The sequence below is a fragment of the Cupriavidus sp. 01L45 genome, assembly GCF_056399885.1.
Window position 1 is genome coordinate 1 of sequence record NZ_JBFTSG010000052.1, and the last position, 55,796, is coordinate 55,796.

At 65.0% G+C, this 55,796-nt stretch carries 54 protein-coding genes and 1 pseudogene (1 of these 55 running past the window's edge); 24 read left to right on the forward strand and 31 right to left on the reverse strand.

Annotated elements, in window-relative coordinates; translation table 11 throughout:
* Positions 1-133 precede the first annotated feature (133 nt).
* The 4 genes from AC1DT6_RS29520 to AC1DT6_RS29535 form a co-directional block, all read right to left on the reverse strand.
* Entirely contained in the window at positions 134-550 is a 417-nt protein-coding gene (locus AC1DT6_RS29520; protein ID WP_441634957.1) for a DUF779 domain-containing protein, read from the reverse strand.
* A gap of 40 nt (positions 551-590) precedes the next feature.
* Entirely contained in the window at positions 591-1,619 is a 1,029-nt protein-coding gene (gene adhP / locus AC1DT6_RS29525) for an alcohol dehydrogenase AdhP (RefSeq protein WP_477103680.1), read from the reverse strand.
* 111 nt (positions 1,620-1,730) lie between these two features.
* Positions 1,731-3,251 (reverse strand): aldehyde dehydrogenase, encoded by a 1,521-nt coding sequence (gene adh, locus AC1DT6_RS29530; RefSeq protein WP_441634961.1) that lies wholly within the window; start codon positions 3,249-3,251, stop codon positions 1,731-1,733.
* A 231-nt stretch (positions 3,252-3,482) separates the two neighbouring features.
* On the reverse strand, positions 3,483-4,430 hold the full coding sequence (locus tag AC1DT6_RS29535; protein WP_441634963.1) for a LysR family transcriptional regulator: 948 nt from the start codon (positions 4,428-4,430) through the stop codon (positions 3,483-3,485).
* A 117-nt stretch (positions 4,431-4,547) separates the two neighbouring features.
* On the opposite strand from AC1DT6_RS29535, the gene AC1DT6_RS29540 reads away from it, so the two are divergent.
* Positions 4,548-8,108, forward strand: coding sequence for an indolepyruvate ferredoxin oxidoreductase family protein (locus tag AC1DT6_RS29540; RefSeq protein WP_477115160.1), 3,561 nt, complete (start codon positions 4,548-4,550; stop codon positions 8,106-8,108).
* A 24-nt stretch (positions 8,109-8,132) separates the two neighbouring features.
* On the opposite strand, the gene AC1DT6_RS29545 is transcribed toward AC1DT6_RS29540, so the two are convergent.
* From AC1DT6_RS29545 to AC1DT6_RS29555, 3 genes are all read right to left on the reverse strand, one after another.
* Positions 8,133-8,453 (reverse strand): hypothetical protein, encoded by a 321-nt coding sequence (locus tag AC1DT6_RS29545; RefSeq protein ID WP_441634967.1) that lies wholly within the window; start codon positions 8,451-8,453, stop codon positions 8,133-8,135.
* Positions 8,454-8,568: 115 nt separating this feature from the next.
* Positions 8,569-8,886 (reverse strand): YnfA family protein, encoded by a 318-nt coding sequence (locus AC1DT6_RS29550; RefSeq protein WP_441634969.1) that lies wholly within the window; start codon positions 8,884-8,886, stop codon positions 8,569-8,571.
* Complete coding sequence (locus AC1DT6_RS29555) at positions 8,883-9,887, reverse strand: 5'-nucleotidase (protein WP_441634971.1); 1,005 nt, start codon at positions 9,885-9,887, stop codon at positions 8,883-8,885. Before AC1DT6_RS29555 ends, AC1DT6_RS29550 begins: the two co-directional genes overlap by 4 nt.
* Before the next feature lie 288 nt (positions 9,888-10,175).
* On the opposite strand from AC1DT6_RS29555, the gene AC1DT6_RS29560 reads away from it, so the two are divergent.
* The 3 genes from AC1DT6_RS29560 to mdeB all read left to right on the forward strand — a co-directional run bounded on the left by AC1DT6_RS29560 (position 10,176) and on the right by mdeB (position 13,788).
* Positions 10,176-10,460, forward strand: coding sequence for a type II toxin-antitoxin system HigB family toxin (locus AC1DT6_RS29560; protein ID WP_441634973.1), 285 nt, complete (start codon positions 10,176-10,178; stop codon positions 10,458-10,460).
* Positions 10,445-10,882 carry a helix-turn-helix domain-containing protein gene (locus AC1DT6_RS29565; RefSeq protein WP_477115161.1) on the forward strand — a complete coding sequence of 146 codons (438 nt, stop codon included), beginning with the start codon at positions 10,445-10,447 and terminating at the stop codon, positions 10,880-10,882. The genes AC1DT6_RS29560 and AC1DT6_RS29565 overlap by 16 nt, the downstream gene beginning before the upstream one ends.
* 230 nt (positions 10,883-11,112) lie before the next feature.
* Positions 11,113-13,788 carry an alpha-ketoglutarate dehydrogenase gene (gene mdeB / locus AC1DT6_RS29570; protein ID WP_441634977.1) on the forward strand — a complete coding sequence of 892 codons (2,676 nt, stop codon included), beginning with the start codon at positions 11,113-11,115 and terminating at the stop codon, positions 13,786-13,788.
* On the opposite strand, the gene AC1DT6_RS29575 is transcribed toward mdeB, so the two are convergent.
* The 3 genes from AC1DT6_RS29575 to AC1DT6_RS29585 all read right to left on the reverse strand — a co-directional run bounded on the left by AC1DT6_RS29575 (position 13,785) and on the right by AC1DT6_RS29585 (position 17,008).
* Entirely contained in the window at positions 13,785-14,981 is a 1,197-nt protein-coding gene (locus tag AC1DT6_RS29575; RefSeq protein ID WP_441634979.1) for a trans-sulfuration enzyme family protein, read from the reverse strand. The genes mdeB and AC1DT6_RS29575 overlap by 4 nt on opposite strands.
* A 151-nt stretch (positions 14,982-15,132) precedes the next feature.
* Positions 15,133-16,032 carry a LysR family transcriptional regulator gene (locus AC1DT6_RS29580; protein WP_441634981.1) on the reverse strand — a complete coding sequence of 300 codons (900 nt, stop codon included), beginning with the start codon at positions 16,030-16,032 and terminating at the stop codon, positions 15,133-15,135.
* Between the two features lie 52 nt (positions 16,033-16,084).
* Positions 16,085-17,008, reverse strand: coding sequence for a carbon-nitrogen hydrolase family protein (locus tag AC1DT6_RS29585; RefSeq protein ID WP_441634983.1), 924 nt, complete (start codon positions 17,006-17,008; stop codon positions 16,085-16,087).
* A gap of 81 nt (positions 17,009-17,089) precedes the next feature.
* Between AC1DT6_RS29585 and AC1DT6_RS29590 the strand changes: the two genes are divergently transcribed.
* The 5 genes from AC1DT6_RS29590 (at position 17,090) to AC1DT6_RS29610 (ending at position 21,541) form a co-directional block, all read left to right on the forward strand.
* Positions 17,090-18,010, forward strand: coding sequence for a LysR family transcriptional regulator (locus AC1DT6_RS29590; RefSeq protein ID WP_441634985.1), 921 nt, complete (start codon positions 17,090-17,092; stop codon positions 18,008-18,010).
* A gap of 141 nt (positions 18,011-18,151) precedes the next feature.
* Positions 18,152-19,126 (forward strand): Bug family tripartite tricarboxylate transporter substrate binding protein, encoded by a 975-nt coding sequence (locus AC1DT6_RS29595; RefSeq protein ID WP_441634987.1) that lies wholly within the window; start codon positions 18,152-18,154, stop codon positions 19,124-19,126.
* Positions 19,127-19,142: 16 nt separating this feature from the next.
* Positions 19,143-19,961 (forward strand): carbon-nitrogen hydrolase family protein, encoded by an 819-nt coding sequence (locus tag AC1DT6_RS29600; RefSeq protein ID WP_477115162.1) that lies wholly within the window; start codon positions 19,143-19,145, stop codon positions 19,959-19,961.
* A 126-nt stretch (positions 19,962-20,087) separates the two neighbouring features.
* Entirely contained in the window at positions 20,088-21,161 is a 1,074-nt protein-coding gene (locus AC1DT6_RS29605; protein ID WP_441634991.1) for a porin, read from the forward strand.
* Between the two features lie 8 nt (positions 21,162-21,169).
* Positions 21,170-21,541, forward strand: coding sequence for a hypothetical protein (locus AC1DT6_RS29610; RefSeq protein WP_441634993.1), 372 nt, complete (start codon positions 21,170-21,172; stop codon positions 21,539-21,541).
* A 192-nt stretch (positions 21,542-21,733) separates the two neighbouring features.
* Here AC1DT6_RS29610 and AC1DT6_RS29615 read toward each other — a convergent pair whose 3' ends face one another.
* From AC1DT6_RS29615 to AC1DT6_RS29630, 4 genes are all read right to left on the reverse strand, one after another.
* Positions 21,734-22,108: a hypothetical protein gene (locus AC1DT6_RS29615; RefSeq protein ID WP_441634995.1), complete on the reverse strand. Its 375-nt coding sequence runs from the start codon at positions 22,106-22,108 to the stop codon at positions 21,734-21,736.
* A gap of 169 nt (positions 22,109-22,277) precedes the next feature.
* The gene (locus tag AC1DT6_RS29620; RefSeq protein WP_441634997.1) at positions 22,278-22,907 is read right to left on the reverse strand and encodes a DJ-1/PfpI family protein; all 630 of its coding nucleotides are present in this window, start codon (positions 22,905-22,907) and stop codon (positions 22,278-22,280) included.
* A gap of 94 nt (positions 22,908-23,001) precedes the next feature.
* A complete protein-coding gene (locus tag AC1DT6_RS29625) occupies positions 23,002-23,691 on the reverse strand; it encodes a helix-turn-helix domain-containing protein (protein WP_477103696.1) in 690 nt (229 codons plus the stop codon).
* Between the two features lie 167 nt (positions 23,692-23,858).
* Complete coding sequence (locus AC1DT6_RS29630; protein WP_441635001.1) at positions 23,859-25,196, reverse strand: MFS transporter; 1,338 nt, start codon at positions 25,194-25,196, stop codon at positions 23,859-23,861.
* A 263-nt stretch (positions 25,197-25,459) separates the two neighbouring features.
* On the opposite strand from AC1DT6_RS29630, the gene AC1DT6_RS29635 reads away from it, so the two are divergent.
* The 3 genes from AC1DT6_RS29635 to AC1DT6_RS29645 all read left to right on the forward strand — a co-directional run bounded on the left by AC1DT6_RS29635 (position 25,460) and on the right by AC1DT6_RS29645 (position 26,930).
* On the forward strand, positions 25,460-25,867 hold the full coding sequence (locus AC1DT6_RS29635; protein WP_400092867.1) for a cupin domain-containing protein: 408 nt from the start codon (positions 25,460-25,462) through the stop codon (positions 25,865-25,867).
* Positions 25,868-25,925: 58 nt separating this feature from the next.
* Complete coding sequence (locus tag AC1DT6_RS29640) at positions 25,926-26,246, forward strand: DUF3470 domain-containing protein (protein ID WP_045235870.1); 321 nt, start codon at positions 25,926-25,928, stop codon at positions 26,244-26,246.
* 276 nt (positions 26,247-26,522) lie between these two features.
* On the forward strand, positions 26,523-26,930 hold the full coding sequence (locus tag AC1DT6_RS29645; protein ID WP_441635003.1) for a hypothetical protein: 408 nt from the start codon (positions 26,523-26,525) through the stop codon (positions 26,928-26,930).
* A gap of 92 nt (positions 26,931-27,022) precedes the next feature.
* Here the strand turns inward: AC1DT6_RS29645 and AC1DT6_RS29650 are convergent, their stop codons facing one another.
* The 3 genes from AC1DT6_RS29650 to AC1DT6_RS29660 are packed head-to-tail and all read right to left on the reverse strand — an operon-like array spanning position 27,023 to position 31,700.
* Positions 27,023-28,318, reverse strand: a complete 1,296-nt coding sequence (locus AC1DT6_RS29650; protein ID WP_477111825.1) for a c-type cytochrome — start codon at positions 28,316-28,318, stop codon at positions 27,023-27,025.
* Complete coding sequence (locus AC1DT6_RS29655; protein ID WP_441633189.1) at positions 28,318-28,869, reverse strand: (2Fe-2S)-binding protein; 552 nt, start codon at positions 28,867-28,869, stop codon at positions 28,318-28,320. Before AC1DT6_RS29655 ends, AC1DT6_RS29650 begins: the two co-directional genes overlap by 1 nt.
* A complete protein-coding gene (locus AC1DT6_RS29660) occupies positions 28,866-31,700 on the reverse strand; it encodes a xanthine dehydrogenase family protein molybdopterin-binding subunit (protein ID WP_441633191.1) in 2,835 nt (944 codons plus the stop codon). Before AC1DT6_RS29660 ends, AC1DT6_RS29655 begins: the two co-directional genes overlap by 4 nt.
* A gap of 449 nt (positions 31,701-32,149) precedes the next feature.
* Between AC1DT6_RS29660 and AC1DT6_RS29665 the strand changes: the two genes are divergently transcribed.
* From AC1DT6_RS29665 to AC1DT6_RS29675, 3 genes are all read left to right on the forward strand, one after another.
* Complete coding sequence (locus AC1DT6_RS29665; protein ID WP_441633193.1) at positions 32,150-33,049, forward strand: LysR family transcriptional regulator; 900 nt, start codon at positions 32,150-32,152, stop codon at positions 33,047-33,049.
* A 150-nt stretch (positions 33,050-33,199) separates the two neighbouring features.
* Positions 33,200-35,167: an aconitase family protein gene (locus AC1DT6_RS29670; RefSeq protein ID WP_441633251.1), complete on the forward strand. Its 1,968-nt coding sequence runs from the start codon at positions 33,200-33,202 to the stop codon at positions 35,165-35,167.
* A gap of 97 nt (positions 35,168-35,264) precedes the next feature.
* Entirely contained in the window at positions 35,265-36,281 is a 1,017-nt protein-coding gene (locus AC1DT6_RS29675) for a Bug family tripartite tricarboxylate transporter substrate binding protein (RefSeq protein WP_441633195.1), read from the forward strand.
* Positions 36,282-36,639: 358 nt separating this feature from the next.
* Here AC1DT6_RS29675 and AC1DT6_RS29680 read toward each other — a convergent pair whose 3' ends face one another.
* The 7 genes from AC1DT6_RS29680 to AC1DT6_RS29710 form a co-directional block, all read right to left on the reverse strand.
* Positions 36,640-36,993: a hypothetical protein gene (locus tag AC1DT6_RS29680; protein WP_441633196.1), complete on the reverse strand. Its 354-nt coding sequence runs from the start codon at positions 36,991-36,993 to the stop codon at positions 36,640-36,642.
* Positions 36,978-37,205, reverse strand: a complete 228-nt coding sequence (locus tag AC1DT6_RS29685; RefSeq protein WP_441633253.1) for a T6SS effector amidase Tae4 family protein — start codon at positions 37,203-37,205, stop codon at positions 36,978-36,980. Before AC1DT6_RS29685 ends, AC1DT6_RS29680 begins: the two co-directional genes overlap by 16 nt.
* 18 nt (positions 37,206-37,223) lie before the next feature.
* A complete protein-coding gene (locus AC1DT6_RS29690) occupies positions 37,224-37,631 on the reverse strand; it encodes a PAAR domain-containing protein (protein WP_441633198.1) in 408 nt (135 codons plus the stop codon).
* 576 nt (positions 37,632-38,207) lie between these two features.
* Positions 38,208-38,519: a non-heme iron oxygenase ferredoxin subunit gene (locus AC1DT6_RS29695; RefSeq protein WP_441633200.1), complete on the reverse strand. Its 312-nt coding sequence runs from the start codon at positions 38,517-38,519 to the stop codon at positions 38,208-38,210.
* Positions 38,520-38,527: 8 nt separating this feature from the next.
* Positions 38,528-39,001, reverse strand: coding sequence for an aromatic-ring-hydroxylating dioxygenase subunit beta (locus AC1DT6_RS29700; protein ID WP_441633202.1), 474 nt, complete (start codon positions 38,999-39,001; stop codon positions 38,528-38,530).
* 3 nt (positions 39,002-39,004) lie between these two features.
* Positions 39,005-40,261 carry an aromatic ring-hydroxylating dioxygenase subunit alpha gene (locus AC1DT6_RS29705; protein WP_441633255.1) on the reverse strand — a complete coding sequence of 419 codons (1,257 nt, stop codon included), beginning with the start codon at positions 40,259-40,261 and terminating at the stop codon, positions 39,005-39,007.
* A gap of 49 nt (positions 40,262-40,310) precedes the next feature.
* Positions 40,311-41,297 (reverse strand): 2Fe-2S iron-sulfur cluster-binding protein, encoded by a 987-nt coding sequence (locus AC1DT6_RS29710; RefSeq protein WP_441633204.1) that lies wholly within the window; start codon positions 41,295-41,297, stop codon positions 40,311-40,313.
* Positions 41,298-41,414: 117 nt separating this feature from the next.
* Between AC1DT6_RS29710 and AC1DT6_RS29715 the strand changes: the two genes are divergently transcribed.
* Entirely contained in the window at positions 41,415-42,317 is a 903-nt protein-coding gene (locus AC1DT6_RS29715; RefSeq protein WP_441633206.1) for a LysR family transcriptional regulator, read from the forward strand.
* An 84-nt stretch (positions 42,318-42,401) separates the two neighbouring features.
* On the opposite strand, the gene AC1DT6_RS29720 is transcribed toward AC1DT6_RS29715, so the two are convergent.
* A complete protein-coding gene (locus tag AC1DT6_RS29720; protein WP_477115163.1) occupies positions 42,402-43,295 on the reverse strand; it encodes a LysR substrate-binding domain-containing protein in 894 nt (297 codons plus the stop codon).
* Positions 43,296-43,340: 45 nt separating this feature from the next.
* Entirely contained in the window at positions 43,341-43,571 is a 231-nt protein-coding gene (locus AC1DT6_RS29725; protein WP_441633210.1) for a hypothetical protein, read from the reverse strand.
* A gap of 73 nt (positions 43,572-43,644) precedes the next feature.
* Here AC1DT6_RS29725 and AC1DT6_RS29730 point away from each other — a divergent pair, with 73 nt between their 5' ends.
* Genes AC1DT6_RS29730 through AC1DT6_RS29745 form a run of 4 tightly spaced genes read left to right on the forward strand, consistent with a single transcriptional unit; the run spans position 43,645 to position 48,315 of the window.
* On the forward strand, positions 43,645-45,735 hold the full coding sequence (locus AC1DT6_RS29730) for an FUSC family protein (RefSeq protein ID WP_441633211.1): 2,091 nt from the start codon (positions 43,645-43,647) through the stop codon (positions 45,733-45,735).
* Positions 45,729-45,941, forward strand: coding sequence for a DUF1656 domain-containing protein (locus AC1DT6_RS29735; protein ID WP_045235883.1), 213 nt, complete (start codon positions 45,729-45,731; stop codon positions 45,939-45,941). The genes AC1DT6_RS29730 and AC1DT6_RS29735 overlap by 7 nt, the downstream gene beginning before the upstream one ends.
* The gene (locus AC1DT6_RS29740; RefSeq protein ID WP_441633213.1) at positions 45,938-46,846 is read left to right on the forward strand and encodes an efflux RND transporter periplasmic adaptor subunit; all 909 of its coding nucleotides are present in this window, start codon (positions 45,938-45,940) and stop codon (positions 46,844-46,846) included. The genes AC1DT6_RS29735 and AC1DT6_RS29740 overlap by 4 nt, the downstream gene beginning before the upstream one ends.
* On the forward strand, positions 46,843-48,315 hold the full coding sequence (locus AC1DT6_RS29745; RefSeq protein ID WP_441633215.1) for an efflux transporter outer membrane subunit: 1,473 nt from the start codon (positions 46,843-46,845) through the stop codon (positions 48,313-48,315). Before AC1DT6_RS29740 ends, AC1DT6_RS29745 begins: the two co-directional genes overlap by 4 nt.
* Here the strand turns inward: AC1DT6_RS29745 and AC1DT6_RS29750 are convergent.
* Entirely contained in the window at positions 48,312-49,238 is a 927-nt protein-coding gene (locus AC1DT6_RS29750; protein WP_441633217.1) for a LysR family transcriptional regulator, read from the reverse strand. The two genes, AC1DT6_RS29745 and AC1DT6_RS29750, sit on opposite strands and share 4 nt — an antisense overlap.
* Before the next feature lie 170 nt (positions 49,239-49,408).
* On the opposite strand from AC1DT6_RS29750, the gene AC1DT6_RS29755 reads away from it, so the two are divergent.
* Positions 49,409-50,380: a pyridoxal-phosphate dependent enzyme gene (locus tag AC1DT6_RS29755; RefSeq protein ID WP_441633219.1), complete on the forward strand. Its 972-nt coding sequence runs from the start codon at positions 49,409-49,411 to the stop codon at positions 50,378-50,380.
* An 18-nt stretch (positions 50,381-50,398) separates the two neighbouring features.
* On the opposite strand, the pseudogene AC1DT6_RS29760 reads toward AC1DT6_RS29755, so the two are convergent.
* Positions 50,399-50,854 (reverse strand): annotated as a pseudogene (locus AC1DT6_RS29760) (alpha-ketoglutarate permease); the annotation flags it as partial.
* A 177-nt stretch (positions 50,855-51,031) separates the two neighbouring features.
* Here AC1DT6_RS29760 and AC1DT6_RS29765 point away from each other — a divergent pair.
* Positions 51,032-51,382: a hypothetical protein gene (locus AC1DT6_RS29765; RefSeq protein ID WP_441633221.1), complete on the forward strand. Its 351-nt coding sequence runs from the start codon at positions 51,032-51,034 to the stop codon at positions 51,380-51,382.
* A 97-nt stretch (positions 51,383-51,479) separates the two neighbouring features.
* On the forward strand, positions 51,480-51,680 hold the full coding sequence (locus AC1DT6_RS29770) for a hypothetical protein (protein WP_428180234.1): 201 nt from the start codon (positions 51,480-51,482) through the stop codon (positions 51,678-51,680).
* A gap of 114 nt (positions 51,681-51,794) precedes the next feature.
* On the opposite strand, the gene AC1DT6_RS29775 is transcribed toward AC1DT6_RS29770, so the two are convergent.
* From AC1DT6_RS29775 to AC1DT6_RS29785, 3 genes are all read right to left on the reverse strand, one after another.
* Positions 51,795-54,302: a GcvT family protein gene (locus tag AC1DT6_RS29775; RefSeq protein WP_477111826.1), complete on the reverse strand. Its 2,508-nt coding sequence runs from the start codon at positions 54,300-54,302 to the stop codon at positions 51,795-51,797.
* A gap of 224 nt (positions 54,303-54,526) precedes the next feature.
* On the reverse strand, positions 54,527-54,958 hold the full coding sequence (locus AC1DT6_RS29780; protein WP_441633225.1) for a VOC family protein: 432 nt from the start codon (positions 54,956-54,958) through the stop codon (positions 54,527-54,529).
* Entirely contained in the window at positions 54,952-55,416 is a 465-nt protein-coding gene (locus AC1DT6_RS29785; protein ID WP_477111827.1) for a YybH family protein, read from the reverse strand. Before AC1DT6_RS29785 ends, AC1DT6_RS29780 begins: the two co-directional genes overlap by 7 nt.
* A gap of 155 nt (positions 55,417-55,571) precedes the next feature.
* Here AC1DT6_RS29785 and AC1DT6_RS29790 point away from each other — a divergent pair, with 155 nt between their 5' ends.
* Positions 55,572-55,796: the 5' portion of a TetR/AcrR family transcriptional regulator gene (locus AC1DT6_RS29790; RefSeq protein WP_441633229.1), read on the forward strand. 480 nt of this gene lie beyond the right edge of the window; 225 of the gene's 705 nt are visible here — the first part of the coding sequence; it begins with the start codon at positions 55,572-55,574; the stop codon falls past the right edge of the window.

Below are 55,796 nucleotides of genomic sequence, written 5' to 3' on the forward strand. Positions count from 1 at the left end.
CTTTTTGCCTGACGACGCTTTTTGCCTGACGACGAGGGGAAGTCGCCCCATCCGGCGCGCCTTCTTTGCCTACTTTCTTGGCAAGACAAGAAAGTAGGTCGCCCCCCGCAGGGGGGTGAAACCGCCTTTGACTTTAGGCTTTTGAAGTTGAAATTGAAGTTGAAGTTGAGTCCAATCTCCCAGCCTCCTCATCGCTAAACAACTCCGACCGCGTCAAAAACCGCATCCCCGTCGGCCCCTCCAGCGAAAACATCCCCCCCGACCCCGCCACCACATCAATCACCAGCCGCGTATGCTGCCAGTACTCGAACTGCGCCCGCGTCATATAAAACCGCGCGCCGCCAATCTCGCCGAGGCAAACGTCGGCATCGCCGATAATCAGCTCGCCATCCGGATAGCACATCGGCGCGCTCCCATCGCAGCACCCCCCTGACTGGTGGAACATCAACGCGCCATGCTGAGCGCGCAAGCGCTCGATCAGCGCAAGCGCGGCAGGGGTGGCAACGACGCGTTGCACCGCGTCGGGTGAAGTGGCATCAGCGTTGGACATCGGGTGGCTCCTTGCCTACAGACCGTTCAGGCCACAAACCTCAGGCAGCAAAGTCCATCACCACCCGGCCTTCGATATCGCCGGCGCGCATGCGCGTGAAGATCTCGTTGATCTTCTCCAGCGGCGCGGTGGACACGGTAGCCTTGACCGCCCCATGAGCGGCGAAGTCGAGTGATTCCTGCAGGTCGCTGCGGGTGCCGACGATGGAGCCGCGGATGGTAATGCCCTTGAGCACCACATCGAAAATCGGCGTGGGGAAGTCTCCCGGCGGCAAGCCGTTCAGCGCAACCGTGCCGCCGCGCCGCACCATGCCGATGGCCTGGCCGAACGCCTTGGGCGAAACCGCCGTCACCAGCGCGCCGTGCGCGCCGCCGATTTCCTTTTGCAGGAACGCCACGGGATCGGTCGTACGCGCATTGACCGTGACCTCGGCCCCCAGCTTGCGGGCGAGATCGAGTTTCTTGTCGTCGATATCCACCGCCGCCACGCGCAGGCCCATGGCGCGCGCATATTGCACCGCCACATGGCCAAGCCCGCCGATGCCGGAGATCACCACCCATTGCCCGGGGCGAGTATCGGTAACTTTCAAGCCCTTGTAGACTGTGACGCCCGCGCACAGGATGGGCGCGATCTCGACAAAGCCCACGCTGTCAGGCAGCAGCCCTACGTAGTTGGGATCGGCAACCACGTATTCGCCATAGCCGCCGTTGACCGAATAACCGGTATTCTCCTGCTTTTCGCACAGGGTTTCCCAGCCCTGCAGGCAGTGCTCGCAATAGCCGCAGGCGCTGTAGAGCCAGGGCACGCCGACACGGTCGCCTTCCTTCACGCGGGTCACGCCGGCGCCTACCGCCGATACATAGCCCACGCCTTCGTGGCCGGGGATAAAGGGCAGGGTGGGCTTGACCGGCCAGTCGCCTTCGGCGGCGTGCAGGTCGGTGTGGCATACGCCCGAGGCTTCAATCTTGACCTGGATCTGGCCGCGTCCAGGTTGCGGCACCGGTACTTCATCGATCGTGAGCGGGGCGCCGAACTCGCGCACCACGGCGGCTTTCATCATCGCTGTCATCTCGACTCCTGATGCTGTTGGCAAGGACGCCCGCGCTGCGCGGCAGGAGGCCGGCAGCCCGGGCACCATGCCGATCATGGCATGGGCGGATACGCCCATTCTTGCGCTATATCAAAAGAAGCCGAGCGCGTTCGGGCTGTAGCTCACCAGCAGGTTCTTGGTCTGCTGGTAGTGATCCAGCATCATGCGATGGTTCTCGCGCCCGATGCCGGATTGCTTGTAGCCGCCGAACGCCGCATGGGCCGGATAGGCGTGATAGCAGTTGGTCCACACGCGGCCAGCCTGGATGCCGCGGCCCATGCGGAAGGCGCGCGCGCCATCGCGTGTCCATACACCGGCGCCCAGGCCGTAGAGCGTATCGTTGGCGATTTCCAGCGCTTCCTCCTCATCCTTGAAGGTGGTGACAGAAACCACCGGGCCAAAGATCTCTTCCTGGAAGATGCGCATCTTGTTATGGCCGGCGAATACCGTGGGCTTGACGTAGTAGCCGCTGGACAGGTCGCCGCCCAGCGCGTTGCGCTCGCCGCCGATCAGGCACTGCGCGCCTTCCTGCTTGCCCAGGTCGATGTAGGAGAGGATCTTTTCCAGTTGTTCCTGCGAGGCCTGCGCGCCGATCATGGTGGCCTTGTCGAGCGGGTGGCCCTGCTTGATCGCCGCCACGCGCTTGAGCGCGCGTTCCATGAAGCGCTCGTAGATCGATTCCTGGATCAGCGCGCGCGACGGGCAGGTGCAGACTTCGCCCTGGTTCAGCGCGAACATGGCGAAGCCTTCCAGCGCCTTGTCGAAGTAGGCATCGTCGGCGGACAGCACATCCTCGAAGAAGATGTTCGGCGACTTGCCCCCCAGTTCCAGCGTGACCGGGATCAGGTTCTGCGAGGCGTACTGCATGATCAGCCGGCCGGTGGTGGTCTCGCCGGTAAAGGCAATCTTGCTGATGCGAGAGCTGGATGCCAGCGGCTTGCCGGCTTCCAGGCCGAAGCCGTTGATCACATTGAGCACGCCCGGCGGCAGCAGGTCGCCGATGATTTCCATCAGCACCAGGATCGAGGCCGGGGTTTGTTCCGCGGGCTTGAGCACCACGCAGTTGCCGGCGGCCAGCGCGGGCGCCAGCTTCCACGTGGCCATCAGGAGCGGGAAATTCCACGGGATGATCTGGCCGACCACGCCGAGGGGCTCATGGAAGTGATAGGCCACGGTGTCGTGGTCGATCTCGGAGATGCCGCCTTCCTGCGCCCGGATACAGCCGGCGAAATAGCGGAAGTGGTCTACCGCCAGCGGCAGGTCGGCCGCCGTGGTTTCGCGGATGGGCTTGCCGTTGTCGATGGTCTCGGCCACCGCCAGCGTGACCAGGTTGGCCTCGATGCGGTCAGCGATGCGGTTGAGGATGTTGGCGCGCTCGGTGGTGGAGGTACGGCCCCAGGTGCCCTTGGCGCGGTGCGCTGCGTCCAGCGCGGCTTCCACGTCCTTCTGGTTGGAGCGCGGCACGCGCGTGAAGGTCTTGCCGGTGACCGGCGAGATGGCTTCGAAGTACTGGCCATCGGCCGGGGCCACCCAGGCGCCGCCGATATAGTTCTCGTACTGTTCCTTGTAGGGATACGCAACGCCCAGCTGGGCGATTTCCGCCATGTTCATGTCTCGCTCCGATTTGTGATTTCGCTCTGTACTGCGTGTCGTGCCGCTTTGTTTGCGCACGGATACCCTTCCGCAAGAGCTGTGCCCGGCGGACATTACGGAGCGAGAACGCCAGAAACCGGGCAAAGACGGCGCTTGGCCGGGCTATGCCGGCTGTAGCCGATGTGTCACGGCGCGAGGCAGTGTTCCGATCTGGAACACCAGGTGTGGCGATGCGGCGCAGCGGCGCAGTCAGCTGCCGCTGGTGTGGATCAGGAACTCGCGCAGGGCGTCCGCCGCCTTCTCCAGCTTGCGCCCGGGCTGCCACAGCAGCCCGACTTCCATGTCCGGCACGCCGTCGGCAATCGGCCTTGCCTCGATCTGCCTGCCCTCCAGCGACCACGGGCGGTACACCATGTCGGACAACACGGTCACGCCGAAGCCGTGCGCCACCAGGCCGCGCAGCGCTTCCATCGAACTGGTGCGAAACGCGATCGACGGCGCCAGCCGCTTGCTGCGCCAGTAGCGCAGCGTGGAGCGCTCGCCTTCGTCCACCGTGAGCAGGATGTAGGGGTGCGCCGCGATGTCCTTCAGCGTCAGGCGGGGCAGAGCCAGCAAAGGGTGCGACGGCGACGCCCAGAGCTGCCGCCGCGAGCGGATTACCGTGTGGTGGGCAAACCGCGGCAGCTTCTCGATATTGGACAGCAGGCCGATGCCTAGCTCGATCTCCCCGGACAGCACGGCCTGCTCGATGCCCGGGCGGTCCATGTCGTGCAGGTCGAAATCCACATCCGGATAGTTGGTGCGAAAGCGCGCCAGCAGTCCCGGCAGCAGGTAGCCCAGCACGGTATAGGACGCCGCCAGCCGGACTTTGCCCTGCAGGTTGTGCGCCTGGAAGCGCGGCTCGCGCAGGGTGTCCTGCACGGCGTCCAGGATCTGGCGGGCGCGCTGGTGTAGCCGGTGGCCCTCCGCCGTCAGTGCCACGCCGTGTGGCAAGCGATCGAAGAGACGCACGCCGAGCTGCTGCTCGAGCATCAGCACGGCATTGGTAATGGCCGATTGCGACACATGCTCGGCCGTGGCAGCCATCGAGAACTGCCCGGTTTCCGCCGCCGCCGAGAAGTAGCGGAACTGCCGCAAGGTGATTTCCTTGGCAATGCGCTGCCCGCCTTCTTCCTTGCCGTGCCGTTCTTTCGCCATGTGCGCTCCAGCTATGTGTTTTTCAGATACCAGCTCTCTGAATTCGTGATTTTACGATATCGGCGCGCCTTCCTACACTCAGCTCCAGCCCCATAAGAGCGTACGGAGACAGCATCGATGAATGCCCCCCTATCCCAAGCCCAGCAAGATGCCCTGGCGTCGGTTACCCTCGACGACAAATACACCCTGGAAAAAGGCCGCGTCTATCTCAGCGGCACCCAGGCGCTGGTGCGCCTGCCCATGCTGCAAAAGGCGCGCGACCGCGCTGCCGGGCTGAATACCGCCGGCTTTATCTCGGGCTATCGCGGCTCGCCGCTGGGCGGGGTGGACCAGGCGCTGTGGAAGGCCAAGAAGCACCTGGCCGCCAGCGACGTGGTGTTCCAGCCCGGCGTGAACGAGGACCTGGCGGCCACCGCCGTGTGGGGCACCCAGCAGGTCAATCTGTTCCCGCACGGCACCCGCGACGGCGTGTTCTCGATGTGGTACGGCAAGGGCCCGGGCGTGGACCGTTCCATCGACGTGCTCAAGCACGCCAATTCCGCCGGCTCGGCGAAGCATGGCGGCGTGCTGGTGCTGGCGGGCGACGACCACGCCGCCAAGTCGTCCTCGGTGGCGCACCAGTCCGAACACGTGCTGCTGGCTTCCGGCATCCCGGTGCTGTATCCGTCCAATGTGCAGGAATACCTCGACTATGGCCTGCATGGCTGGGCCATGAGCCGCTACTCCGGCCTGTGGGTGTCGATGAAATGCGTGACCGATGTGGTGGAATCCACGGCCTCGGTCGAAGTCGATCCCGATCGCGTGAAGATCGTGCTGCCGGAGGACTTCGCCATGCCGGAAGGCGGCCTCAATATCCGCTGGCCCGACCCGCCGCTGGCGCAGGAAGCCCGCCTGCTCGACCACAAATGGTATGCGGCACTGGCCTACATCCGCGCCAACAAGCTCAACCGCGTGGTGCTGGATTCGCCCAACGCGCGCTTCGGCATCATGACCGCCGGCAAGGCCTACCTCGACGTGCGCCAGGCGCTGTCGGACCTCGGCCTGGACGACGACACCTGCCGCCGCATCGGCATCCGCGTGTTCAAGGTGGGCTGCGTGTGGCCGCTGGACGCGCACGACGCGCGCGACTTCGCCACCGGCCTGGAAGAGATCCTGGTGGTGGAAGAAAAGCGCCAGATCCTCGAATACGCGCTCAAGGAAGAGCTCTACAACTGGCGCGACGACGTGCGCCCCAAGGTCTACGGCAAGTTCGACGAGCGCGGCAACCACGGCGGCGAATGGTCGCTACCGCGCGGCAACTGGCTGCTGCCGGCGCACTATGAGCTATCGCCGGCGCTGATCGCCAAGGCCATCGCCACCCGGCTGGAGAAGAGCGACCTGCCGTCTGACGTGCGCGAACGCATCGCCGCGCGCGTGGCGCTGATCGAGGCCAAGGAGCGCGAAGCCGCGCGCCCGCGTATCTCGGTGGAGCGCAAGCCCTGGTTCTGCTCGGGCTGCCCGCACAACACGTCCACCCGCGTGCCCGAAGGCTCGCGCGCGCTCGCCGGCATCGGCTGCCACTATATGGCGATGTGGATGGACCGCAATACCGACACCTTCAGCCAGATGGGCGGCGAAGGCGTGGCGTGGACCGGCCAGATGCATTTCACCGGCGAGAAGCATGTGTTCGTCAACCTTGGCGACGGCACTTACTTCCACTCGGGCCTGCTGGCGATCCGCGCGGCCATCGCGTCCAAGGCCTGCATCACCTACAAGATCCTCTTCAACGATGCCGTGGCGATGACCGGCGGCCAGCCCGTGGACGGCGTGCTGACCGTGCCGCAGATTGCGCACCAGGTGCTGGCCGAAGGCGCCAGCAAGATCGTGGTGGTGACCGACGAGCCGGAGAAATACGGCGACGGCAGCATGTTGCCCGGCGGCGTCACGGTGCATCACCGCGACCAGCTCGACGACATCCAGGTCCAGCTGCGCGACACCGCCGGCGTCACCATCCTGATCTACGACCAGACCTGCGCCACCGAGAAGCGCCGCCGCCGCAAGCGCGGCACCATGGCCGATCCCGCCAAACGCGCCTTCATCAACGACGCGGTCTGCGAAGGCTGCGGCGATTGCTCGGTCAAGTCCAACTGCCTGTCGGTGGAGCCGCTGGAAACGCCGCTGGGCACCAAGCGCAAGATCAACCAGTCCTCCTGCAACAAGGACTTCTCCTGCGTCAACGGCTTCTGCCCGAGTTTTGTCACGGCTGAAGGCGCTCAGGTGCGCAAGCCGGCCGCGGCGGGCGGCAAGGGCGCGGGCGCCGATTTCAGCGCGCTGCCGCAGCCGGCGCTGCCCATGCTCGAGCGGCCCTACGGCGTGCTGGTAACGGGTGTCGGCGGCACTGGCGTGGTCACCATCGGCGGCCTGCTCGGCATGGCTGCCCACCTGGAGCAAAAGGGCGTGACCGTGCTCGACATGGCCGGCCTGGCGCAGAAGGGGGGCGCGGTGATCAGCCATGTGCAGATTGCGCCGACTCCCGCCGCGCTGCATGCTACCCGTATCGCCACTGGCGAGGCGCGGCTGGTGATCGGCTGCGACGCCATCGTCTCGGCCTCGCCCGAAGTCCTGTCCAAGACCCGGGTCGACGTGACGGCGGCCGCCATCAATAGCGCCAACACGCCGACCGCCGACTTCATCAAAAACCCGAACTGGAAGTTCCCGGGCGCCTCGGCCGAGCAAGACCTGCGCGCCAGCGTCGGCGAAGCCTGCGCCTTTATCGATGCCAATGCCTGGGCCGTGAAGCTCCTGGCCGATTCGATCTACTCCAACCCGCTGCTGCTCGGCTTTGCCTGGCAGAAAGGCTGGGTGCCGCTGCAGCGTGACAGCCTGGTGCGGGCCATCGAGCTGAACGGCGTGTCGGTCGAGAAGAACCTGCTGGCCTTCGACTGGGGGCGCTATCTGGCGCACCATGGCGAAGCGGCGCTGAGCGCGCAATTGCAAATGGCGCCGCGCGCGCAGGTGGTGGCCATGCCGGAAACGCTCGATAGCGTCATCCGCCAGCGCGAAGCGCTGCTCACGGCCTACCAGAACCCGGCATACGCCGCCCGGTACCGTGCCGTGGTCGACGGCGTGCGCGCCGCCGAGAMGCGCGTGGGTGCCAATGCCCGCCTGCCGCTCAGCGAAGCCGTGGCGCACAACCTGGCCAAGCTGATGGCCTACAAGGATGAGTACGAGGTCGCCCGCCTGTACGCCGACCCCGCCTTCCTGGACAAACTGCGCGCGCAGTTCGAAGGCGAACCTGGCCGTGACTACCAGCTCAGCTTCCACCTGGCCCCCCCGCTGCTGGCCAAGCAGGACTCGCATGGCCACCTGGTCAAGCGCCGCTTCGGCCCGGCCATGCTGACCGCATTCCGTTTGCTGGCACGCGCCAAGGGCTTGCGCGGCACCGCCTTCGACGTGTTCGGCAAGACCGCCGAGCGGCGCGCGGAGCGCAAACTGATCGAGGATTACATCGCCATGGTGGAAGAGTTTGGCGCAACGTTGAGTGCCGATCGCCTGGACACGGCGGTGGCGCTGGCCAGCCTGCCCGACGACATCCGTGGCTTCGGGCATGTCAAGGAAGCCAATATGGAAAAAGTGGCGGCACGCCGGGCGGAGCTGCTGGCCCGGTATCGGGGCGAGGCGGTGCGCGTGGCGGCCTGAGCGGCCCCGGATGCACCGTGCCGGTCAGCGAGTGCGGCGGCGCGCCCGCTCCTGATCGGCAATCGCAAGCGCATCTGCAATGGCGTCCAGGGAGTCGACGCCCATCGCCACCACGAGATCGACGGCATCGCCTTTTCTGAAGATGATGACCCTGAGATTGCCGTTGCCAGCGCGGAACTCGTCGACGGCTTGAATGACGCTCGGGTCAAGGTCTTTCACCAGGTCCGCGCTCTCAATGCTCCCGGAGGACCAGTACGTGCGTTTCTCGTCAGGGCGGCCAACAATAAGGCGTTCTCTGGCAGGCAGACGTTCGACAAGACCGAACGCTTCAATCAGGGTCATCATATGAGTCAGGCAACGGCGGGCCGCCAAAGAAAAAAGTGCCGTCCGCGGGGGGGCGCGGCGTTCATTATAGCGAGGCCGTGCCTGCAGCCTCGTACCTATCCATGCCCGCTTTATCTCACCGTGGCTGGAACACGATAATCGCCATGCCCGCAATTGCCACCGCCACCCCGGCCAGATCCCAGTGGCTGGGCCGCACCCCATCCACCAGCCATAACCACGCGATAGCGACCGCGATGTAAATCCCGCCATAAGCCGCATAGACCCGCCCGGACGCGTCCGGGTGCAACGACAGCAGCCAGGCAAACAACACCAGCGCCAGGGCGCCGGGGATCAGGATCCAGGCGCTGGCGCCCTGGCGCAACCACAGGTAAGGCAGATAGCAGCCGAGGATTTCCGCGCAGGCAGTGACGAGGTAAAGGGCGAACGTTTTCATTCAACGGAAGAGGCAGCGGACTCAGACGTGTCTACAGGGGGCGCATCGGCCCGCGGGTTCGTCACGCGCTTGCGCGCAGCCGTACGCCGCTTGCCGCCGCCCAGTTCGCCGCCCTTATAAGGTACCCGCCCCGACGGCACCACCGCCGAAGCCAGTTCCACATGTCCCTCCTGGTCATCGAAGAACATATGCGCGCCGAAGGCCTGCAGGACCTGGTCCTTGGGCAGCCCGCCCAGGAAGAACGCCTCGTCGATGCTGACGTTCCACGCCCGCAAGGTATGCACCACCCGCGTGTGCGCCGGGCTGTTGCGCGCAGTCACGATGGCGATGCGCACCGGGCACTGTCCCGGCTCGAAATGCGACTGGATCTCCGCCAGCCGGAGCAGCAGCTTGGCGAACGGCCCTTCGGCCATGGCCTTGTGGCGGTGTTTCTGCTCATGCCGGGTAAAGGCCTCCAGCCCTTTCTGCTTGAAAATCTGCTCGGACTCGGGCGAGAACAGCACGGCGTCGCCGTCGAAGGCGATGCGGATCTGGCCGGCGGGGGCGTGATAGTCGGCGGGCGCGGCGTAAAGCTGGGCCGCGGCCACGCCACCGTCGATGGCGGCCTGTACGTCGGAGGCTTCGCGCGAGAGGAACAGGTCTACCTTGAAGGCTTGCAGGTATCGAGAGATCGGCTCGCCGCCGGTGAAGGCCGCGCGGGTGATGTCCAGCCGATGCGTCTCGATGGCGTTGAACGCGCGCAGCCCGGTGTCGGGCGAATTGCGTGAGATCACCACCACCTCGACCAGCCTGCGGTCCGGGATCAGGTGATTGAGTTCGAGCAGCGCCTGCACCAGCGGGAAGGCCGTGCCCGGCAGCAGGGGCTCGTCCTCATGCTGGCGCTGGTAGGCGGAGTAGGAAGCCACGCCTTCGGATTGATAGATACCGTTCTCGTGCTCGAGGTCGAATAGCGCTCGGGACGAGATGCCGATGACGAGTTTGTCGGTGAGATCGTAGGCCATGCCGCAGTATAAAGGCAGACGATTCGACGCTATGGCGCCAACATCGACATTGAGGATGGCGTGGGCGTGATCAGGGCCAAGTCTGCGCTGCGGTGGCTCAGGCGCGGGCAAGCGTCTGAGAATGCCTATCGAGCATGAGTGGTGCTTGATACATGCCGATGGCACGGTCCAGGATGACTCGGCCGACCTGGTGGTGGCGTTCAGCCACAGCCGTCCTGCTGGCTAAGGCTAGCCGGCGGTAATACTGGCCCTTGCGCGGGTAATCTCAATTTGAGATACACTGCCGTCATGCGCGTGATCTCTAACAAAACCCTGGTGGATTTCGCGGCCCGATATCCGGATGCCAAAGTACCCTTACAGGCTTGGCGCAAACTGGTCGAGGCCACCAGCTTCGGCAGCTATGCCCACTTGAAGGCAACCTTTGATGCTACCGATCGTGTGGGAAATTTCTACGTCTTCGACTTTGGTGGCAACAAATACCATCTCATCACCGCGATTCACTTCGACCGCCAGATGCTCTACGTGCGCGAAGTCCTGACTCACAAGGAGTACGACAAATGGAAGCCCTCTTGAACGTGGCTGCACTGACCGCTCACTTCCGCGCTTTGTCCGAAGTCRTACCCCTGCACCCCATCCGGACTGAACGTGATTATCACGAGGCCGTCAACGTCATGAACGCACTGCTCGATGCGGGCGCGGCAGACGAATCGCATCCTCTGGCGGATCTGGTCGCGACGCTCGGTGAGTTGATTGCAGACTACGACCAGGCACACTACGCATTTCCTGCCGTAAGCGGCGTGGATGCCTTGCGATTTCTGATGGAGCAGCACCACCTTACGCAGGCACAAGTCCCCGAAATCGGTAGCCAGGGCGTGGTTTCGGAAATCCTGAAAGGGCGCCGCGAACTCAACGTGCGCCAGATTCGGGCCCTCGCTGCCCGTTTTGGCGTCGCTGCATCCGTCTTCCTCCCGGCCGATGCACCTGTCGTAGCCTGAGGCCGCGATACGCCAAGCCCATCCGCCGCCACTTGCAGCCAGCGCGCCTGTCCCCGCAGCACGTTGCGCTGCCAGCGGCCCAGCCGCAGCACGCTACGCTGCCAGTGGCCGGTGTCGCTTGCCAATTCGGCAGCTTCTGCCGCGGCCTCCTCCCTACAATGAATTCCTCGATTCGCGGCATCCTTGACGCTGTCGCCGGATACAGAAGAACGAAGCCCACGGAGACCGCAATGAGTGCCCTGCAAAAGCCCGCCGCCATCGAGATTGCCTCAGGCCAAAGCCACGACCCCGACCACGAAGAGACCCGCGAATGGCTCGACGCCCTGGCCGGCGTCTTCCGCGCCAGCGGTGCCCCGCGCGCGCGCTTCCTGCTGGAACGCCTTGCCGAGCATGCGAGCCATCTCGGCCTGGGGCCAAGGGCGAATCCGTACTCGGCCTACCAGAACACGATTGGCGTGGGCGAACAGCAACGCTATCCCGGCGACCTGGCGCTCGAGCAAAAACTGACGTCGATCATCCGCTGGAATGCGCTGGCCATGGTGGTCCGCGCCAACAAGGCCTATGGGGAGCTTGGCGGCCACCTGGCCAGCTATGCTTCCGCCGCCGAGATCTTCGAGGTGGGCTTCAATCACTTCTTCCGCGCGGACGAGGGCGAGCGCAAGGGCGACCTGGTCTACTTCCAGCCGCATTCCGCGCCGGGTGTCTATGCGCGCGCCTTCCTCGAAGGACGGCTGTCCGAAGCCCAGCTCGCCAGCTACCGGCAGGAAACAGGCGGCGGTGGACTCTCCTCCTATCCGCACCCCTGGCTGATGCCGGATTTCTGGCAGTTCCCGACCGGCTCGATGGGCATTGGCCCGATCAGCGCCATCTACCAGGCGCGCTTCCTGCGCTACCTCGGCCATCGCGGCATTGCCGACACCGCGGCGCGCCGCGTCTGGGGCGTGTTCGGCGACGGCGAAATGGATGAGCCGGAATCGCTCGCCGCGCTCTCGCTCGCCGCGCGCGAGAAGCTGGACAACCTGACCTTCGTGATCAACTGCAACCTGCAGCGCCTGGATGGCCCGGTGCGCGGCAACGGGCAGGTGATCAATGAGCTGGAAGCGCTGTTCAGCGGCGCCGGCTGGAACGTGGTCAAGGTGGTCTGGGGTTCCGAGTGGGATGCCCTGTTCGCCCGGGATACCAGCCACGCGCTGCTGCGGCGCTTCGCCGCGATGGTGGATGGCGAATACCAGAACCTTGGCGCCAAGGATGGCGATTACAACCTCGCGCACTTCTTCAACCGCGACCCCGAACTGAAAGCGCTGGCCGCCAGCATGAGCAGCGCGGATATCGATGCGCTGCGCCGGGGCGGGCACGATTTCCGCAAGCTGTATGCCGCATTCCGCGCCGCGCAGGAACACAAGGACCGGCCGACGGTGATCCTCGCCAAGACCAAGAAGGGCTACGGCATGGGCGAGGCGGGCGAATCCCGCATGACGGCGCACCAGCAGAAGAAGCTGGACATCGACGCGCTGCTGGCCTTCCGCGACCGCTTTGCGCTGCCGCTGGACGACGATGCCGTGGCGGCGCTGCGTTTCTGCAAGCCGGCCGAGGACAGTCCCGAGATGGCCTACCTCCGCGCGCGCCGCCAGGCGCTGGGCGGTTACCTGCCGGCGCGTGCGCGAACCGCGCCCGCGCTGCGCATGCCGGAACTGATGCAGTACGGCCGCTTCGCCATGGAGCCGGACGACCGCGCGGTCTCCACCACCACCGGCGTGGTCCGGCTGTTCACCAACCTGATCAAGGACAAGACCGTCGGCCCGCGGGTGGTGCCTATCGTGGCGGACGAGGCGCGCACCTTTGGCATGGCCAACCTGTTCCGGCAGATCGGCATCTACTCGCCCATGGGCCAGCTCTACGAGCCGGAGGATGCCGGTTCGATGCTGTACTACAAGGAAAGCCAGCAAGGGCAGTTGCTGGAAGAGGGCATTACCGAAGCCGGGGCGCTGGCCTCGTGGACGGCCGCGGCCACGTCATACAGCGTGAGCGGCGTGGCCATGCTGCCGTTCTACATCTATTACTCGATGTTTGGCTTCCAGCGCGTCGGCGACCTGATCTGGGCGGCGGCGGACCAGCGCGCGCGGGGCTTCCTGATCGGCGCCACGGCCGGGCGTACCACCCTTGCCGGCGAAGGCCTGCAGCACCAGGACGGCACCAGCCAGCTGATTGCGGCCACGGTGCCGAACTGCCGCGCCTACGATCCGGCCTTCGCCAGCGAGGCTGCGGTCATCATCCATCACGGCGCGCGCAGCATGCTGGAAGAACAGCGCGACGAGTTCTACTACCTGACCGTCAACAACGAGAACTACGTGCAGGCGCCGTTACGCGAGGACGCGCATGACGACGTGATCAAGGGCATGTACCTTTACGGCACGCGCGGACCCGAAGGCGCCGCCACCAGCGTGAGGCTGCTCGGCTCGGGCGCCATCCTGCGCGAAGTCATCGCCGCCGCGGACCTGCTGGCGAGCGACTGGGATATCAAGTCAGAGATCTGGAGCGTGACCAGCTTCTCCGAACTGGCCAGGGACGCCCGCGAATGCGAGCGCGCCAGCCTGTTCGCCAGCGGTGGCGAAACGGAAAGCCATTTGCAGCGCTGCCTGCCGGGCGCAACCCCGGTCATTGCCGCGACCGATTACGTGCGGGCCTATGCGCAGCTTATCGCGTCATACCTGCCCGCGCCGTTCACCGCCCTGGGCACGGATGGCTTCGGGCGCAGCGATACGCGCGCGGCGCTGCGGCGCTTCTTCGAGATCGACCGGTACCACGTGGCAATTGCCGCGCTGCGCGCGATCTCGCCGGAGCTGCACGCGCGGGGGCTGGAGCACTATGGCGTGCGCATGGAGTCCGATGGGCCCTGGGTGCGTTAAGCAAGCGCCTGCGCAATATCCGCCAGCAGGTCCGGTGCATCCTCGATGCCGGCACTGAGGCGGACCAGCCCGTCCGTGACGCCGTTCTGCAAGCGTATATCCTCCGCGACAGCGCTATGCGTGGTGGAGGCGGGATGGCAGGCGAGCGAGTCGGCATCGCCCACGGAGACCGCCTGCGTGACCAGTGTCAGCCGGTCCAGGAATCGCCGTGCCGCTGCCCGGCCGCCACGCAGTTCCAGCGACAGGATGCCGCCGAACAGCCGCATCTGGCCACGCGCGATCTCGTGGCCGGGGTGAGAGGGCAGGCCCGGATAGTAGACGCGCTCGACCGCGGCATGGCCATGCAGCATCTGTGCGATCTGCTGTGCGTTGTCGCAGGCTGCCTCGATCCGCAGCGGCAGCGTCTTCAGCCCCCGGATGAGCATGGCGGCCTCATGCGGGCTCAGGCAACCGCCCAGGTCTTTCATGCCGGTCGGGCGGATGCGCTGGATCAGCTCGCCGCGGGCGACAGCGACGCCGCCCGTGGCATCGCCGTGGCCGCCGATGTACTTGGTGGCCGAATGCACGGCTACGTCGATGCCGAGCGCCAGCGGCCGGGTCAGGCAAGGCGTGGCGAAGGTGTTGTCGGCCACGCTGAGGATGCCCGCCGCCCGCGCGATACGGGCCGTTTCCTCCAGGTCGATGATGCCCATGACGGGATTGGCCGGCGTTTCCACGTAGATCAGCCGGGTACGCTCGCTCAGGCGGGCTTGCACGCTCGCCAGGTCGGGCACGGCAAAGGTCTGGATGCCAAGGCGGGGCAGCAGGTTGCGCATGATCCCGTCGGTGCCGCCGTAGAGCGTGCCGACGTAGATGGCCTCGTCGCCCGCCGAGAGCAGCCCGAGCAGCGTCGATGTGATGGCAGCCGTGCCGCTGGCAAACGCCACCGCGCCTTCGCCGCCTTCCAGCGCAGCCATCTTGGCCTCGAAGGTCTGCACGGTCGGGTTGGCGAAACGGCTGTAGAGAAAGCCCGGCTGCTCCCCGGAGAAGCGCCGCGCGCCCGCGTCGAAATCGTCGTAGGCAAACGACGAGGTGGCAGCGATGGGCGGCGCGATGGCGCCGGTCGACACATCCGGATGTTGTCCGGCGTGCACGGCGAGGGTGCGCAGGCCGAGGGCGGGGGAGGACGATGAAGCGGGCTTTTGAGAACGCATGACTGTGCCTTGACAAGGTGGGTTTGCTAGCCATCCGGGTCTTTCCCGAAGGCATGAGAATTATGTTTCTTGTTGAAAACCTGGGCCGGTTGCCCTGGCGCGTGTGCCGATGGTGCCTGCCCTCCTTGTGCATCGGCGTGCGCAACATGCATCACGCGTTCGCCCGCGACGGTAGCCGCGCAATATCGCGGATGCACTCGGCGATGATACGGCGCAAGGGGGTCGACGGCAGATCGATGAAGGAAGCGAAGTATGTCTGCGTCGGGAACGGCCGGGAGAGCCCGAGAAATCTTAGCGTTCCTGTATCGAGCTCGTTGCGGATGAGGTCAACGGGCAGCACCGCGTATCCAACGCCAGCACAGGCGAGGCGCAACATCACGGACAAGGAGCTGAGAACGTTCAGCTTGAAGCCGGCCAGATGCGGCGTGTCAAAGTAGGTGGCAACCGAGGCGAAGAGGTCCGAATCGACTGGATACGAGAGCAACATCTGCTGTTTTAGCGCCTCGACCGACGGCGATACGTTGCCGGGAATCAGGCGGGGGCTCGCGACCCAGGCGTAGTCAAGCTCCAGCAGCTTCAGGTTGTCCACGTTCGGTTCGTTGACACTGCCGAGGAGAAGGCCAATATCGAGCGCGCCGCTTAGTAGCTTGTGCCGAATGTCGGTGCTGGTGAGAGAAGGCAGATGGATATTGACGTCAGGCCATCTGGCATAAAGCACGTCAACCAGCGGCTCGAGTATTGCCCCGGCGACCGTGCCGCTCATGCCGATGGTGATCTGGCTGGGCATTGCATCCTTTGCGGCAAACCGCTGGGTGAACGCGTCCGCAAGGGCAAGCAGCTCCTCCGCCGGCGCCAGCATCTCGGCGCCCTCCGGGGTGAGGCACAGTTGCTTTCCCTTTTCCCGGACAAAAACCTTTACGCCCAGCTCTGCTTCGAACGCGGCGATGCGCGCGGAGATGGTGGCATCGGTGGCGTGAAGCCGCTGCGCAACCAGGGTCATCCTGCGCAGCCGGGCCGCCCAGACGAATGTTTCAAGAAATCGAAGGTTCATGGGCTGGCATCCTGCGCATGGCTTACGGCTCGGGCTCCCCCGCCTGTCCGCCTCAGGTCTGGAAGTTGACCGATGTCTTCGGCCGTTCGTCAACCGTCATCGAAAAGACATCCGGGCGAGAATAATGGCCGACTACGTCAAAGTCGTAGCGTGCGCGCACCAACTCGTCGGTATCGATCTCGGCGGCTACTAGGCCTTCCGCATTCAGCAAAGGCCCGGCGATGATGTCGCCCATCGGTCCAATGACCACGCTGCCGCCGCGGATCAGCGGGCGATCCGCTTCCCAATGCGGTACGTCGATGCCGAGTTGCCGCGGCGAGGCCTGGACCTGGCAGGCGCTGATGACAAAGCAGCGGCCCTCATGGGCAATGTGGCGCATCGACGCCTGCCAGATATCGCGCTCGTCCACGGTCGGTGCGCACCAGATCTCCACGCCCTTGGCATACATCGCCGTGCGTAGCAGGGGCATGTGGTTCTCCCAGCAGATCGCAGCGCCCACGCGCCCGGCGGATGTCTGCAGGGCAGGCAACGTCGAGCCGTCTCCCTGGCCCCAGATGAGGCGCTCCGTGCCCGTCGGCATCAACTTGCGGTGCTTCGCGGCGAGACCAGCGGCGGGATCGAAGAACAGCGCCGTACAGTACAGCGTATTGCCGTCTCGTTCAATGACCCCCACCACGAGGCTCGCGCCCGTGCGCGTGGACAGCGCCGCCAGCGCTTGCGTTTCGGGGCCGGGTACGTCGATGGCGTTCTCGAAGTAGTTGGCGAATGCGTCGCGGCCCTCGGGCAGGCGATAACCCAGCCGCGTACCGAAGATCTCGCCTTTGGGATATCCGCCCAGGAGTGCCTCCGGCATGACGACGACGCTTGCGCAGGATGAGAGGATCTTGTCCTCGAACGCCAGGATCCTGGCCAGGGTTTCGGCCTTTCCCGAGGGGGAGGAACCAATCTGGAGGGCGGCGACGATGGAAGCGGGCATGAGGTGTGGCTCCGGGAAGAGGGTTGCGCTATGTTCACGCCCACGCCATCATGAATCAAGGTGGATTGGGATGTATCTGATATGAATGCCATAGATATTGAGGCGATGGACCTCAACCTGCTGAAGGTCTTCGAGGCGCTCTACGAGGAGGGCGGCGCCAGCCGAGCCGCGATCCGCTTGGGCCTGACGCAGTCCGCGGTGAGCGCGGCGATCGGCCGCCTGCGCCGCGTCTATGGCGACCCGCTGTTCGAGAGAGCCGGGCGTGGCATGCGCCCCACGGCGCGCGCGCAGGAACTGAAGCCCGTGGTCAGTGAAGCGCTGAACCACTGCCGCAAGAGCCTTTCGATGGTGGCGCCGGGCGGCAACGTCTTTCACGAAAGGACGATCTCCATCGGGCTTTCGGATGACTACGAGATCGCCATGGGGCGCCGTCTCGTCGACCGCCTGGCGGAAATGGCGCCCGGCATCCGCTTGCTGTTTCGGCAGACACACAGTCAGAAGGCCGTGGAAATGCTGGTGGATCGCTCCGTGGACCTCATCGTGGCAGCGGGGGGACTGGCATCGCGGGCCGTGGCGAAGCATGTACTCGGGATGGGGGGCTATGCCTGCCTGGTGCCTGCCATTGGCGCGCCAGCGCGTGGCTTGACGCTTGAGGAATACGTGCGTAGGAAGCATATCCTGATCTCCTCCGGCGGCTTTGTGGGCATTGTCGACGAGGCCCTTGCCGCGCTTGGCCTGAAGCGGCGGGTGGAGGTTTCGACCACCCACTTCGCAGCCGTGCCGTTCCTGCTCCGCGGGAACGACACCATCGCGACGCTGCCTGCGCATGCCGCGCACGCCCTGGCTGGCCTGGGCGGCTTCCAGGTACTGCCGTGCCCGGTCGCCTTGCCCCGCGATCCCATTGAACTGGCGTGGCGGATGGACGTCCTTCGCGATCCGGCGGTGGCCGCTGTCAAGCAGGCCGTCGTCGATACCTTCGCCAACATGGCGTGGATCTCTTAGGAATCGGCTGACAGGAGGGAGGAAGTCAAAATTTCCTTGTCTGAGCGTAATTTTTATTTGTTTTACCAGCGCCGCGGCTTACGGCACGATCTCGCTCGTCAAGTGTGTTGCTTCATCACACTCATGCCACCGAGATGCCGCATGCCCAAATTGTTCTGCCTCGCCGCCGCCAGTCTCGCTTCACTGTGCTGCGCGGTACCAACCCTTGCTGTGTCGGCCGACTGGCCGGCCAAGCCCGTGACGCTGGTTGTGCCATTTCCCGCGGGAGGAGGGAACGACTTGGTCGCGCGCCTGATCTCCGCCGCGATGAGCACGGCGCTCGGGCAGTCCCTTGTTATCGACAACCGGCCCGGCGCCGGTGGCACGATCGGCGCGGGATTCGTCGCCAAGGCGCCGCCGGATGGCTACACCTTGCTGCTTTGCTCTACCGGGAACCTGGCGGTCGCCACGGCGCTATACCCAAAGCTGTCCTATGGGATCAAGGACCTGGTCCCGGTGAGCCACATCGTCAATACGCCGACCATCTGGGTGGCAGCCCCCCAAATTCCCGCCAACACCCTCAAGGAATTCATCAACCTGGCCAAGCGCGAGCCCGGCAAGTACAACTTCGCATCTGGCGGCAACGGGACGACGCCGCATCTTGCCGGAGTGGCCATGAAAATGCGGAACCACCTGGACATGCAGCATGTGCCTTACAAAGGCTCGACGCCCGCATATACGGACCTTACCGCCGGTCGCGTCAGCTTGATGATGGATAGCGTCATCTCCGCGTTGCCTTTCGTTGAATCCGGCCGCGTGAAGGGCCTGGCGACAGGGACGGCCAAGCGCCTGCCGCAGCTTCCCGCGGTGCCCACGCTGGCCGAGCAGGGCCTGAGCGAGCTGAGTTTTACGGGGTGGGTAGGAATATGCGCCCCCAGTGGAACGCCGGTCCAGGTGGTGTCCAGGATCGGCCAGAGCGTGAAGGAGGTACTCGCGCGGCCAGAGGTGCGCGATGCCTTTGCCAGGCAGATTGCGGAGCCGGTTGGCGATGGCCCCGCGAAATTTGCAGAGACGATCCAGCGCGATGCCCTGACCTGGCGCAAGATCGTTACCACCTCACACGCGGAAATGGACTGAAGCGGAGAGCCGGAAAATGAAAATCGCCGCCATTCAAATGGTGTCTTCTCCGAGCCTGCCGGACAACCTTGCCGTCGCGGAAAACCTGATCGATGAAGCCGTGCACGGCGGTGCCACGTTTGTCCTTCTGCCCGAGTACTTCTGCCAGATCGGTCTTCACGAGACTGACAAGTTCGCGATTGCCGAGGCGTTCGGCGAGGGGCCGATCCAGGCTTGCCTGGCCGCCAAGGCGAGGCAGCACGGCGTATGGATCGCGGGCGGCTCGCTCCCGCTGGCTACCACGCAAGCGCCAAAGGTCACCAACACGATATTGTTGTTCGGGCCCACGGGAGAGGTGAAGGCGCGCTACGACAAGTTGCATCTGTTCAGTTACCTGGATGGCACCCGCGACATTGACGAGAGCCGGACGATGGTCGCGGGCACCGAAATGGTCACGGCGCGGACGGAGTTCGGCTGCGTGGGGCTATCCATTTGCTATGACCTGCGCTTTCCGGAGCTCTACCGGGCCATGCGGCAAGTGGACCTCATCCTCGTGCCGTCGGCATTCACGCAAACCACTGGCCGTGCGCACTGGGAGATCCTGCTCCGTGCGAGAGCGATCGAGAACCAGTGCTATGTGCTGGCCGCGGCGCAAGGCGGGACGCACGCCAATCAGCGGCAGACGTTTGGCCACAGCATGTTGATCGACCCATGGGGAGACGTGGTTGCCAGCCTGCCCCAGGGCGAAGGCGTTGTCATCGGCGAGATGAGCCAAGACCGTTTGCGCAGCRTCCGCGAAGCCATTCCGGCGTTCAAGCACCGACGGATTCTGGGGCCGACGGCCATCGGCTTGTAGTACAGCAGGCCACGTCGGCGCACCTCAAGCCTCAAGCCTCAAGCACTTCAATCAAGCGTTCCAATTCTTCCCTCCCTCGTTCCAGGCGGGGGTGTGGCCCTCGTATTGCTTAACGGTTTGAAAGCTATGAAGACAAATGCCGCAACATTGGCTGCTGTGACGGGGCTGAGCATCTCGGTCTGCACCTCGGACGCAAAGGCCGAATCGGCGGTCTTTGGTGTCGTGGATATGGCACTCGATATCTCGAAGCAAGGACTGGGAACGCTGACACGCCTGCAGAGCGGCAGCGACTGGGGTTCGCGTTTCGGCATCAAGGGGGTCGAGCGCATCTCGCCGGGCCTGAGCGCCGTTTACTGGCTGGAGAGCGGCTTCGGGGCAGACGACGGGATGTCCCAGCAAGGCGGGAGGCTGTTCGGGCGCCAGGTATACATGGGTCTTTCCAGCGAGCAGCTGGGCCGGCTGACGTTCGGTCGCCAGTACTCTCCCGAGAACCGGATGTTCTGGAACATCGATGCGTTCAACGCAGGGCTGGCCGGCGGCCTTCCGGCCATTATTCCCGCCGGCGTGGCGCGTGCCACGCTCGGGCGGGTCGACAACTCCATCCTATGGACGTCCCCGGATCGCTGGCCGGGTGTCACTTACGTGATGTACGCACCAGGAGAGGTCGCGGGGAACCAGCGGGCCGGGCGGATGTGGGGCGTGTCCACGCGGCAGAAGAACGACCTCGCCGACTTCAACATCGGCTTCGTGACACAGCGCAACGCGACCGACACGGGAAAGCTGCAGGCCTTCAGCATGGGGGGAAACTACACGGTGGGGCCGGCGAAGCTGTTTACCGGCTGGCACCGCGACTGGAATAGCCAGGCAAATACGCCGTCAACAAAGGGGCCGGAGCAGGTCTACGACATGTTTCCCTTCGGCGTGAAGTACGGCGTCGGTGCGCAGGCCACGCTTATCGCCCAGTTCGTGCTGGTCAAGGACCGTACGCAAGGCGTGGCCAACAGAAACACCAATCTCATTGCCATCGGCGGCCACTACGCATTGTCAAAGCGCACGGTCTTGTTCGCCGCGTCAGGGCGCATTCTCAATAAAAATGGGTCACAGTACTCCCTTGGCGGTGGCTTGTACGCCGGGGGCACTGTCGGACCGGGTAACCCAACGGCTCGCACTGTCCAGATCGGCATGCGGCACAATTTCTGAGAGATTCCATGATTTCAAACTGGATCGCGCAGCATATAGGATGCATCCGCGTATTTAGATTCGAGGTGTTGCCTGGCCAGGAACTGGCCTACCGGCAATACTTGAGGAATGTGGTGGAGCCCATCGACGAGGTTGCTTTTGCCGATGGTGCCTTCCTTGAGGTGCTTTGCCTGACCCAAGCCAATCCGTGCGGCAAAAGCGGGACGCAGTGCCGTGTGTTCGCATTCCGCGACGTGGCGCAACGCAATGCCTTTCCCGGGCTGATTGCCGAAGCCGCCAGGCAGTTCGATCGGACCGGGGAAGCCCGCAATCTACGCAAGGCCTACGCCGATACGCTTCGGACCGTGGTCGGGGTCGACGACTATGAATTGAGCGCGTAGGAAGGGACGCCATTCCGCGACATGGGGAGCGCCGACGCCCACTGTCGCCGGCGATCTCCCTCCGTGCCCCTTGCCCGCCTCAGCGCGCAACGCCAGGACGATAGCGAAGTCTCTGCGGAAGATTCATTTGGTGTGTCGATGCGATTTGCGCGTTGCATGGAAAGCTGCGCTTGCCATGCGCCGCGGCCTAGATCAATCCCCGCTCGCATCCTCTGAACGTTCGTGCAAGACGTGCCCGAACTCATCCAGTTCCTTCTGGATCCTCGCCATGCTAGCGTCAATGGTCTGCTGCGTAACTTCGCCATCGACGAACTCAACCGAGACGCGGGTAATACGGGAGTCCTTGTCGACGATGCCTTGCAGCACCTTGTCAAATAGCTTCTCCCCCGCACGCAAGCCGAGCGGGCGGGGAACAAGCACCTTGATCAGCAGGATTTCCTCCTCACTCTCCGTTTTCTCCGTTTGCGCCGCATTGGCAAAGGCCGTCCGCAGATACGATTTGAGTTTCAAGACACTCAGGTTGCCGGGAACACCGATATGCGACACCCGAACCTTTTTCTCCGCCATGCTATCTCTCCACCGAAATTGAACGCGAGGACTATACCGCAGGCGGCATCGGTCCAACAAAGCGCAGCACTGTCGCAATGGATTACGCCAACGAGGATGCAGGTGCGGGTAAAGGGCTGAGCGTGACCGTGCTCATTCCTACGGCTGCTGCGCGCTAGGAAGCAACTGGTCAGGCAGCATGCCTGAGCGTGCGCAGGCGTCGCCGGTTGGCGTCCAGCGCCGCGTCATACTCCATGATGCGGGCCGTCTCGTGGCTCACTTCGGAGCCGAGGTACCGCTCAAGGAGGTAGAGCGTCAGGTCAATGCCGAGCGTCACGCCGCCGCCGGTAATGACATCGCCTTCATCGACCACCAGCGCCTGGACGGCTTGCGTGTCCGGATATAGTCTGGCCAGGGTGGTGCCCGGGCATTCCTCTGGTCCTGTGACAGGAAACTTTGTCGTGGCGGTCTTGCCTTCGAGCAGGCCGGAGGCCCCGAGGATCATGGCGCCCGTACATACGCTCGCCACGCGCTCGCCGCTGGCGTGACGCCGGCGGATAAACGAAAGCATGCCATTGTTATGCACCTGCTCGCGCCAGCCCGGGCCTCCGGTCACGATCACGACATCCGCCGGCGGCGCATCGGCGAACGCGTAGTCGGTTTCGACGCGCAGCCCGTTCTGCAACCGGACCATGCCGCCGTGCTCTGAAACGGTGAAGTACGAGAGCTTCTCCGTCACGCGTTTCGCCATCGATAGCGTCCCGATGACAGCGAGTTCGATGGGCTCAATGTGTTCATACAAAACGACCGCGATGCGCATGGTGTTGTCTCCGAGTGGGTTGTTTCCCAATCTTATGACATTGTTTCCTTTTGGGCAACTTACTCATTTCGCTAGCCTGCCGTTTTGCTACGTCTCACTTGAGGTCTGGCTCGGCAGGCTCCATTACAACCACCACTGCCTGTGCATCGCCCTCCAGGGCGCGGCCCCGATGCGGCGTGCTGGACTCGAAGTAAAGGCTGTCGCCAGCTTCCAGGATGCAGCGTTGAAGCTTGCCTTTGACTTTGAACTCGAATTCGACTTTCCCCGACAGGAGAAAGACGAATTCCTCTCCCGCATGCTCGAAGAAGAAGTCGAGATTGATCTCGGAGGGGAAGGTAAACATGAAGGGGTCCATGTGCTTGCGCTGCTTCTTGTGCGCCAGGCTCACATAGTCGTACCCGTAGGCGCTGCCGCCGCGAAACACGGGTTTGCGCTCCCAATGATGTACCACGGAGACGGGGGTGTCGGCACTTTCGGGCGAGACCGCGTCCGCGGCATCCGTGTCGACAAAGAAATAGCTCAGTTCCATGCCCATGGCGCGTGCGATGCGAGCCAGCGAGCCAATCGGCGGCGCCTTTTTCCCGTTCTCGATCTTGGATAGATAGCCCTTTGTGAATCCGGATAGCTCCGCAAGGGCTTCAAGCGTAAGGCCATGCTCGATGCGTGCCGTGCGCAGGCGCAGGCAGACGGCTTCTTCATCATCTGTCGGCGCCGTGCTCACATCCTGAGCGGCTTGCTTCTGCCGTGATGCGAGAAGTGTTTTATCGAGGGTTTTTGCCGTCATGGCTTGCAAGTTCCGTTCGCCCGTCTGGTAGGGGAATGGGAAACTTGGGCAAGTTTCCCGGTTGGAATTGTAAGCCTTGTTGCGTGGCGTTTGTTGCCCAGGGGGGTTGGGCGCCGCTTGCGCTGCCCTTGCGCCAGGAAGGCGACGCCACCGCAAGCAGCCATCCGTCAGGATTCGTAGAGGTTGTCCCGATAGGTTTCAGTGCTGGCCGCGGTAGCGATCAGGGTAACGAGGCCAAGCACGGCAATCATGATGGCCACGCCGACGAAATGTCCTTGCCTGGCCAGCAGGGCGGTCGCCAGCATGGGCGCAAGGCCGCCCCCGATGCCCGCCGCCACCTGGCACCCCAGCGATGCCCCGCTGTAGCGTACCTTGGTGCCGAACAGCTCGGGAAGCAGGGCGGCTTGTGGACCGTACATGGAGCCGTGGCCCAGATTCATGCAAATTGCCACGGCCAGCGCAATGATCGCGGGATTGCCGGTCTGGATGCACATGAATAGCGGATAGGCCGCCGCGATGGTGAAAAGGGATCCCAGGAAATACAGCGGGCGCCGGCCCCAGCGGTCTGACAGATGGCCGAACAACGGGATCGTCAGCAGTTCCAGCGCGGCACCAAGCAGCACGCCGTCCAAAATGACCGTCTTGGGAATTTTCAGTACGGTGGTCCCGTACACGACGACGAACACGGTGAGGATATAGACCCAGGCAACTTCGCAGACTTTCAATCCAATACTGATGACGAGGTTGCGGCGGTGCTTGGTCAGCACCTCGAGCAGGGGGATCTTCGGCGGCTCCTTGTCCTGCGACGCCGCGGCAAAGACCGGCGATTCCGAGACCTTCAAGCGGATATAAAAGCCCAGGAAGACAAGAATGGCGCTCAGCAGGAACGGGACGCGCCAGCCCCACGCCAGGAAGTCGGCGTCCGCCATCCTGCTCAGGTAGGCAAAGATGCCGGTAGAGGCAAGCATGCCCAGCGGGAATCCCATCTGCACCAGGCTCCCATAAAAGCCGCGCTTGTCTCGCGGCGCATGCTCGATCACCATCAGCGCCGCGCCGCCCCACTCCCCGCCGATGCCGATGCCCTGGATCACGCGCAGCAAGATCAGCAGCACCGGCGCCCAGATGCCAATCTGGCCATAGGTGGGGAGCAAACCGATGGCGAACGTGCCGCCGCCCATGAGGAACATCGTCGTCATCAGCATGGTCTTGCGGCCGACCTTGTCGCCGAAGTGCCCGAATACGACACCACCCAGGGGGCGCGCGATAAAGCCAACGGCAAAGGATCCCAGCGCGGCCATGGTCCCCATCAACGGGTCTAGCGATGGAAAGAACAGCTTGTTGAACACCAGCGCGGCGGCTGTGCCATAGAGCAAAAAGTCGTACCACTCGACCATGGTGCCGATGACGCTGGCCGTCACCACCTTGCTCATGCTGTCCCTGCCGCTGGATCGGTGCGCTGTGTCGACCAAACCTGCGGCGCCCTCCGTGTTTGTGTATGCATCCATCGGTGTCTCCTGTCTCCTGTTTGCTGCTTGTCATTGGCTTCGGGGGCGCAATCTCGCGAGAACTGCGCGTTCATAGTAGTCAATTGGGAAACATTTTCAAGCAATGTAGGGTAAACAAGGAAACTAAAGTTACTAATAAAGCATAAATATCAAAACACATTGAAGGTGGGTTGACCAAAAGGAAACTATTGAGTAAATTAGTTTCCGTGCGACGCATCGTGTTTGCGCGCTTGCACTTACCTAACTGTCCAGAGGAGACTGCCGTGATTGAGAACCAACACTTCAGCGAGCGTTTGAAGGGCAAACTGGAGCCGACCCCCGGCGGTTCGGTTTATGTCGATCCAGATACCCTCGAATGGGAGCCCTCCCAGTTCGAGAAGATCTCGATGAAAGTCCTGTATCGCAACGACGCCGCCGGCGAAATGACCGTGCTCCTCAAGTGGGAGCCAGGCGCGGTGCTGCCATTCCACAAGCATCCGGAGATCGAGCAAAGCTATGTGCTCGAGGGATCGTTCTACGATCACGACGGGATCTGCCGCGCCGGCCAGTTCGTCTGGCGCCAGCCTGGTTCATTGCACGAAACCCGTTCCGACGAGGGCTGCCTGCTGTTCGCGGTCTATCGCAAGCCGAACGTCTTCTTTGGTACGGCCGGCTTCCGCAAGACCTCCTGAAATTGCCGGCGTCCTATCCCCGGGGCGTGGTGCTCCGGGATTTGTCATTGGAGTCGCCATGGCTTGCGTCGTCACTGAAGCTTGCATCAACTGCCGCTATGGAGATTGCGCGGAAGTCTGTCCCGTGCATGCGTTCCATCAGGGGCCGAACTTTATGGTGATCGACCCGTCGGTCTGCCTGAATTGCACGATTTGCACCCTGGTATGCCCGGTCAATGCCATCAAGAATGACTATGACCTGACAGAGGAGGAACTCGGTTTCGTTGAACTCAATGACAAGCTGGCGCAGAAGTGGCCGGTGGTGAAAATTGGGGACGGGCCGCTGCCGGATGCCGACGATTGGGCGTTTCTGGAAAACAAGAGGGCGTTGCTGGTCTAGGGAGCAGGTGAGGGGCCATCGCCACGGAGAGCTGCCGTCCATGCGGTCAGCCGTGCAGAGGATCAGGAAGCGCCTGACAGCTTTGGGTGCTCGGCACACTAGCCAGTCGTCCCCGCTCTCTGGTGGCAGCACAACGATCGAGCGCGCGCAGATAACGCGCCTTGGCGTCGATGGCAACGCTGGTAAATGACTGTTGCAAAATCAAACAAAATGTCAGGTACCTCGGCGCTACAGTGGTCCTTCCCATGCCTGAAGGCGTTCTTTGGAGGTACACGAATGAAGCAACATCTGGCGAAATCCCTGTTGATGGCTGGCGCGATGATCGCGTCCTACCCGCTGTTCGCGCAGCAGGCCCAGCCCATTCAGCCGGCCCAGCCGATGCCGATGACTCAGCCGATGCAATCCACCCAACCTATGCAAACCGCCCAGTCGGTGTCATCCGCGCAGCCTGTGCAAGCCACGCCGGCGGCAGCGCCGTCGGCCCAGGCGACGCTGCCGGCCGCGCGCGATCCTTATGCGCAAGGTGCCGAACAGCCGGTTCAGCCGGGCGTTGCGCCCGCACCGGTCGACCCGACGCTGGCCCGCAGCCCCAACCCGGCAATGGACGCCGCCAGCATGAGCCTGGCTCCCGATGCGCTCGGGACGCGCCTGGGCCAGCGCAACCCCTTCCTCGACGGCGCCTGAGCGCCTGGCAGCCTTCCTGAGCCCCAACCCTTCGGAGTGCAACGTCCCGTGAACCGGGCAGTGCGCCGGCACGTCCGCGCCGGTGCTCTCCCTCAATGGCCCTTGCCCGCTTCCGCGCGCAGGGCCTTCACCTTGTCCGCGCTCACATCGCCGGGTTGTCCGCCGTAGCTCGCCCGCAGGTAGTTGGCCAGGTCGGCAAGCTCCGCGTCGCTCATGCGCGACGCAAAGCCGGGCATGTCCTGCAGGCTCTCCAGCCCGGGGAATTTCTGGGCTTCGATGCCGTCGAGCATGGATACGATCAGGTTGTGCGGGTCGGCGTTGCGCACGGTGGAGTTGCCCAGCATCGCCACCGCCACGTGCGGCTTGCCCTCGCCATCGCGGCCGTGGCAGCCGGCGCAGACGGCCAGGTAATGCTGGCGGCCGGGTTTGAGCAGGGCCGCGTCCGCGCTGACCGGCTTGAGCGGCTGGGGCTGCGGCGGCTGGTCGCCCAGCAGGTAGGTCGACATCGCGGCGAGGTCGGCCTTGTTCAGGTACTGGCTGCTGAGATGGACCACGGGGAACATCTCGCCGTAAGCCGAGCCTTGCGGCGCGATGCCGGTGGCGAAGAAGGTCTGCAGGTCGGCGCCCGTCCAGCCGCGCGCGGCCAGGCCGGCGGGCGTGATGTCCGGCGCGGCCACGCGGCCGAGCGCGGCGCCGGCCAGTGGCTTGGCCGCGTCCAGGCGGCCGAACGCGGCGCGCGGCGTGTGGCATTCGGCGCAGTGGCCCAGTGCATTGGACAGGTAGCGGCCGCGCTGCCAGGGCGGGGTCTGGCCGGTGGAGGCGTCGGGCAGCTGGTCCTTCAGGAACAGCAGGTTCCAGCCGGGCAGCGTCACGCGCATGTTGTACGGGAAGCTGAGATCGTGCGGCCTGTTGGCCACGGCAACCGGTTTCAGCTGCATCAGGTAGGCGTACATCGCATCGGTGTCGCCACGCGACAGGCCGCGATACGAGGTGTAAGGCATGGCCGGATAGAGATGCTTGTCCGGCGCGACCCCGTCGTGCAGCGCCTTGTAGAAATCGTCCGCGCTCCACTTGCCGATGCCGTGGTCCTTGTCCGGCGTGATGTTGGTGCCGTAAAAGGTGCCAAATGGCGAGGCTAGTTCCACCCCGCCGGCAAACGGCGCGCCCTGGGCGCTGGTATGGCAGGCGGCGCAATCCGCGGCGCGCGCCAGGTAGCGCCCGCGTGCGATCTGGTCGGCGGGAGAGAGCTTGGTGGCGGGCTGCTGGTCGGCGGCGGTGTCGATCGGGGCGGCGTGGTCGCCGCAGCCAGCCAGCAGGGCCGCGCCCAGCGCGGCCATTGTCGCCAGCGTGGTGCGCGCGTGCCGGAGGAAGTCGGGCTGGCTCGTCATCACTTGTCTTCCTTTACCAGGCCCGGGGTGTTGACCACCACGTCCTTGACGGCTTCGAAGTAACGCACGTAGCCGGTGCAGCGGCAGATATGGTCGTCGAGCGCCGCGGCGATGGTCTCGTCGACCTTGCCCCGCGCTACCGGCTGGCGCTTCAGCCGCTCCACCAGGATGGTCGCGCCGTTGACGAAGCCCGGCGTACAGTAGCCGCACTGGAAGCTGAAGTGCTCCAGGAACTTCTGCTGCACCGGCGACAGTTCCACTACCTCGCCCTTGTCGTTGCGCCTGGCGTGGCCTTCCACCGTGCGCACCTTCTTGCCCTGGAAGTAGTGCGCGCCGGTGATGCAGGCGCGCACTTCCTCGCTGCTGCCGTCGGCTTTGTCCAGGATCACCACGCAGGCGTGGCAGATGCCCTGGCCGCAGCCCAGGCGCGAGCCGGTGAGTTCCAGGTACTCGTGCAGGAAGTCGATCATCATCAGGCCTTCCGGCACGTCGATGGGGCCAACGTCCTTGCCGTTGATGTTGAGGGAAAGCGGTTGGGTGGCGATGCTCATGCCAGGACCTCCTGAATCTTTTCGGCGCTGACCGGCAGGGCGGTAAAGCGATGGCCGATGGCATGCGCGATGCCGTTGACGATGGCGCCCACCACCGGAATCATCACCACTTCGGCGATGCCCTTGGGCGGATCGGTGTCGGACACGGGCGGCAGGACTATCCCGGTTTGCGACCACACCGCCACGTCGCTGGCGCGCGGCAAGTGGTAGCGGTTGAAGTTCCAGGTGCCGTTGCCGGGCCCGTCCTCATAGAGCGGCAGGATCTCGTGCAGCGCGTGGCCGATGCCCATGGCGATGCCCCCCTGGAGTTGCCCGGACACCAGTTCCGGCGACAACTGCGAGCCGCATTCCATGATGGAGTGGTGGCTGAGGATATCCACCTTGCCGCTGGCCTCGGCCACCGACAGCTCCACCAGCGTGGCCACCGCGCTGTAATAGGTCACGGTCGCGTTGTTACGCTGGGTCGGGGCGATGTAAACCTTCTTGCGGTCCAGCACCTGGTAGCCACCGCTGGTGGTCATCCGCGCCTTGCGCGCGGCGTCCGCGCCATCGCCGTAGCGTACCGAGAGCCCGTCGATGGGCAGCCGGGCAGCCGTGCCGTCGACCTCAAAATCAGCCTCGCTCCATTGCCATCGATTGAACACGTGCACCGTGGCGCCCGTGACCAGGCCCAGCTCGTGCGCCTTCCTTGCCAGTTGTTCGTAGGGCAGCGCCTGCAGGCCGCCGGCGGTGAGCTTGCCCTTGACCCAGCGCGCATCCTCCACGCGCACCACCAGCGAGGCGGCCTGACCGCCGCCGACGCCCTGGCTCCAGATCGCCATGGCAGCGGGCCATAGGCCGTGCATAAAGACCACGCGCGCGGCTTCGCGGGTGCTGTGGGTGAAGTAGTAGGCTGAATTGGTCGCGCTGGAAGGCGAGGCGTAGGCCGGCGACCAGCGCGGATTGGCCGACAGCTTGTCCTGGTCGGCTTGGCTCATCAGGTAAGGATCGCCGGTGGCGGTGACGGGAAGGTCGGGCCAGTCGGTGATCGCCACGCGCACTTCGGTGGCTGGCTTGCCCAGCCAGCGCGTCACGGCCACCGCCTGCGAGGTCGACATGCCGGTGCCGATCTCGGCGCCGCAGTGATGCAGGGCGATGGTGCCGTCGGCGCGCATCTCCACCTTGGCGAACGAGGCTTCCGCGCCGGTGCCGAAGTCCTTCTGCACGCAGGCGAAGCCCACGCCGTAGCGCCGGCCGGGATGGCTCGCCTCGAAATCCGCCTTCTTCTTCGCGCGGCCGGTCCAGAGCGGATGGGCCCTGGCCGCCTCCAGCACTTCATCCACGCGGATGGCGCCGGCGGGGATCGCGCCCTGCGTATTCTTCATGCCCGAACGCAGCGCGTTCCTCAGGCGGAACTCGATGGGGTCGAGCTTGAGCTGCTCGGCGAACTCGTCGACCATCATCTCGGTGGCCGCCATGCTTTGCAGCGTGCCGTAGCCGCGTGCCGAGCCGGCATCGATGGCGCGCGAGGCGATGGCCACGGCGGTCAGGTCGTTCTTCGGGAAGTAATAGATCGACTGCGCCGCGGTGGCGCCCACCATTGCCACCGAGGGCGAGAAGTTGGCGCGGCCGCCGCCATTGGCCTCGAAGTCGCCCTGGAAGGACTGGAACAGGCCGGTGTTCTTGTCCACCGCGATGCGGTAGCGCATCCTGAAGGCGTGCCGCTTGATCGCGGTCTGGAACTGCTCGTAGCGGTCGTTGGCCAGGCGCACCGGCTTGCCGTCGGCGTAGAGCGCCGTCACCAGGCCATAGAAGGGGAAGTTGTAGTGATCCTTGGAGCCATAGCCCACGGTGTAGCAGGGATGGACGAACACCTGCTTCACCGGGAACACGCCCTTGGCCCTGGCCATCATCTCCGCCGCGCTTTCGCCGACTTCGATGGGGGACTGGGTCGGCACGACCATGTGCAGCGCCTGCGTGCCGGCGTCATACCAGCAGTTGGCGTTGTCTGGTTCCAGCGCGGCGGTATCGACGGACTGCGTGTTGTACTCGCGCTCCAGCACCAGCCAGTCAGCCGGCGGCTGGTCCAGTTGCTGGCGGATCTGGCCGGCGTGGAACATGCCCTGCTCGCCGAGCTGGCCGTGGTCCTTGCCGTCGGGCCAGACCGGTTCGTGCTTGCGCATCATGCTGGGGAACAGCGGCGCATTCTTCAGGCTGGAAAACACATCATCGTCGAACGGCGTCTCGCCGCCCACCCGCACGAAGCGGAAGGTGCCCCAGGGATCGCGCTCCAGCGGGCCGGTCGAGGCGCCGTAGCGGATGATCTCGTCGTGGAACTTGAGCTTGTCCTTGGCAAAGCGGAAACGGGCGAAATCGTGATAGATCAGGATCGCCACGGCATGACCGAGATAGGCCGGCGTCTTGCCTTCCGGCAGCAGCATGTCCTCGCCATAGAAGGCGGGAAAGGCCACGCCGTCGCGCGTCAGGTCCGCGGCGGTGACTACGCGGTCGGGCTTGAGATCGTCGCCCAGCAACGCCAGGTCGAAGCCCGCATAGCTGCGATCCGCCTTGGTGGCGCGCAGGATGAAGGCATGCGATTGCGCCTTGGGCCAGTGCGGCATGTCACGCGAACGGATATCGCGGGCGAAGACCTTGTCGCCAGTGACCTTGGCCATGCCGTCGATGCGGAAATTCGGGGCGCCGGTCTTGGGGTCCCACTGGACCGGGGTCAGGATTTTTTCTTCGAACAAGGCCGCGAAGGCCTTGCCGCCGATCGGTGCGATATACACCGATACCCCGGCCACGACGCTGGCCTTCAGGAACGTGCGGCGCGAAGGGCTGAAATTAGCCATGGATTTTCCTTGGGAATGCGCCGATGCCGCTGCGGCGGCGTCCGGACGAGATACACGGCCTGACACGTCCGGCCTGGGTAGCCGGGCGAACGAGACGGGAAGAACCGGAAGGCGAGGCGCAGCGGCAATCTAGGTCTCCGTACATGAGGGCGCGGGCACGAAGTACGGCACCGGCGCGGATTACGACGCAAGACTGGGCTGGTGATCTGTGGGGCAATGCAAGCATTTATTCTAGGCGTGGAAGTGCACGCCGGGGCGCGGATTCTGCGCCGTCGGGAGTGCGGCAGCAACGGGGCGGGCTGAATAATGCTTATCACGGCCGTGTCATCCCGTTGCGGGCGACATTGAAGTAGCGCGTTGTGCGGAGCACAAACCAGCGTCGCACGGGCGTGCCGCGCGATCGTCGTCCGGCATCGTCCGCGATGCCTGATCGTTGTAGCATCGCAGCCATGGACAACCTGCTCAGAAAACTCGACCTGACCTCGCTGCGGCTATTCGTCGCCGTCTGCCAGGAACAGAACATTGCCCGCGCCGCCGAGCGTGAATTCATTGCACCGTCGGCGGTCAGCCGCCGCATCGCCGAGATCGAGGCGATGATCGGCCTGCCGGTGATCCAGCGGCATCCGCGCGGCATCACGGTCACGCCAGTGGGCGAGACGGTGCTGCGCCATGCATTGGCCATCATCGGCAATATCGAGGCGCTCGGGGCGGAATTGTCGCGCTTTTCCTCGGGTGCGCGCGGGAATGTGCGGATGGTATGCAATCTCGGCGCCATTGTGCAGTTCCTGCCGGAGGACCTGGCGGCCTTTGGCCGGGTGTATCCCGATGTTGGCATCGAGCTGGAGGAGCAGCATAGCCCCGAGGTGCTGCGCATGGTGGGCGAGCGCAGTGCGGATTTTGGAATCTGCAACGCCATCCCGGGCGTCGAGCAGTTCGTCTCGCTGCCGTACCGGGAGGACCAGCTATGCGTACTGGTGCCGGGCGGCCATCCGCTGGCCTCGGCGCTGGCGGTGCGCTTCGCGGACTTGCTGGGCGAGACGTTTGTTGCGCTGCGGGATGAGAGCGCACTGAGCCGGCTGTTGTCGGATCAGGCTGCACGCCTGAACGCAGCGCTCAGGATCAAGATCCGGGTGGCCAGCCTGGATGCGCTGTGCCGCATGGTGCATGTCGGGCTGGGCATCGCCATCGTGCCGCGCCAGGTGGGCGAGCTTTACCTGAACACGCTCGATGTGGCGGCGCGGCCTCTGGCGGATGCCTGGGCCACGCGGCAACTGGTGGTGGTGTTCCAGTCGCACGAGCAGCTTTCGGCCAGTGCCGCGGCATTGGTGGGGTTTCTCTGCCGGCAATAGCGCCAATGGTGCCAATAGCGGTATTGGCAATAGCAACGATAGCAAGGCATGGCAGCCGTCTCGAACCGAGACGGCTGCCATGCCGACTCCGCACTTTGCCCGTCCGGCGCCAAAACATATAGTGGGGCCATCAGAACGAGAACCCCCATGATGGAAGACACCATTCGATTCAGCGGCCGCGTGCTGTACCTGTCGCAAGATCCCGCCTGCGTGCGCGCCCAGCTTGAGGGCAGGCCGATGACCCTGGCCGCAGCGGGCCCGCTGCGCGACAACATCTCCACCGATGAGATCACGCCTGTCACGATCATGCTCGCCTATGACGAGCGCCTGGGGCAATTCCCTTATGTGGGCTTTCAGGCCGGCGGCGAGCAGCCGATCGGCCGCGATGCGATCCGCAACGGCGGCTTCGCGGTCACTGTAGCGGGCAAGCGCTACGGCAAGGGGTCTTCGCGCGAGTCCAGTCCGCTGGCCGAGTTGTCGGCCGGCATCCGCCTGATCGTTGCCGAGAGCTTCGAGCGCATCTACCAGCAGAACTGCGACAACATCGGCATCCTCACCACCACGGACTTCACGGTGCTCGACCGGGTGCTGGCGGGCGAAGCGATCCCCATCGAGGCGTTCCTGACCGGGCGCGACGCGCTGACCCGGCAGGTGATCCGCGCCGGTGGCCTGCTGGCCTATAGCCGCGCGGCGAACTGGCCGGCGGCGGGCGAGGGTGCGCAGGCCACGGAGGCAACGGGCGATGCCGCACCGCGCACCCTGGTGGAAAAGATCATCGCCCGCCATCTGCTCCCTGGCACGCCGAGTGCTGAGCGCGGCCAGGGCGTGTTCGTGATGGCGGACTGGCGTTTCTCGCACGACTATTTCACCGGCATGTGCGCGCACCTGATGCATCGCGCCTTCGGCAAGCCGGCGGCGTTGCACCGGCCCGACCACATCATTGCCTTCCAGGACCACCTTGTGCTGGCGGCCCAGAGCTTTCCGCATGTGCGCGACGGCCTGCTGCCCGGTGTGGCCAACCTGATGCAGGGACATAGCAGTTTTGCGCACGACTACCCGGTGCGCTCGCATAACGCGCTTCCGGGCGAAACGCCGGGTTCGGAAGGCATCTGCCATGCGCTGATGGCCGAGCAATACGCGTTGCCGGGGCAGGTGGTGGTGGGTACCGATTCGCATACGCCGCATTCCGGCGCGCTCGGCTGCCTGGCGTTCGGCGCCGGCGCCACCGATGTCGCCAATAGCTGGGTCACCGGCTACGTGCGCTGCAAGGTGCCGGAGACGCTGCGCGTGGAGGTCGAGGGCGAACTGGCCGAGGGCGTGACGGCCAAGGACATCGTGCTCTACCTGCTGCAGATGGACGCAATCCGCTCCGGCGGTGCCATCGGCATGGTGTTCGAATATGCTGGCAGCACGGTACGGGCCTTGTCCATCGACGAGCGCGCCACGCTGACCAATATGGTGGCGGAGCTGGGCGGCTTTACCGGCATCGTCGAACCCGACGACAAGACCGTGGCCTTCCTGAATGCACGGCGTGGCGTCGACTTCGCCGTCGAGGACTGGATGCGCAGCGATGCAGGCGCAACGTACCGCGACGTGATCCGCATCGACGCAGGCGTCATCGCGCCCATGGTTGCGCGCCCCGGCGATCCTGGCAACGGCATCGCGGCGGACACCCTGGACCAGCCGGTGCCGGTGGACATCGCCTACGGCGGGTCCTGCACCGCCGGCAAGCGCGAGGATTTCGACTACTACCACGAGGTATTGCGCTGGGGCCTGGAGCATGGGCTCAAGGTGTCACCGCGCACTCGGCTCTTCCTGCAGTTCGGCACCCTCGGCGTGAAGGACTACTGCGAAGCGCGCGGCTACATGGACACCTTCGCCGCCGCCGGCGCCACCCTGGTCATGCCGGGCTGCGGTTCATGCGCCAACTGCGGGCCGGGCGCTTCCACCACCAGCGGGCAGGTCACCATCAGCGCCATCAATCGCAACTTCCCCGGTCGCTCGGGGCCGGGCCAGGTCTGGCTCGCCAGCCCCTACACCGTGGCCGCGAGCGCGCTGGCCGGGCAGATCAGCACCTTTGGGCAATTGCAGGCCAGTACCGCCCGGCCTGCCTCGTAGTCATTCACCCCAGGCCCCCGCGGCAGCGAGGGCATCGCGGCACCTGAGCGGGGCGACAGATCCCGGCCGCCATTCACAGCATTCACAGGAGACAGACATGTTCCCCATCACCTCGCGCGCCCTGCGCGCGGCGGGGCGGTTTTTTGCCGCCACTGCCATGCTGTCCGCGGCAGCCGCACTGCCGGTCATCGGCACGCCCGCCGCCCGCGCCGCCGACAAATATCCCGCCAGGACCGTGCGCCTGATCGTGCCGAACTCGCCGGGCTCCACCGCCGACGTGGTCGCGCGCGTGGTGGCCGAGGGGCTGGGCCAGGACCTCGGGCAGCCGTTCTACGTGGAGAACATTCCAGGGGCGGCCGGCATTCCCGGCACGCGGCAACTGGTGTCCGCCGCCGCCGACGGCTACACGCTCGCGGTGGTGTCGTCCAACCATGCCATCAACCCCGGCTTGTATCGCAATATTCCCTACGACAGCGTAAAGGACATCACGGCCGTGGCGCTGATCGGCACGACGCCGCTGGTGCTGGTGGTGGGTGCGGGCTCGCCGTACAAGACAGCGCAGGAACTGATCGTCGCGGCGCGCGCCCATCCGGGCAGCCTGAGCTACGGTTCCTCTGGCAAAGGGAGCGTGCTCCACCTTGCCGGCGAACTGCTGAAATCCAAGGCAGGCATCGATATGCTGCACGTGCCCTACAAGGGAGTGAATACGCTGATGACCGATGTGCTTGGCGGACAGATCAATGCCGCCTTCCTGGCCACGCCATCCGCCTTGCCGCAGATCAAGGCCGGCAAGCTGAGAGCCCTGGCGGTCAGCACCCCGACGCGGCTGGATAGCCTGCCCGGCGTGCCGACCCTGGCGGAGTCCGGCGTCAAGGACTATGCCTACGACGCCTGGATCGCGCTGGTCGGCCCCGCCGGCTTGCCCAGGGACATCACCGCGCGGCTACAGCAGGCGATGGCCAAGGCGCTGGCGGCGCCCAAGGCCAAGGAACTGTTCGCCGCGCAGGGCTTTGTCGTGAAGAGCGGCAATGGCGAAGAGACCGCCCGCCTCATCCGCGACGAACTGGGCAGGAGCCAGGCGCTGATCAAGAGCGCGTCGATTGCCGTGGAGTGAGGGTGCACCCACCAGGGACCAGCGGGCATCTCTCGATTCAAGCCGTCTTTCGCTCGCAGAGTGACCAGCCACGAAGTTGCAAGCGATACCGGTTTCGTCGTGGGCGCGGTGGCACCGGATTGATGAGCCCGAGGGCTTCACCTCCGCGCCCGCCCAACCACAAAACCATCACGACGTGATGTGTTGTGATGGTGCGCACCGGCACTGGCACCGGCACCGGCAGATGGGCGAATGGGCGAATGGGCGAATGGGCAAGGATGCCGATGCCGATACACCAGCCTCCTGCAAGGATCGCTTTCTTTTGGGTGCGCCCGGCAGGGCGCACTTACTTTTCTTCATGTCACGCAATACCTAGCTGCTACAGCGCAACAATTCTAGTGGCGGCGAATGTTACTGCCCAATGCGTGAGAATTGTCGCCACCAACGCCACGGCTAGCAGGCCGGTTCTCTCGACGCGCGTGCTGAGCACGAACCCCAGCACCCCAAACAGAACCGGTGGAACGGGTATCAGCAGGATCAAGCCAAACAGCATCCGGACATCAGCAGGGCACACGTCTATTCCAACGCATGCCCCAGGCCGCGGCGTGCACAGGCGCAGGAACACGTCACAGAGGTACGCATCAATGACGGAACATGCGACTACACTGGCCACGCCGACGCCGGCAAATGCTGCCGTCACAACGAAGCGCCGCCAGCCTACTTGATTTCCCAAAAGAGTATCTCCGTTGATCGCCCGAGATCCGACCACCCATAATGGGTGCCGGGAAAGAACGCATCCCATCCCAAGCTGCGACCGATTGTTGAAACGACGCCGGGAGTGCTGCTGATCGTCAGCCGCGACCCATTCCACAGGTCAATGTGACCGCCGCTGGCGTTGCCAGCCGTTTCGCCATCGCGCCTCCAATAGTTCCTGAACGCGGCGATGCCAGTGCGTCCCGCGAATCAGACCCGGTGATGTTTTCCGGTGCGCCGATGCCAGCCATAGGCTTGAGCTCCCGTAGCTGTGAACCCCGGATTACCGGAGCCACGCAACCCGGATGCCCCGTCGCGCGCGCCCATATCTTCGAACCACTTTTCGCCGGCAAGCAGAGCAACAATGCGCGGCGGCGTGGGGCACTGGCACAGGACAATATCGCCGTCCAGGGCAATCTCGCCCATGAACTGCATCCGGCGCGGCCCGCCGGACTTAGCAATCGTGCCGGTGCTCTTGCAGGTTTCGCAGTAAGCCTGGCCTCCGATCAGTGCGGCCTGGTGGCCTGGGTCGCCAAAGGTACAAGCTAGGCCTGCATAAGGCAGGATCTTCCCGCCGCGCTCCAGTACGTCGCCAACGCAGGCAATTCTTCGCATCATGGTTGAGCCTCCCAAATGCCGATGGGCTGCATGTCTTCCTGCATACGATCTCCCTCAAGATGGGCTATGTGCGCAAATCGCCCCCCATTTGTGCCTAGTGCCTCATCGAGATCAATCGGACAAGTCCCGATGCGTGATGAATTTTCTTATTATCAGTGCTGCACAATTTCTATTTCGTCGCGGGCGCGGTGGCACCGCTTTGATAAGCCCGAGGCCTTGACCACCGCGCCCGCCCCACCACGAAACCACTGGCGGGCGATGTGTCGTGGTGGTTCGCGCCGGTAACGGCAGATGGTCGAATGGGCAAGCATTCGGCTACCGGGGGCTCCACCACGAATCCTGGAAACTGGCAGGTTCGTGGCCTTTCAAGCCGGTACCGGCAGAAGCCAGCAGAACTGTGGCCGTACGACGAATCCCCTGGACCTCGCATTCGCGATTGCTCTGCCCCCGGCAGGGTCGGCTTTCTTTTCGTTAGTTTTCTTTGCCGAACGCAAAGAAAAGTGACCGGCGTCCCCCGCAGGGGGATGTCGTATTCCTTTGGGTGCAAGATGCCGACATCGCTCAAATAAAGCCCCCCTAAATCTCCACAAACACCCCCCCACCCTCAACCCTCACCCCAAACACCTCAATATCACCAGTCAGCGGCTCACACATAGCCCGCCCGGTGCGCACATCGAACCTCCCCTGATGCAACGGACATTCAATTTCGTGTCCATCGAGAAACCCATCACACAGCCGCGCGTTACCATGACTGCAAGCATTATCCGTCGCGTAAATCTCATCCCCCACGCTATAAAGCGCGATCTCCCGGCCACCAGCATTAACCGCCACGACATCATCCTTGGGAATCGCGACCAGTGGCATCACTTGAATCCATTGCTTCGGCATGGCACACCTCAAATCGGGTAAATAATGGAATTGGCGATCATCTCGCTATCGAAAACGCATAGCCGGGACTCAAACTTCAAGCCCTCCCCGGTGCGCCGGATCACATCGATATAGCGGCCCACGTTGTACACGGTGGACAGCCCGTCCGGCTTGGTACGAAAGACCGCATAGCTGGCCTCGGCGTCGATCCGCTCCGCATCGGCCTTCAGGATGCGCGGGATGCCGACCACATGCCGCTGATAGTACGGATCATGGAAGATGGTCTCGGTCGCACCGTAGATGCGGTCCCTGAGCATGCCGCGGCTCTCGAAGGAAAGTGTGGCAAGCGGGAAGCCGCCATCGTAGTTCTCGCGCGGCTGCAGCTTGTAGACGCACGCCTCGGTGAAGAAGTCCGGCCACTTCCCCCATTCGTTGTTGTCGAGCGCCGCGGCGTAGTCCGCATACAGCGCCAGCACTTGCGAGTAGGTTTCAAAGTCGAGCATGTCTCAAGCCTCCATCACGCGCCGCCAGTAGTTGTACATGCCGCGAATCAGCGTCTCGGTCACCATGTGGTCCGTATCGCCGATCTCGCGTCCTCCCAGTTCCGCCACCGTCCGGTGGAATGGTTTCTGCTCGAAGCCCTGCTGGGAAAACTCGATCACTTCGCCGTCGTCGGCCGAGACAAAGCCGGCCGGACCGAACAGGTTCGCCTGGCGCAGCCGGCGCCGGGTCATGTCGGCATCGTCGTCCTCGAAGCCGAAGTGCGTCCACACGAAGTTGAACGTGCCGTGGCCGGCTGGCTGGATATGCCGGGTGGAAACCGAGTTCACCTGCTGCTGGATGATGACGCTGGGGAACAGTGTCATCATCACCGCCGTGGGCGTGCCCCACCAGTCTTCCTTCACCACGTCGAGGAAGCGGTCGTCGTGCAGGTTCATCTGCTCCTTGAAGCTGGACACGCCGCTGGTCACTTCGCCCTTGCCGCCCTGGCCGCGCGTGGAGATCATCGCCGCGTGGCGGAAGTGCTCATCCATCCTGAGCTCCGACTTGTTGTCGGCTCGCCAGAGCCCGAACGTCACGAACCAGGTGTGCAGCAGCCCGGGGTGGTACGGATCCTTGATGTTTTCCTGCATCAGCTTCCAGTTGCCGGGAATCTGCTGGCGGCTGTAGCCGAGGATAGTCAGCTTGCGGCCATCGAAGACCCTGTCGAAGTAGGCCAGGATGGCCGGGCCGAGATAGTCCTCCAGTTCGGGCACCGCATGATCGAACGAGGCGAAGATCACGCCGTTGCGCCGCGCGACCTTGAGCTTGGTCAGGCCGTGCGCCTTCGGGTCGAAGTCGGCTGGCATGCCGCCATTGACCTTGCCGTCGAGCTTGACGCCGCGCCGGAACGGCACGCCGACAAGGTTGCCCTTGAGGTCGTAGTTCCACTGGTGATAGGGGCAGGTGAAGTCCTTGCGATTACCGGAGCGCTCGCGGCAGAACTGCACGCCGCGGTGCGCGCAGACGTTTTCCACCACATAGATCTCGCCGTCCGCCGCACGGCTGGCGATCACCGAACGCTCGCCGACCGCCGTGCGCTTGAAGTCGCCCGGGTTCGGGATTTCCGCTTCCAGCCCGATGTAGCACCAGTGGCCCGAGTAGAAGAAGCGTTCCAGCTCCTGCCGGTAGATTTCGTCGTCGGTATAGGCCCAGAACGGAATCCGGCTTGAGCCTTCGTCCTTCCATTCCTTCTTCCTGAATGCAATAGCCTGTTCGCACATGGCCTGTTCGTGCATGGCTTGTCTCCGTGTGGTTTGTTGTCGGGATGTCTCAGACGCCGCTGGCATGGAATGCGTCGGCGTGGATGTGCTCGGGATCGATGCCTCTCTGCCTGAGCAGGATGGAGGCGGCGTCGACCATGACAGGGGCGCCGGCGAGATAGGCGCGCCAGCCGCCCATATGTGCCCAGTCGTCAGCGACCGCCTTGGTCACCACGCCGCCCCGGAAGCCGTCGCCGTCGCCGGCTGCCGCCACCACTACATGCACGTGCAGCGCGGCGTGGCGCGCCTGCAGTTCGCGTAGCCACTCCAGGCCATACACGTCCGCCTGCGTGCGGACACCAAAGTAGACATGCACGGGATTGCGCATGCCGGCATCGAGCATGCCGCGCAGGATCGACAGGATCGGGGCGAGGCCGGTGCCGCCGGCAATGCACACTACCGGGCCGTCGCACTTGCGCCGCAAGTAGGCCGTGCCCAGCGGACCGCTGACGCGGATGGCATCGCCGACCTTCAACTCCGACGCCACATAGGACGTGACGCGCCCGTCGGGCACCAGCCGGATGTGAAACTCGAGTTCATCGGCGCCATGGGCGACCGCCATCGAGTAGGGGCGGATATGGCGCGGCGTGAACTGCAGCGTCGCGTACTGCCCGGGCGAGAAGTCGAGCGGCTTCGGAATTCCCACGCGAACGCGCTTGATGTCATGTGTGAGGTCATCCAGGCCGGTCACCGTGCCTTTGAGGATCTTTGCCGGGTGCACCACGACTTCGTCGAGTTCGGGAATCTCGATCGCGCAGCTTTCCACCAGCGTGGTCTGGCACGCCAGCACCGTATCCCCCGCCGCCATGGGCGCGCGGGAATCCTCCGGCCCGGCAACCAGCGCGCGGCCGCCCACCATCTTGCAGCGGCAGGTGCCGCATCGTCCCGCCATGCAGCTGTATGAAATAGGAACCTGGTTGGCGCGCAGCACGTCCAGCAGGTTGTCGCCGGGCTGCACGTGGAGCGTGCGCGCGAGCGGATGAATGGATACTTCCATGGGGCTTTGTCTCCAACGATGCTTGCTGTCGTTGTCCGCATATTGGCGCGGCAGGTAAAATAAATAAATAGAAGGAAGGTGATACGTCATATCACTGTGAGTGATAAAGGAGGCGGAATGGAACTGCGGGAAATCGACCTGAACCTGCTGGTCGTGTTCAACGAATTGCTTCGCCTGCGCCGCGTTTCCGCGGTGGCGGAGGCGCTGGGCATTTCCCAGCCCGCCATCAGCAACGCGCTCAATCGCTTGCGCAAGCTGCTTGGCGACGAACTGTTCCTGCGGACATCCAGGGGCATGGTGCCCACGCCGTTCGCGGAGAATCTCGCGGAGCCGATCGGCTATGCGCTTGGTGCCATCCACAACACGCTCAATGCGCAGTCAGCCTTCGAGCCGGCATCGAGCACGCGCAACTTCACCATCGCCATGACGGATATCGGCGAGATCTATTTCCTGCCTGACCTGATGAAGCGGCTGTCGAAGGTGGCGCCGGGCGTGACCATCAGCACGGTGCGCAACCATACGGTCAACTTGCGCGAGGAGATGGAAAGCGGGCGCGTCGACCTGGCGATCGGCTTCATGCCGGATCTCAAGGCCGGTTTCTTCCAGCGGCGCCTGTTCCGGCAGCGTTACGTCTGCATTTTCAGGAAGGGCCATCCGCTGGCGCGCGAGGGCATGACGATCGGTTCGTTCAGCAACGCCGAGCATGTGGCGATCGTGGCGGCCGGGACCGGCCACAGCATGGTGGACGAAGTGATCCAGCGCGCGGGGGTGCCGCGGCAGGTGCGCCTGCGGGTGCCGCACTTCGTGGCGGTGGGCCATATCCTGCAGACGACGGACATGATTGCGGTAGTGCCGGAGGCCTATGCGGAGCGGACGCTAAAGCCCTTTGGCCTGGAGGCGGCGGCGTGCCCGGTCAAGATTCCCGATATTGTGATCAACGTGCTCTGGCATGCCCGGAACAATCGGGAGCCGGCCAGCCAGTGGTTGCGGCAGTTGGTGTTTGAGGCGTTCTCGAAGTAAATGTGTCGCCGGAGGCGATTCCTGATTCCCGCTCCCATGGGAAAGGCGGCGTCAGCATTCCCCGCCTGCCCACAAGACCCACCCTCAAGCCCCCAGAACTTCCGCGCATACCGACAACCACGCCCGCGCCGCGTGCGACTGATACCGTCCCTGCGCCCAGATATGCGCCAGCGCCCAGTCCATGGTGGGCTCCGTCAGCCGCGCCACGGCCAGCTTGTCCTCGAGCTGCAGCTTGGACAGCAGCGGCTGCGGCAGGAAGGTGGTGCCCAGCCCGGCCGCCGCCATCGAGGCGAGGAATTCCCAGTGTCCGCTTTGCGCCACGACCCGCGGTTCGATGCGGGCCTCGAGGAAGGCTTGCCGCAGCTTCCGGGTCAGGGAGAAGTCTTCTGTCAGCAGCAGCAGGGGCTCGTCGCGCAGCGCCGCCAGGGTGACGGTCTTGTTCTTGGCCCAGCTGGCCTTGCGTGATCCCGCCACCCAGATCGGATACTTGGCGAACTCGCGCGTGGCCAGGGCAAGGTCGCTATCCCTGGGCAACACCGTTGCGCCGACTTCAAGCTCCCCACTCGCCACTTGCTGTTCCACCATGTGGCCGCCATGCTCGGCGAGGTTCAGGTCCAGGTTGGGATAGCGCTGGCGGAAGGCGCTGACGGCCGGCGAGAAGAACAGGTTGGCCATGGGCGGAATCCCTACCGTGAGCTGGCCACGGCCCAGGGAGGAGAGGTCGGCCACTTCCAGCGTGAGCCGGTGCACCACGCCCAGCGCTTCCTGCCCGCGTTCGTAGACCACCCGCCCCACGTCGGTCAACTGGACCTGCTTGCCCGCGCGGATCAGCAGCGGCTGGCCAATCTCGTCTTCCAGCTGCCGCACCATCTTGCTGATGGTGGACTGCGTGACGAACAGGGAGGTTGCCGCCTGGGTGAAGCTCTTGAGGCGCACGGTTTCCACAAAGTACCGCAGGGCACGGRTATCGATGGGCATGGGGGACTTCCTTTGCCATGAAAAAAGCGAATATGATTGGCAATTTTAAATCATGTTCGGAATGGCCGCCAGTTGGCTACACTTCTTTTCTATGCGGCGCCGGGCTGCCGTTGCAGGAACCCGGCGCCGGATCTGGAAGCCAAGGAAGACAAGATGAATGCCCGTGCGCAAACGCGCCCAACCGCCATCGCCGCCCCCCGTGCGATGCGCCTGCGTCCCGTTGCACGCCGCCTTGGGCGGAACACCTAGCCGGCCGGCCCGATCGTCCTGGTTCATCGCCCCTGTCCGCCAGCGTGCCACGCCGGCGTGAATACATCGAGCGCCCCCCAAAAAACAACAGGTTCGCGTCATGCCTAGCTGGCCGAGCGCACGGCAGTGGCTCTTTTCGCTGAAAGCATTCGCCGCTTCGATGCTGGCGCTTTATATCGCGCTGGCACTGGGCTTGCCCCGCCCGTACTGGGCCATGGCAACCGTCTATTTCGTGTCGCATCCGCTGACGGGCGCCACCCGCTCCAAGGCGGCCTATCGCGTGGTGGGCACGCTGCTGGGCGCGACCGCCGCCGTGGTCACGGTGCCCTTGCTGGTCAACGCGCCCGTCATGCTGATGGGGGCGATCGCACTCTGGACCGGCGCCTTGCTCTATCTCTCGCTGCTGCAACGCACGCCGCGCAGCTATGTGTTCCTGCTGGCGGCCTACACGCTGCCGATCGTGGCGCTGCCCTCGGTCAGCGAACCCGCGCAGGTCTTCGACATTGCCGTTGCGCGCATCGAGGAGATTGTCATCGGCATCGTCTGCGCCGGCATGGTGGGCGCCATCGTCTTTCCGGCAAAGGTGGCACCGGCGCTGCGCGCCCGCTCCGCCACCTGGCTGGCGGACGCGGCGCTCTGGGCAACCGACATGTTGTCCGCCGATCCGGACGCCAATGCCACGCGCCATGGCAGCCGCCACCGGCTGGCCGCCGATATCCTCGCGCTGGACCAGTTGATCACACAGCTGTCCTACGACACGGAAAGCGCGGACACCCTGCGCCATGCGCGCGCCTTGCGCGAGCGGATGACGATGCTGCTGCCTGTGCTGTCTTCGCTGGCGGCTGTCCTGCAGGCCCTGCGGCGCCACACGGCCGGCATTCCGGAGCACCTGGCACGCCATATGGCCGACATGTCGGGCTGGATCCGCGCTGGCTTCGATGGCCCGCCGCCCGCGCTGGAGCCGGCGGCCGGGCCGTGGGCCGGATACGGGAAGGCGCCGGGCTGGCATGCCGGCCTGGTCGCCACCGCCAACGATCACCTGCGCAAGCTGGCGGAGGTGTGCGAAGACTGCCACGCCTTGCAGCGCGGCATCGGCGACCAGGCGGCGGGCGCGGCGGCGGCRCACCGCGGCCGCAGTAGCCACCGAGCCGACCGTGCGGACCGGGCGCATCACCACGATCACGCCATGCTGCTGTTCTATGCGTGCTCGACCAGCCTCGCCGTGTTCTGCGCGGGGATGCTGTGGATCGTCTCGGGATGGGAGGACGGGGCGGGGTCGGTCGCGGTGGCGTCGATCGCGTGCTGCTTCTTTGCCACCATCGAGGAGCCGCGGCCGGTGGCGCATTCCTTTTTGCGCTGGAGCTGTTTCTGTTTCGCCGTCTCTTCCTTCTACCTGTTCCTGGTGGTGCCGAACGCGCACAACTTCGAAACCCTGGTGGGCATGCTGGCGGTGCCCTACATGGGCATCGGCATGCTGATCTCGCGGCCGGGCTTCAACCTGATCGCCATGCTGCTGTCGGTCAATACGGCCTCCTTCGCCAATGTGCAGAGTGTCTACGATACGAATTTCCTTGGTACCTTCAACAGCAGCCTTGCCAGTATCGGCGGCATGCTGTTCGCGCCGCTGTGGGCCATGGCCACGCGGCCGTTCGGCGCCCGCGTGGCCGCGCACCGGCTGATCCGCGCCAGCTGGAAGGACCTGGCGCAGGCCGCGACCCGGCGCGAGCCCGGCGAGCAGGCAAAGCTGGGTGGCCGCATGCTCGACCGGCTCAGCCAGCTCGTGCCCCGGCTCGCGGCCAGCGACGACAAGATGTCGTCGGATGGCTTTGCCGAACTGCAGGTCGGGTTTGGCGCGCTGGCGCTGCAGCGCAACCTGCCAGCCTTGCGCCCGGCCGCGCGCCGGGGCGTGACCAGGGTGCTGAATGCGGTTGCGCTGCATTTCCGCGCACGGCTGAAAGCCGGGCATGCGATGGCGCCCCCGGACGCGCTGTCCGAGCGGATCGACAAGGCGATTCGCGAGGTCGCCCTGCAATCCGACAGCGCGGGAGCCCTGGGCGAGAGCGCCCGCCATGCGCTCGCCGCGCTGATCGCCCTCCGTGTCACCTTATATCCGGCGGAGCCGGCGACGGCGCGGCCGGCGGATGCCTTGCCCGGCTTGCCGCTTCCCTTGCAGGCGGAACACAAATGCTGAGCGCGGAAATCGATATCTACGGCGTGTTCGTGCCGGGCCTGCTCGCGCTGATGCTGCTCACCTTTGCCATCACCGCCGGCATGCGCGCGGTGCTCGCCCGCGTGGGTTTCTACCGGCTGGTCTGGCACCGGTCGCTGTTCAATCTCGCCCTTTACCTGATCGTGCTGGGTGGCGTGGTCGCCATGGCCCGCTCGCTGCAATCATGAAACTCAAATTCCGTTTGTTGGGCCCCGTACTGCTGACCGTGCTTGCCACGGTTGCCGCCCTGTTCGTCGTCCGGCACCTGTGGGACTACTACACCATCGCGCCATGGACGCGCGATGGCCACGTGCGCGCCGACGTGGTGCAGGTTGCCCCCGATGTTTCCGGGCTGGTCACGCACATCCTGGTCAAGGACAACCAGCGCGTGCGGCGCGGGCAGGTGCTGTTCGTGATCGACCAGGACCGCTATCAGCTGGCGCTGCAACAAGCCATGGCGACGGCAGCCGCGCAGCGCGCGACGCTGGCGCAGGCGCGCCGGGAGGCCGCCCGCAACCGCAACCTGTCCGAGGTGGTCGCCACGGAAGTGGTGGAGGAAGGGCAGGCCAGGGTGCAGCAGGGCGAAGCGGCGCTGGCGCAAGCCGAAGCCGCCGTCGCCCTGGCGAAACTCAACCTTGCCCGCACCAGCGTGGTCAGCCCGGTGGAAGGCTTTCTCAACGACCGCCTGCCGCGGCTGGGCGACTACGTCACCACGGGCCGGCCCGTGCTGTCGATGGTCGACACGGACTCCTTCCACGTCGAAGGGTATTTCGAGGAGACCAAGCTGCACGGCATCCGCATCGGGAACCCCGTCACGGTGCGCATCATGGGCGAGCGCACCCTCCTGCACGGACATGTGCAGAGCATTGCCGCCGGCATCGAGGACCGCGACCGCAGCAACGGCTCCAACCTGTTGCCGAACGTGAACCCCACTTTCAACTGGGTGCGGCTGGCGCAGCGGGTGCCGGTGCGCATCGTGCTTGACGACGTGCCATCCGGGGTGCGGCTCGTATCGGGCCGCACGGCGACGGTGTCCGTGGCGGAGCCCCGCAAGGGCATTCCCGTCCTGCGTGACGAGGAGGGCGCGCGATGAGCAAGTTCCGCCTGGCCTTGCTGCCCACGCTGGCGCCGCTGCTGTTCGCCTGCACCACGGTGGGCCCCGATTACCACGTGCCCGAGCAAGCCGCCGTGCGCGCGCCGGAGGCCAACGGCCCCTTGCTTGGCACGGCGAACCCGGCCGTCTCCGTCGCGCCGGTGCCGGACGACTGGTGGCGCCTGTATGACGACCCCAGGCTCGACAAGCTGGTCCGGCAGGCGCTGACCGCCAATACCGACCTGCGCGTTGCCGCCGCCAACCTGCGGCGCGCCATTGCGATCTACCACGAGGTCGAGTCGGAGAACCTGCCGCAAGCGGCGTTGTCAGCCAAGGCCGAGCGCGCGCAGATCGCCGGCGAGAGCTTCCTGATCAAAGAGAAGATACCGGTCTTCAATCTGGGCGACTTCGGCTTCTCGGTGTCCTACCTGGTGGATTTCTTCGGCAAGCTGGCCCGCGCCGACGAGGCCGCGCTGGCCAGCGCGGAGGCGAGCCAGGCCGCGCTGGACGCGGCCCGGGTCAGCGTGGTGGCGCAAACCGTGCGCGCCTATGTGCAGGGCTGCGCCGCCACGCATGAGCTGGAAGTGGCGGAGCACCAGCTTGCCTTGCAGTCGCGTGGCGTGGAGATCGCCGGCAAGATGGTGGCCGCCGGCCGTGGCCAGCCCACCGACATGCTGCGTGCCCGGGCGCAAGCCGAGACCCTGCGCGCGGCACTGCCACGCTTCAGGGCGGAAAAGGAAAGCGCGGCGTACCGGCTCGCGGTCATGCTGGGCAAGCCGCCGGCGGCACTGCCCGAGGCCGAATCCGAGTGCAAGGAGGAACCGCGGCTGCGCCAGGCGATTCCGGTAGGGGACGGTGCGACGCTGCTCAAGCGCCGGCCGGACGTACGGCAGGCGGAGCGCGAACTGGCCTCCGCCACGGCGAAGATTGGCGTGGCCACTGCCGATCTCTACCCCTCCATCCGCATCGGCGCGTCGGCCGGCCTGAGCGGCCTGCTCAGCGACCTCGGCACGGGTCCGACCGCCCGCTGGAGCATGGGCCCGCTACTGACCTGGAACCTGCCCACCAACGGCGTGCGCCCGCGCATCCACGGCATGGAAGCCGGCGCTGACGCCGCGCTGGCCCGCTTCGATGGCGTGGTGCTGAAGGCGTTGCAGGAAACCCAGACGGCGCTCAGCGCCTACACCAGCGAACTGGAGCGCAACCAGTCCTTGCGCGTGGCGCGCGACGACGCCAATGAAGTGGCGCGGCAGCACCGGATGCTGTACCAGGCGGGCCGCGTGCCCTATCTGTCCAGTCTCGATGCCGACCGCACACTGGCCGGGGCCGATGCCGCGCTGGCGGCATCGGACAGCCAGGTCGCCATTAACCAGATCAACCTCTTCCTGGCGCTGGGCGGAGGATGGCAGAACAGCCCCAAGGTGGAGGAGCACACTGCGGCAGGCGAGCACCCAAGCGAGCACCACTAGGCATTGCCGCGTGCGGATTTCGCCTTCTTGCCGGTGACGTGCCGCACGGACTCGATAAAGCGCTGGACGCGCGGCGAGCGGCGCGCCGCCGAGTACACGAACTCGATATCGACGCGCTCAGTCAGGTCGGCCAGCGCGATGAAGGCAACAGCCGGTGGCGCATGCAGCTGCGAACTGGCTGGCACCAGCGCGCATCCCATGCCCGCGGCCACCAGCCCGAGGATGGTCGGCGTGTCGGTGCCGATCTGGACGATGTGCGGGGCAAAGCCCGCGTTCGCGCAGGCCGCCATCAGCAGGCTGTGCTGCGCGCTCGATTTTTCCCGGCTGAACCAGACAAAGCGTTCGCCGGCGATATCGGCCAGCCGCCTCGGGCGCCTGGCGGGCGGCGAGGCTTGCGCCGGCACCGCCAGCACGAAGTGCTCCCGGTACAAGCGGATGCCGCTCAGGCTGGCATCGTCCGCCGTGCGCCAGGCCATGATGCCGCCGTCGAGCTCCTCGCTTCTGAGCGCCTGCGCCTGTTGCAATGACAGCAGAGGCTCGATCGACAGCAGGATCTCCGGGTTGTGCTCCCGATAGTGTTCGAGAATCGACAGCGTGACCGGTGAAGCCAGGTAGCTCGGCATGATGCCCAGCCTGAACGAACCGGTCTGCCCCTGCGCAATGCGATGGGCGCGATCGCGCGCCTGTTCCAGCTGCAGCAGGGATTGCTTCGCATCCTGCAGATAGCTCACCCCGGCATCGGTAAGCTGCACCCCCATGGCATGCCGCTCGAACARAGGGACGCCAATGGCGCCCTCCAGGTCCTGGATCTGCCGCGACAAGGCTGGCTGGGTGATGTTCAGGGCCCGGGAGGCCGCAATGATGCTGCCTTCCTCCGCGACGGCGATGAAGTAGCGTAAGTGCCGGGTTTCGATGTTGCGCATTCGTGCTGTCTTTGCTCCGGGGATCTCGTGCCGCTGGCGAATCCCGTCGCCATGACGGTGCCAGGCCTATGCCTTGAAAGTATAGCTTCCGCATTCAGCAAGCATTTGACCGCATGGCGGTCCGGCTCCTACCATGCAGCATCCCTCATTGCCGAACCAACACGCTTCACATGTCCAATTCTGACCACGCACTGCCGGGCGCCCCTGGCGGGGCAGCGCACGAACCTGACCTGCATATCGTCACGCCGCTGCTGAGATCCACGTCCTATTCGCAGCGGCTGGGCCGGTCGGTGTGGTTCAAGATGGAAGCGCTTCAGCCCCCCGGCTCGTTCAAGGCGAGGGGAATCGGCCATGCTTGCCGGGTCCACAAGGCGCGGGGGGCAAAGCACTTCGTCTGCTCTTCCGGCGGTAATGCCGGCATTGCCGTCGCCTATAGCGGGCGGCTTCTCGGCGTGCCGGTCACTGTCGTCGTGCCCGAAAGCACATCCGCCGCGGCGCGCGAGCGCATCCGCATGGAAGGCGCCGAACTGATCGTTCACGGACGCGCATGGAGCGAGGCAAACGATCACGCGCTCTCGTTGATGAAGCAGGACTACGCATTCATCCATCCCTTCGACGATCCCCTGCTTTGGGAAGGCCACGCGACCATGATCGACGAGGTCGCTGCCACCGGCATCAAGCCCGGCGCCGCGGTGTTGTCGGTGGGTGGCGGCGGCTTGCTGTGCGGCGTGCTCGCCGGGCTGCACCGGAACGGCTGGGGCGACGTGCCGGTCATTGCGGCCGAGACCGTTGGCGCCGAATCCTACGCGGCCTCGCTGGCGGCAGGCGCGCCGGTGGAACTGCCGGCAGTCACCAGCATTGCGACCTCGTTGGGGGCGAAGCGCCCTTGCGACAAGGCGGTCGAGTGGTCCACGCGGCATCCGATCGTCAGCCAGGTGGTCTCGGACAAGGCCGCGGTCAGCGCATGCCTGCGCTTCCTGGCGGAGCACCGCATCGTCGTGGAGCCGGCGTGCGGCGCGGCATTGGCTGCCCTGGAGCAACGGCCGGCGGCGGTGATGGCGGCAACGGATGTGCTGGTCATCGTTTGCGGCGGCGCGGGCGCGACTGCTGAACAATTGCAGGCATGGGGGTGCGAGGGCTAGCGCTTCCCGCCGCTCGCCTCAATCCTCGTGGCGCAGGTGCCTGGCTTCCCGTGGCAGGCGCAAGCTGACCACGAACGCCAGGGCCATCATTGCCGTCACGTACCAGTAGAAGGACGATTGGTGCCCCGCCGATTTCAAGGCCAGCGTCACGTATTCGGCCGAGCCGCCGAAGATCGCATTGGAGATGGCATAGGCAAGTCCCACGCCGAGCGCGCCGAAGGCCAGCATATTGCTGCGCCGGCCGATGCGGTCCGACAAGGCGCCGGACAGCGGCTGCATGCACATGTAGAGGAACAGGCAGCCGGTCATCGCCGTGCTTGCCGTCCTGATGGACATGCCCGCGGAGTTCATCAGGTACTTCTGCATATACGTGGTGAACGTACAGAAGATCAGCGAGCCGCCGGCGGGCGCCGGCCCCGTTGCGGCAAAGGACTTCGCCTGGTTGTGGATTGTGAAAAAAACGACTGAAGACGAGACGTTTAATTCATCACAGGAATGATTCGCCGTGACTACACTATGGACCTGTACCGCGCTGCTCATCGCGCCGGTGCAGATCAAAAGGCGAAACAGACGACATGCGGGACGCAGATCCGCCTATCCCGCTCCACGTTAAGTGGAAAGTGCCGCCAAATTCTGGAATCAAGCAGCATCATGAACAAGAAGCTCTTCACGACCCTCGTTTCCGCAGCCGCCTTCGGTGTCTGCGTACTGGCATCGACGCAAGCCAACGCAACGGGTCCGAAAGATAGCACCAGCGCCGGCGACAAGTACGGCTACGCACTGCACAACGGCAAGCGCGACCCGTTCACCGACGGCGCACGCGTCAATGACCGCCGCGATGCGTTTACCGACGGTGCGCGTGCCAACGACCGCCGCGACCCGTTCACGGACGGCGCGCATGGCGGCGTCTCCGCGGCTCTGGAACTTGCCGGCCGCGACCTGTCCGGCGTGTCGGCTTCGCCGGCGCATGGCGCGGCAGCCAACAGCCAGGCCAGCGCCTGATACAGCGCGGCCGGTCCGGCCCCTGGGTTCCCTCGCCCGGGGGGCTGGCCAGCAAGTATCAAGATCCCCGATTGCTATCCCTGTCTCAAGACAAATCATGAAAACCATCGTGCTGGCGCTGCTTAGCGTCACCGCCCTCGCTTCCTCGTTGCCGGCCCTTGCCGGTCCGGACTGGACCGTCATCGAGCGCGCTCGCGCCCAGAAGCAGGCGCAAGCGAAGCAGCAAGCGCAGACCCCCTGCGCGCTGAAGTCCAATCAAGCGGCTGCCGCTCCCGGCGCCGACGGCAAGTCAAGCTGAGCATTGCCACCGGGGTGCCGGCATCGCACGCGGTTCGGCTGGACACCAGTGTCCGGCTCCTGTTACGCGGCACCCCGGCGCTCCGCACGCCATTTCACCGCGCGCATCAGCGCATCACACCCTGACCCTGGCGTTGCCCGGATCGTAAGGCGGCCGCAGATGCACGCTGGCAGGTATTAATTCGCCAGCCAGGTCAACGTGGTACTTGCCGGCGGCGATCCATTCCGCATTGGCCGCGCCATCTTCACGCTGCAGCAGCGCCAGGCCCACCGGGCAACCGAGCGTATGGCCGAAGGCCGCCGAGGTGATAAAGCCGGCCGGGCGTACCGTGCCATCCGGACCGGTGCGCAGCACCGCCTCTCCGCCCCACAGCATGGCCTGGCTGGCGCCGTCCAGCGTCAGCACGGCCACGCGCCGTTTCACCTGGGCGCCGCCGCCTGACGCGCGCAGCTTCAGCAGCGCTTCACGTCCCCGGAAAAGAATCGGCTTGTCCAGTTTGCAGGCGAAGGACAGCCCGGCCTCGAAGGGATGGATGCCGGTGGTCAGCTCGCGGCTCCAGGCGCGGTAGCCTTTTTCGATGCGCAGCGATTCGATGGCGTAGTAGCCGGCATTAACCAGCCCGAGCGGTTTGCCCGCTGCGTGCAAGGTCTCGTAGACGCCTACGGCGAACTCCACGGGCACATACAGTTCCCACCCAAGCTCGCCTACATATGTCAGGCGCGTCGCGCGCACGGTGGCGTAGCCCAGGTCGATCTCGCGCGAGCTGCCGAAGGGAAAGGCCGCGCTGGAGAAGTCCGCGCGCGAGACGCTCTGCAACAGCTCGCGCGAGCGCGGTCCCATCACCGCCAGCACCGCGTACTGGCCGGTTACGTCGACGATGGCGCAACGCTGGTCGGCGGGGATCAGCCGTTCGATGTAGCTGAAATCGCGCGTGGTCTGCGCCGAGCCTGTCACCAGCAGGTACTGGTCTTGCGCCAGCCGGGTCACGGTCAGGTCGGACTCATAGGTGCCGCCTTCGTTGAGCATCGCGGTGTAGACCGTCTGCCCCGGCGGCACTGCAACGTCGTTGCTCATCAGTTGCTGCAGCACGGCCTCGGCATCGGCGCCCTTGACGATGTACTTGGAGAAGGAGCTCATGTCGAACAGCGCCACGCCCTCGCGGCAGGCGCGATGCTCGGCGCCGCTCCATGGCAGCCAGTTTTGCTGGCCGAACGCGTACCGGATCTCCGGCGTCTCCCCGGCGGGCGCAAAGAAGTTCGGCCGCTCCCAGCCCATCTTGCTGCCGAAACTGGCGCCGGCGTCGCGCAGGTGGGCGTACAGCGGCGAGCGGCGGAAAGGCCGCGCGGTATCGAGTTCGCGATTGGGCCAGGGCATGGCGTAATGCAGTCCCAGGGTTTCCTTGACGCGGTCGTGCAGCCAGCTTTCGTTGCCGTTGAAGCCGGCAAAGCGGCGGATGTCGACCGGCCACAGGTCCATGGTGGGCTCGCCCGCCACGATCCACTCCGCCAGCGCCATGCCGGCGCCGCCAGCCGAGGCAATGCCCATCGAGTTGAAGCCCGCGCCCACGTAGAAGTGACGCAGCTCGGGCGCTTCGCCCAGGATGAAGTTGTTGTCTGGCGTGAAGGACTCGGGGCCGTTGTAGAACTGCTTCACCTGGGCCGTTTCCAGCGCCGGCACGCGCTGCAGCGCGTTCTGCATCAGGATCTCGAACTGGTCCCAGTCGTCGGGCAGGAGCTGGAACTCGAACGGCTCGGGAATGCCTTGCATGCCCCAGGGTTTGGCGTTGGGCTCGAAACCGCCCATCACCAGCCCGCCCACTTCCTCCTTGAAGTAAATAAACCCGTCCGGGTCGCGCATCACCGGCAGGTCCGGGTGCACGCCGGCAATGCGCTCGGTGACGATGTAGTAATGCTCGGCCGAATGCAGCGGCACGGTCACGCCGCACAGGCGGCCTACCTGCCTGGCCCACTGGCCTGCGCAGTTCACCACGATTTCCGCCTCGATACGGCCGCCCGCGCCCTGCTTGTCCTGCCAGCTCACACCCGCGGCGCGGCCGTCACGGGTATGGATCGCCGTGACCTTGGTGTCCTGCACGATGACCGCGCCGCGGCTGCGGGCGCCGCGCGCCAGCGCCTGGGTGAGATCGGTGGGATTCGCCTTGCCATCGCCAGGCAGCCACACCGCGCCGTGCAGGTCGTCCGTGCGCATCACTGGCCACAGCTCGCCGGCCTGGCGGGGGGAGATCACCTCGCAATCCACGCCGTAAGCACGCGCCACCGCCGCCGTGCGCTTGAGCTGGGTCATGCGCTCGGCGGTGCGCGCCACCGAAAGCGAGCCGCACTGCTTCCAGCCGGTGCCCAGTCCGGTCTCCGCTTCCAGCTCGCTATAGAGGCGCGTCGAATAGCGGATCAGTCTGGTCATGCTCTCCTGTGCGCGCAACTGCCCGACCAGGCCGGCCGCGTGCCAGGTGGTGCCGCAGGAGAGCTGGCCCTGTTCGAGCAGCACCACGTCTTTCCAGCCCAGCTTGGTGAGGTGATAGGCCACGCTGCAGCCAATGATGCCGCCGCCGATGATGACGACGCGGGCGTGCTCGGGAACGGGGCGGCGATAAGACGCGGACATAGGGGCACCTGTGGAGAAAGCGCGCCGGGAGGCGCTGTATCTGTTTGCCACAGTTTGCCAATAAAAAACACAAAACGCAACAAAACGGCGCGTGCGCCGGCAGGCCACTGAGTTGGCGCGGCGCAGGGAAGGAGGAGATGGGAAGCCCGCCCGGCGGCGTCGGATGCCGTCAGGCGGGCAGCGGCGCAGCTACCGCCGGGTGGGTTGGACTCAGGACTCAGGACTCAGGACTCCAGGACGATGACCATCCACGACATGCCGAAGCGGTCCGTCGTCATGCCGAAGCGTGGCGAGTAGAACGTCTTGCCAAGCGGCATCAGCACCTGGCCGCCCTCGGCCAGGGCGTTGAATACGCGGTCCGCGGTGGCGATATCCGGTACGGTCACTGACAGCGAGAACCCCTGGAAGTCGGGCTTGCCCGTGCAGCGGCCGTCGGACAGCATCACCGTGGTCTCGCCGATGCGCATGGACATGTGCATGATCTTTTCTTCGCTGCCGGCAGCGGGGCCGCAGGCGCCTTCTGGCGGGGGCGACTCCGGCGGGGGCGCTTCCTTGAAGCGCATCATCATGATCACTTCGGCGCCCAGCGTGCGCTTGTAGAACTCAGCCGCTTCCTCGCAGCGGCCTTCAAAGAACAGGTAGGGTTGGACTAGCATCTTGTCTCCTTTTTTGCGCTTTCACGCTGAGGGGTTGAAACTGATCGGCACCGATGCGTGCTCATGCACGACCAGCCATTGACCGCCGATCTTGCGAAAACAGACAGTGGCGCGCACCCACGCTTCCTGGGGAGCGCCGCCCCTGGGGGGCTGCTTACCCGGCTGACGCTGTAGCAACAGGCCAGGTCTTCGCTGGCCGTCAGGTGCATCCCGGTCATCTCGAAGCCCACGGGGCCATCCAGGCTGTCGAACCATTGCTGCCAGCGCTGGCGGTATGGCGCCACGCCGCGGGACTGCGCCGGCGGCACGACGTCGAAGATGATCACGTCTTCAGCATAGTTGCGCATCATGGCAACCGCGTCCTTTGCACGCACGGCGTTCACCCAGGCATCGACCAGGGCGCGGACTTCCACTTCACTGCCCGGGTGAGATGCGGGCGGGGATGCGTGCACCATCATGTGCTCCTTTGGGCCTTTGGGCCTTTGGGCCATTGGGCCATTGGGCGATAACAGCGCCCGCGCATGCGTGGCTGTGATCGCCTGAATCCGTTGTGTACACTGTCCACTAACACCAAGGTAGTCAAGAAAATGGACGATGTCCACATGGAGAAGAAATGACGGGCGCAAAGCGCACTGCGCGCATCCTGGATCCGGCGGATTCCGAAGCCCCGGCCAGCCCTGCCGATGGCCCTCCGGCCCGCAGCACCTATCGCCACGGCGACCTGCGGCGCGCATTGCTGGAAGCCGGCATGGAACTGGCGCGCGACGGCGGGCCGGACGCGGTGGTGCTGCGCGAGGCCACCCGGCGCGCCGGGGTGGTGCCCAATGCCGCGTACCGG

Coding starts and splice junctions, on each gene's coding strand:
- AC1DT6_RS29630 (WP_441635001.1), bottom strand. CDS start 25,196: ATGGATGCATACACAAACACGGAGGGCGCCGCAGGTTTGGTCGACACA.
- AC1DT6_RS29735 (WP_045235883.1), top strand. CDS start 45,729: ATGCTGAGCGCGGAAATCGATATCTACGGCGTGTTCGTGCCGGGCCTG.
- AC1DT6_RS29695 (WP_441633200.1), bottom strand. CDS start 38,519: ATGCCGAAGCAATGGATTCAAGTGATGCCACTGGTCGCGATTCCCAAG.
- AC1DT6_RS29520 (WP_441634957.1), bottom strand. CDS start 550: ATGTCCAACGCTGATGCCACTTCACCCGACGCGGTGCAACGCGTCGTT.
- mdeB (WP_441634977.1), top strand. CDS start 11,113: ATGAGTGCCCTGCAAAAGCCCGCCGCCATCGAGATTGCCTCAGGCCAA.
- AC1DT6_RS29610 (WP_441634993.1), top strand. CDS start 21,170: ATGATTTCAAACTGGATCGCGCAGCATATAGGATGCATCCGCGTATTT.
- adhP (WP_477103680.1), bottom strand. CDS start 1,619: ATGACAGCGATGATGAAAGCCGCCGTGGTGCGCGAGTTCGGCGCCCCG.
- AC1DT6_RS29655 (WP_441633189.1), bottom strand. CDS start 28,869: ATGAGCATCGCCACCCAACCGCTTTCCCTCAACATCAACGGCAAGGAC.
- AC1DT6_RS29705 (WP_441633255.1), bottom strand. CDS start 40,261: ATGTGCGAACAGGCTATTGCATTCAGGAAGAAGGAATGGAAGGACGAA.
- AC1DT6_RS29675 (WP_441633195.1), top strand. CDS start 35,265: ATGTTCCCCATCACCTCGCGCGCCCTGCGCGCGGCGGGGCGGTTTTTT.
- AC1DT6_RS29725 (WP_441633210.1), bottom strand. CDS start 43,571: ATGAACCAGGACGATCGGGCCGGCCGGCTAGGTGTTCCGCCCAAGGCG.
- AC1DT6_RS29545 (WP_441634967.1), bottom strand. CDS start 8,453: ATGATGACCCTGATTGAAGCGTTCGGTCTTGTCGAACGTCTGCCTGCC.
- AC1DT6_RS29605 (WP_441634991.1), top strand. CDS start 20,088: ATGAAGACAAATGCCGCAACATTGGCTGCTGTGACGGGGCTGAGCATC.
- AC1DT6_RS29615 (WP_441634995.1), bottom strand. CDS start 22,108: ATGGCGGAGAAAAAGGTTCGGGTGTCGCATATCGGTGTTCCCGGCAAC.
- AC1DT6_RS29560 (WP_441634973.1), top strand. CDS start 10,176: ATGCGCGTGATCTCTAACAAAACCCTGGTGGATTTCGCGGCCCGATAT.
- AC1DT6_RS29775 (WP_477111826.1), bottom strand. CDS start 54,302: ATGTCCGCGTCTTATCGCCGCCCCGTTCCCGAGCACGCCCGCGTCGTC.
- AC1DT6_RS29715 (WP_441633206.1), top strand. CDS start 41,415: ATGGAACTGCGGGAAATCGACCTGAACCTGCTGGTCGTGTTCAACGAA.
- AC1DT6_RS29780 (WP_441633225.1), bottom strand. CDS start 54,958: ATGCTAGTCCAACCCTACCTGTTCTTTGAAGGCCGCTGCGAGGAAGCG.
- AC1DT6_RS29555 (WP_441634971.1), bottom strand. CDS start 9,887: ATGGCCTACGATCTCACCGACAAACTCGTCATCGGCATCTCGTCCCGA.
- AC1DT6_RS29765 (WP_441633221.1), top strand. CDS start 51,032: ATGAACAAGAAGCTCTTCACGACCCTCGTTTCCGCAGCCGCCTTCGGT.
- AC1DT6_RS29665 (WP_441633193.1), top strand. CDS start 32,150: ATGGACAACCTGCTCAGAAAACTCGACCTGACCTCGCTGCGGCTATTC.
- AC1DT6_RS29745 (WP_441633215.1), top strand. CDS start 46,843: ATGAGCAAGTTCCGCCTGGCCTTGCTGCCCACGCTGGCGCCGCTGCTG.
- AC1DT6_RS29755 (WP_441633219.1), top strand. CDS start 49,409: ATGTCCAATTCTGACCACGCACTGCCGGGCGCCCCTGGCGGGGCAGCG.
- AC1DT6_RS29660 (WP_441633191.1), bottom strand. CDS start 31,700: ATGGCTAATTTCAGCCCTTCGCGCCGCACGTTCCTGAAGGCCAGCGTC.
- AC1DT6_RS29625 (WP_477103696.1), bottom strand. CDS start 23,691: ATGACGGCAAAAACCCTCGATAAAACACTTCTCGCATCACGGCAGAAG.
- AC1DT6_RS29650 (WP_477111825.1), bottom strand. CDS start 28,318: ATGACGAGCCAGCCCGACTTCCTCCGGCACGCGCGCACCACGCTGGCG.
- AC1DT6_RS29640 (WP_045235870.1), top strand. CDS start 25,926: ATGGCTTGCGTCGTCACTGAAGCTTGCATCAACTGCCGCTATGGAGAT.
- AC1DT6_RS29585 (WP_441634983.1), bottom strand. CDS start 17,008: ATGCCCGCTTCCATCGTCGCCGCCCTCCAGATTGGTTCCTCCCCCTCG.
- AC1DT6_RS29535 (WP_441634963.1), bottom strand. CDS start 4,430: ATGGCGAAAGAACGGCACGGCAAGGAAGAAGGCGGGCAGCGCATTGCC.
- AC1DT6_RS29690 (WP_441633198.1), bottom strand. CDS start 37,631: ATGATGCGAAGAATTGCCTGCGTTGGCGACGTACTGGAGCGCGGCGGG.
- AC1DT6_RS29785 (WP_477111827.1), bottom strand. CDS start 55,416: ATGATGGTGCACGCATCCCCGCCCGCATCTCACCCGGGCAGTGAAGTG.
- AC1DT6_RS29595 (WP_441634987.1), top strand. CDS start 18,152: ATGCCCAAATTGTTCTGCCTCGCCGCCGCCAGTCTCGCTTCACTGTGC.
- AC1DT6_RS29700 (WP_441633202.1), bottom strand. CDS start 39,001: ATGCTCGACTTTGAAACCTACTCGCAAGTGCTGGCGCTGTATGCGGAC.
- AC1DT6_RS29620 (WP_441634997.1), bottom strand. CDS start 22,907: ATGCGCATCGCGGTCGTTTTGTATGAACACATTGAGCCCATCGAACTC.
- AC1DT6_RS29580 (WP_441634981.1), bottom strand. CDS start 16,032: ATGAACCTTCGATTTCTTGAAACATTCGTCTGGGCGGCCCGGCTGCGC.
- AC1DT6_RS29770 (WP_428180234.1), top strand. CDS start 51,480: ATGAAAACCATCGTGCTGGCGCTGCTTAGCGTCACCGCCCTCGCTTCC.
- AC1DT6_RS29645 (WP_441635003.1), top strand. CDS start 26,523: ATGAAGCAACATCTGGCGAAATCCCTGTTGATGGCTGGCGCGATGATC.
- AC1DT6_RS29670 (WP_441633251.1), top strand. CDS start 33,200: ATGGAAGACACCATTCGATTCAGCGGCCGCGTGCTGTACCTGTCGCAA.
- AC1DT6_RS29590 (WP_441634985.1), top strand. CDS start 17,090: ATGAATGCCATAGATATTGAGGCGATGGACCTCAACCTGCTGAAGGTC.
- adh (WP_441634961.1), bottom strand. CDS start 3,251: ATGAACATGGCGGAAATCGCCCAGCTGGGCGTTGCGTATCCCTACAAG.
- AC1DT6_RS29710 (WP_441633204.1), bottom strand. CDS start 41,297: ATGGAAGTATCCATTCATCCGCTCGCGCGCACGCTCCACGTGCAGCCC.
- AC1DT6_RS29575 (WP_441634979.1), bottom strand. CDS start 14,981: ATGCGTTCTCAAAAGCCCGCTTCATCGTCCTCCCCCGCCCTCGGCCTG.
- AC1DT6_RS29550 (WP_441634969.1), bottom strand. CDS start 8,886: ATGAAAACGTTCGCCCTTTACCTCGTCACTGCCTGCGCGGAAATCCTC.
- AC1DT6_RS29740 (WP_441633213.1), top strand. CDS start 45,938: ATGAAACTCAAATTCCGTTTGTTGGGCCCCGTACTGCTGACCGTGCTT.